Origin of the sequence: Slackia equolifaciens (genome assembly GCF_003725995.1) — a bacterium.
Lineage (GTDB): Bacteria > Actinomycetota > Coriobacteriia > Coriobacteriales > Eggerthellaceae > Slackia > Slackia equolifaciens.
This window is the reverse complement of sequence record NZ_QIBX01000013.1, coordinates 1-57,671: the sequence shown is the minus strand read 5'-3', so window position 1 is coordinate 57,671 and position 57,671 is coordinate 1. Positions and strand designations below refer to the sequence as shown.

General features: G+C 60.4%; 41 protein-coding genes (1 of these 41 running past the window's edge). 8 read left to right on the top strand and 33 right to left on the bottom strand.

The genetic code is table 11. The annotated features are described in order from the left end of the window. Nucleotides 1-331: the 3' portion of a universal stress protein gene (locus tag DMP06_RS07730; protein ID WP_123209165.1), read on the top strand. Its footprint begins 110 nt before the window's first position; 331 of the gene's 441 nt are visible here — the last part of the coding sequence; its start codon lies beyond the left edge, outside the window; it ends in the stop codon at nt 329-331. Nucleotides 332-1,129: 798 nt separating this feature from the next. On the opposite strand, the gene DMP06_RS07725 is transcribed toward DMP06_RS07730, so the two are convergent. Continuing rightward, nucleotides 1,130-3,055 carry an MDR family MFS transporter gene (locus DMP06_RS07725; protein WP_123209164.1) on the bottom strand — a complete coding sequence of 642 codons (1,926 nt, stop codon included), beginning with the start codon at nt 3,053-3,055 and terminating at the stop codon, nt 1,130-1,132. 422 nt (nt 3,056-3,477) lie between these two features. Here DMP06_RS07725 and DMP06_RS07720 point away from each other — a divergent pair, with 422 nt between their 5' ends. Further along, entirely contained in the window at nt 3,478-3,951 is a 474-nt protein-coding gene (locus DMP06_RS07720) for a MarR family winged helix-turn-helix transcriptional regulator (protein ID WP_161957863.1), read from the top strand. Between the two features lie 897 nt (nt 3,952-4,848). Here the strand turns inward: DMP06_RS07720 and DMP06_RS07715 are convergent. After that, nucleotides 4,849-5,478, bottom strand: a complete 630-nt coding sequence (locus tag DMP06_RS07715; protein ID WP_123209162.1) for an NAD(P)-dependent oxidoreductase — start codon at nt 5,476-5,478, stop codon at nt 4,849-4,851. 383 nt (nt 5,479-5,861) lie between these two features. Between DMP06_RS07715 and DMP06_RS07710 the strand changes: the two genes are divergently transcribed. Then, the gene (locus DMP06_RS07710; protein ID WP_123209161.1) at nt 5,862-6,299 is read left to right on the top strand and encodes an Rrf2 family transcriptional regulator; all 438 of its coding nucleotides are present in this window, start codon (nt 5,862-5,864) and stop codon (nt 6,297-6,299) included. A gap of 334 nt (nt 6,300-6,633) precedes the next feature. On the opposite strand, the gene DMP06_RS07705 is transcribed toward DMP06_RS07710, so the two are convergent. The 5 genes from DMP06_RS07705 to DMP06_RS07685 form a co-directional block, all read right to left on the bottom strand. After that, a complete protein-coding gene (locus DMP06_RS07705; protein WP_123209188.1) occupies nt 6,634-8,214 on the bottom strand; it encodes a helicase HerA-like domain-containing protein in 1,581 nt (526 codons plus the stop codon). Between the two features lie 210 nt (nt 8,215-8,424). Beyond that, nucleotides 8,425-8,892: a tRNA (adenosine(37)-N6)-threonylcarbamoyltransferase complex ATPase subunit type 1 TsaE gene (gene tsaE, locus DMP06_RS07700; RefSeq protein WP_123209160.1), complete on the bottom strand. Its 468-nt coding sequence runs from the start codon at nt 8,890-8,892 to the stop codon at nt 8,425-8,427. A gap of 102 nt (nt 8,893-8,994) precedes the next feature. Then, nucleotides 8,995-9,897 carry an acetamidase/formamidase family protein gene (locus DMP06_RS07695; RefSeq protein WP_123209159.1) on the bottom strand — a complete coding sequence of 301 codons (903 nt, stop codon included), beginning with the start codon at nt 9,895-9,897 and terminating at the stop codon, nt 8,995-8,997. A gap of 378 nt (nt 9,898-10,275) precedes the next feature. Continuing rightward, the gene (locus DMP06_RS07690; RefSeq protein WP_123209158.1) at nt 10,276-11,214 is read right to left on the bottom strand and encodes a beta/alpha barrel domain-containing protein; all 939 of its coding nucleotides are present in this window, start codon (nt 11,212-11,214) and stop codon (nt 10,276-10,278) included. Between the two features lie 288 nt (nt 11,215-11,502). Continuing rightward, nucleotides 11,503-13,008 (bottom strand): FAD-dependent oxidoreductase, encoded by a 1,506-nt coding sequence (locus DMP06_RS07685; protein ID WP_123209157.1) that lies wholly within the window; start codon nt 13,006-13,008, stop codon nt 11,503-11,505. Nucleotides 13,009-13,320: 312 nt separating this feature from the next. Here DMP06_RS07685 and DMP06_RS07680 point away from each other — a divergent pair, with 312 nt between their 5' ends. Next, nucleotides 13,321-14,868 (top strand): helix-turn-helix transcriptional regulator, encoded by a 1,548-nt coding sequence (locus DMP06_RS07680; protein ID WP_123209156.1) that lies wholly within the window; start codon nt 13,321-13,323, stop codon nt 14,866-14,868. 102 nt (nt 14,869-14,970) lie between these two features. Here the strand turns inward: DMP06_RS07680 and nadE are convergent, their stop codons facing one another. From nadE to DMP06_RS07595, 17 genes are all read right to left on the bottom strand, one after another. Continuing rightward, the gene (gene nadE / locus DMP06_RS07675; protein ID WP_123209155.1) at nt 14,971-15,792 is read right to left on the bottom strand and encodes an NAD(+) synthase; all 822 of its coding nucleotides are present in this window, start codon (nt 15,790-15,792) and stop codon (nt 14,971-14,973) included. A gap of 138 nt (nt 15,793-15,930) precedes the next feature. Further along, complete coding sequence (gene hypB, locus DMP06_RS07670) at nt 15,931-16,590, bottom strand: hydrogenase nickel incorporation protein HypB (RefSeq protein ID WP_123209154.1); 660 nt, start codon at nt 16,588-16,590, stop codon at nt 15,931-15,933. Beyond that, nucleotides 16,587-16,967 (bottom strand): hydrogenase maturation nickel metallochaperone HypA/HybF, encoded by a 381-nt coding sequence (locus tag DMP06_RS07665; protein ID WP_123209153.1) that lies wholly within the window; start codon nt 16,965-16,967, stop codon nt 16,587-16,589. The genes hypB and DMP06_RS07665 overlap by 4 nt, the downstream gene beginning before the upstream one ends. 201 nt (nt 16,968-17,168) lie before the next feature. Further along, nucleotides 17,169-17,879, bottom strand: coding sequence for an ABC transporter ATP-binding protein (locus DMP06_RS07660; RefSeq protein ID WP_123209152.1), 711 nt, complete (start codon nt 17,877-17,879; stop codon nt 17,169-17,171). Nucleotides 17,880-17,881: 2 nt separating this feature from the next. After that, nucleotides 17,882-18,805: an ABC transporter permease gene (locus DMP06_RS07655; RefSeq protein WP_245962430.1), complete on the bottom strand. Its 924-nt coding sequence runs from the start codon at nt 18,803-18,805 to the stop codon at nt 17,882-17,884. A gap of 3 nt (nt 18,806-18,808) precedes the next feature. After that, entirely contained in the window at nt 18,809-19,675 is an 867-nt protein-coding gene (gene modA / locus DMP06_RS07650) for a molybdate ABC transporter substrate-binding protein (RefSeq protein WP_245962429.1), read from the bottom strand. A 282-nt stretch (nt 19,676-19,957) separates the two neighbouring features. After that, entirely contained in the window at nt 19,958-20,812 is an 855-nt protein-coding gene (gene tatC, locus DMP06_RS07645) for a twin-arginine translocase subunit TatC (RefSeq protein WP_123209151.1), read from the bottom strand. Next, nucleotides 20,812-21,474 carry a twin-arginine translocase TatA/TatE family subunit gene (locus DMP06_RS07640; protein ID WP_123209150.1) on the bottom strand — a complete coding sequence of 221 codons (663 nt, stop codon included), beginning with the start codon at nt 21,472-21,474 and terminating at the stop codon, nt 20,812-20,814. The genes tatC and DMP06_RS07640 overlap by 1 nt, the downstream gene beginning before the upstream one ends. Before the next feature lie 538 nt (nt 21,475-22,012). Next, nucleotides 22,013-22,351, bottom strand: coding sequence for a P-II family nitrogen regulator (locus DMP06_RS07635; RefSeq protein WP_123209149.1), 339 nt, complete (start codon nt 22,349-22,351; stop codon nt 22,013-22,015). A 199-nt stretch (nt 22,352-22,550) separates the two neighbouring features. Beyond that, complete coding sequence (locus DMP06_RS07630) at nt 22,551-23,822, bottom strand: ammonium transporter (protein ID WP_123209148.1); 1,272 nt, start codon at nt 23,820-23,822, stop codon at nt 22,551-22,553. An 863-nt stretch (nt 23,823-24,685) separates the two neighbouring features. After that, nucleotides 24,686-25,357, bottom strand: coding sequence for a winged helix-turn-helix transcriptional regulator (locus tag DMP06_RS07625; protein WP_123209147.1), 672 nt, complete (start codon nt 25,355-25,357; stop codon nt 24,686-24,688). Between the two features lie 18 nt (nt 25,358-25,375). Then, on the bottom strand, nt 25,376-26,707 hold the full coding sequence (glnA, locus tag DMP06_RS07620) for a type I glutamate--ammonia ligase (protein ID WP_123209146.1): 1,332 nt from the start codon (nt 26,705-26,707) through the stop codon (nt 25,376-25,378). 90 nt (nt 26,708-26,797) lie between these two features. Continuing rightward, nucleotides 26,798-27,532 (bottom strand): type 1 glutamine amidotransferase, encoded by a 735-nt coding sequence (locus DMP06_RS07615; RefSeq protein ID WP_123209145.1) that lies wholly within the window; start codon nt 27,530-27,532, stop codon nt 26,798-26,800. A 1-nt stretch (nt 27,533) separates the two neighbouring features. Next, nucleotides 27,534-29,108 carry a Mur ligase family protein gene (locus DMP06_RS07610; RefSeq protein ID WP_123209185.1) on the bottom strand — a complete coding sequence of 525 codons (1,575 nt, stop codon included), beginning with the start codon at nt 29,106-29,108 and terminating at the stop codon, nt 27,534-27,536. A 205-nt stretch (nt 29,109-29,313) separates the two neighbouring features. Next, nucleotides 29,314-29,748, bottom strand: a complete 435-nt coding sequence (locus DMP06_RS07605; RefSeq protein WP_148042511.1) for a hypothetical protein — start codon at nt 29,746-29,748, stop codon at nt 29,314-29,316. Between the two features lie 32 nt (nt 29,749-29,780). Next, nucleotides 29,781-31,112, bottom strand: a complete 1,332-nt coding sequence (locus DMP06_RS07600) for an AAA family ATPase (RefSeq protein WP_161957862.1) — start codon at nt 31,110-31,112, stop codon at nt 29,781-29,783. Then, a complete protein-coding gene (locus DMP06_RS07595) occupies nt 31,099-32,154 on the bottom strand; it encodes a hypothetical protein (RefSeq protein ID WP_123209142.1) in 1,056 nt (351 codons plus the stop codon). Before DMP06_RS07595 ends, DMP06_RS07600 begins: the two co-directional genes overlap by 14 nt. 353 nt (nt 32,155-32,507) lie before the next feature. Here DMP06_RS07595 and DMP06_RS07590 point away from each other — a divergent pair, with 353 nt between their 5' ends. Beyond that, nucleotides 32,508-33,233 carry a restriction endonuclease subunit S domain-containing protein gene (locus DMP06_RS07590; protein WP_123209141.1) on the top strand — a complete coding sequence of 242 codons (726 nt, stop codon included), beginning with the start codon at nt 32,508-32,510 and terminating at the stop codon, nt 33,231-33,233. Further along, the gene (locus tag DMP06_RS07585) at nt 33,226-34,539 is read left to right on the top strand and encodes a hypothetical protein (RefSeq protein WP_123209140.1); all 1,314 of its coding nucleotides are present in this window, start codon (nt 33,226-33,228) and stop codon (nt 34,537-34,539) included. The genes DMP06_RS07590 and DMP06_RS07585 overlap by 8 nt, the downstream gene beginning before the upstream one ends. 76 nt (nt 34,540-34,615) lie before the next feature. Here the strand turns inward: DMP06_RS07585 and DMP06_RS07580 are convergent, their stop codons facing one another. The 7 genes from DMP06_RS07580 to rpoB form a co-directional block, all read right to left on the bottom strand. Continuing rightward, nucleotides 34,616-36,709 carry a glutamine synthetase III family protein gene (locus DMP06_RS07580; protein WP_123209139.1) on the bottom strand — a complete coding sequence of 698 codons (2,094 nt, stop codon included), beginning with the start codon at nt 36,707-36,709 and terminating at the stop codon, nt 34,616-34,618. 817 nt (nt 36,710-37,526) lie between these two features. After that, nucleotides 37,527-38,597, bottom strand: coding sequence for a tyrosine-protein phosphatase (locus DMP06_RS07575; protein ID WP_123209138.1), 1,071 nt, complete (start codon nt 38,595-38,597; stop codon nt 37,527-37,529). A gap of 306 nt (nt 38,598-38,903) precedes the next feature. Next, the gene (locus tag DMP06_RS07570; protein WP_245962428.1) at nt 38,904-40,307 is read right to left on the bottom strand and encodes an amidohydrolase; all 1,404 of its coding nucleotides are present in this window, start codon (nt 40,305-40,307) and stop codon (nt 38,904-38,906) included. 56 nt (nt 40,308-40,363) lie between these two features. Beyond that, the gene (locus tag DMP06_RS07565) at nt 40,364-40,954 is read right to left on the bottom strand and encodes an NAD(P)H-dependent oxidoreductase (protein WP_123209137.1); all 591 of its coding nucleotides are present in this window, start codon (nt 40,952-40,954) and stop codon (nt 40,364-40,366) included. Nucleotides 40,955-41,145: 191 nt separating this feature from the next. Then, on the bottom strand, nt 41,146-42,588 hold the full coding sequence (locus tag DMP06_RS07560; RefSeq protein ID WP_123209136.1) for an MFS transporter: 1,443 nt from the start codon (nt 42,586-42,588) through the stop codon (nt 41,146-41,148). Between the two features lie 192 nt (nt 42,589-42,780). Then, a complete protein-coding gene (locus DMP06_RS07555) occupies nt 42,781-47,151 on the bottom strand; it encodes a DNA-directed RNA polymerase subunit beta' (protein WP_123209135.1) in 4,371 nt (1,456 codons plus the stop codon). Beyond that, nucleotides 47,152-50,649, bottom strand: coding sequence for a DNA-directed RNA polymerase subunit beta (gene rpoB, locus DMP06_RS07550; RefSeq protein ID WP_245962431.1), 3,498 nt, complete (start codon nt 50,647-50,649; stop codon nt 47,152-47,154). Nucleotides 50,650-52,014: 1,365 nt separating this feature from the next. Here rpoB and DMP06_RS07545 point away from each other — a divergent pair. Then, the gene (locus tag DMP06_RS07545) at nt 52,015-53,052 is read left to right on the top strand and encodes a hypothetical protein (RefSeq protein WP_123209133.1); all 1,038 of its coding nucleotides are present in this window, start codon (nt 52,015-52,017) and stop codon (nt 53,050-53,052) included. A gap of 519 nt (nt 53,053-53,571) precedes the next feature. Here DMP06_RS07545 and DMP06_RS07540 read toward each other — a convergent pair. Next, the gene (locus tag DMP06_RS07540) at nt 53,572-54,696 is read right to left on the bottom strand and encodes a DMT family transporter (RefSeq protein ID WP_245962427.1); all 1,125 of its coding nucleotides are present in this window, start codon (nt 54,694-54,696) and stop codon (nt 53,572-53,574) included. A 632-nt stretch (nt 54,697-55,328) separates the two neighbouring features. Between DMP06_RS07540 and DMP06_RS07535 the strand changes: the two genes are divergently transcribed. Further along, on the top strand, nt 55,329-56,240 hold the full coding sequence (locus DMP06_RS07535; RefSeq protein ID WP_123209132.1) for a LysR family transcriptional regulator: 912 nt from the start codon (nt 55,329-55,331) through the stop codon (nt 56,238-56,240). A 247-nt stretch (nt 56,241-56,487) separates the two neighbouring features. Here the strand turns inward: DMP06_RS07535 and dmsD are convergent, their stop codons facing one another. Next, nucleotides 56,488-57,144 (bottom strand): Tat proofreading chaperone DmsD, encoded by a 657-nt coding sequence (gene dmsD, locus DMP06_RS07530; RefSeq protein ID WP_123209131.1) that lies wholly within the window; start codon nt 57,142-57,144, stop codon nt 56,488-56,490. Nucleotides 57,145-57,671: the final 527 nt, after the last annotated feature.

Genomic DNA, 57,671 nt, shown 5'->3' with positions numbered 1-57,671 from the left:
CGGCCACGTGGTGGATTCTGTCCCCTACGAGGCAGCCGGCACCGATTTTGCTGCGCTGGCGGCCGACGTGAAAGAGAAGCTGGAGGAGAGCATCGCCGACCAGCTTGAAGCCGCCCGCAACAACCCGGACATCCCCCACGTCGAAGTGGTGGTCAAGGCCGGCCGCATCACCGAGACGTTGAGCGAGCAGATCATCGAGCCCTTCGAGCCCGATTTGGTCATCTGCGGCGAACGCGGTCTTTCCAACATCAAGTACGTATTCGTTGGCAGTGTTTCCACCTATCTGATCCGCAACCTCCGTTGCGACGTCTTGGTGGTGAAGCAGGACTAATTTGCCCTGTTGGGTTTCTAGCGGGCTTACGCTAAGCAACCCCCAGCGAGCTATCTGCTTTCGCAGGGTACGCTCATACATTTTCATTCTGCTGCATAAGGCACCGTTCTTTTGATCGGCGCCTTATTTGACTCGAGGGGCTCCTGTAGAGTCCCTTTTTGTTTCCCGAAATTGGCGCAGCACGCTGCATCGGCATAAAGCACGCTTCAGTTGCTCACTTTTTTGGCGCAGCGGTATAAAAAACCGGGCAAAGGGCCCATGACGCACAACGAAAGGCGATTTGCTGCAGTTTTCGCGCGCCTCCCGAAATAGCCCAATCGGAGCGAGGCAGTGACCTGGGGGAACGCGAAGCCCAACGGCGGTGTACTCAGGACACCCCTTGAAAACTGCAGCAAATCGCCCTTTGTTGCATCATGCTCCGGGCGAAACGCCTGTGAGCAGGATGCCTGAAGCGTACCCATCTCCCTGCCAAATGCGAAAGGTATAGAATTCAAATCTGAGTATGTTCTATAAGGTCAAGCAGCTCCTGCTTGCTAGCAACATTAAGCTTTCTATCGGAACGGAGCGCTTTTCGGCAATCTGGCATTTTTGAAATTCTGTCGCCTTTCGGCAACTTGGCGTTTTTCAAATCCTGTCGCCTTTCGGCAACCCGTGCCTCCAGAACCGAGCGCCCAGCCCAGGCAAAGGGCCCCGATATAAACAGGGCGGCAGTCTTTCGACCACCGCCCTGCGCAAGCACAAACACAAGCATAGGAGCGAGAGCAAGAGCAATTGCTTCTCGCGGGAAACGCTGCAGCGCTACTTTGAAATGTGCGCTTTTTCCTCCTCGGTCAGCATGGCGGCAATGAACTTCATCAAGCTGCGACGACGCACCACGCCCACCAACTTGCCGTTATCGAGCACCGGGAGCTCCTTCAAACGCTTCTCGGCGATCATGCGGCACGCGTCTTCGAACGAAGCATCGGGAGCGATACCCACGACCTGCTTAGTCGCGATTGCGCTCACATCAACATCGGCAATACGAAGCGCACGGTCTTTCACGTTCTCGTCGTCGGGCATGCGCAACGCCATGAATCCGGACGCGCCCGTAACCGTCTGCATCTCGTCGCCGAACGTGCGCAGGATGTCGCTGTTGGAGATGTACCCCTTTGCCATTCCCTGGCCGTCCACGATAACCGCCCCGCTCGCGTCGGCTTCGATAAGCGCACGCGCGGCAAACGACATCGAAGCGCCCTGGGGCACGGTTACAGGAGTGGCGTCCATGACATCCGCAACGCTGTGATGCTCACCCGGCTTAATGCCCACTCGAGTGGCAGATGGCGCAGCATCGCCCTTTTTGTTGCGGACGAATGCCGCAATCATAACCAGCGCGACAACCGAAATGACCAGCACCGCGATGTAGGACACGTGGTATCCCGCAAACACGCGCTCAACTTCGGACCCTTGAGTGGCGACAGCAGAGCCCACCGCGCTAAACGACATGATGAGCGCCGTGCCCAACGAAGCACCAACCTGGTTCATGGTATTGGTGACCGAGGTCGCATGCTGCACGAGGTCGTTGCTCAAGGAGTTAACGCCCCACGTGTTGATAGGGGTGAACAGCAGCTGAATGGCAAGGCACGTGACGGCGTTTGCCACAATGACGTAAGGAACCGTGCTGCCCAGGCCGTTCACGTCGTAGAACGCCATGCCAACGCAGCCCACAACCAGCATGACAACGCCGATGAGCGCGATGGCGCGTACGCCGGATCGGTCGAACATGCGGCCCGCGAACAAGCTGCCCAACGCACCGAGCACGGCACCCGGCAGCGTGATGAGGCCGCTCACGGTGGCTGAATGGCCCAGGACATTTTGGATGTAGAGAGGCATCAGCACGCTCAGGCCAATGAGAACCGCCTGCAGAACGGCGCACGTCAGGGCCGCCGTGCGATACCGGCGGCTCTTGAACACCTCGAGGCGCAGCATGGGCTCGCCAAGCCTGAACTGCCTCCAGGCAAACAGGCAGAGCAGCACTATGCCGATGACCATAAGCGCCACGCACACCGCGGGCGCAGGCGACGAGGCGAACGACGAGATGCCGTACAGAAGCGACACCAAACCCAGCGACGAGAGCACAATGGACAGCGCGTCGGCAGACGTGCGCGGGAAGCCCTCACGGTTCACAAGGACCTTTGCGGCGAACACCAGCACGAGCACCGTGCACACCACGACGACGCAGAACAGCGCACGCCACCCCACCAGGTCAACCAGCAAACCGCCAAGAGAGGGGCCAACGGCGGGAGCGAAGGCGATAACCAGGCTCACCAGGCCCATCGCCTGACCGCGACTTTCGCGCGGAAAAGAAAGCAGAATGAGCGACATCACCATGACCATGAGCACGCCGGTGGACGCGGCCTGCATGACGCGGCCCAAAAGCAGCACGGCGAACACCGGGGCAATTGCCGCAACAAGGCTGCCGGCGCCGAACAGCACCATGCCGCCAATGAAGAGCTGACGCGTGCTGAAGCGCCCCATGAACCATGCCGCCAAAGGAATGACCACAGCCTCAACCAGGGCATACGCCGAAGTGAGCCACTGCACGGTAGTTGCATCCACATTCATATGCGTCATGATGGAGGGCAGCGCCGGCGAGAGCAGCGTCTGATTGAGCACGACCAGCACCGCGCCCGCCAAAAGCACGATCACCATACGTTTTTGTTCTTTCGTTATCCCCAAAGAACCCATAAGCCTCTCTTTCTTCTACGAATCGGGGTGCGCCATCGAATACGGCCGAGCGGTCCTTGAATTAGAGCGAGGTGCCTGTGGGCTTTTCGGCGCGCTGCATGCCTCGGGCACGCCACATACCGCATGCCGCACGCAGGCGCGTACCGCCGACAAATGAAGTCGACGGCGAAACGGGTTGCTGCCTGCCACCCTCGTACGTTTCGTCATCTGCTATGTAACGCCGGCAGAGCGCTTGCGCCTCTGCCGTCCCTGCACGCTTCGACGCATCCGTGCTGCCCCCTCGCTCCACAAAAAGGAAAGCCGCCCCGCGGCGGCGATTCGATTGCGCATCACGATTGCTTGGATTACACTTGACAAGCGTCAATTGTATGTATCACTTGATTAATGTCAATGGATTTTTGTCAATTCTTCGGAGGATGTTCATGATTGACGAACGCGACATAGACAGCATGATCAAAGCTTCGCTGTACTTCCACGAGCTGTTCAAGAAAACAATCCTGGCCACCCCGCCAGCAGAGGTGGTCACGAAAACCCAGATGGACATCCTGCTCACGCTGTACGCCGACGGCCCCATGAGCATGTCGGCGCTCAGCTCGCACGTGAACATCGCGCCCGAGCAAACCACGCGAGCCATCAAGAACCTGCGTGAACGCGACCTGGTGGAAAGCGACCGCGACGAGGACAATCGCCGCATGGTAATCGCCCGGCTCTCCGAGAAGGGAACGCTGCTGCTCGACGACCACACGCGCGAGCTCCACGCCAACCTACGCGCCAGCCTTGAAGGGCTAACCGACGAAGAAGTGGCCCAGCTCGCCGAAACCGCCCGCACCGCCACCCGTCTGCTGGAAAAGACAGGTTTCCGCCACGTCGTGACCGATCCAAAGATGCGGAAGTGAATCCACAAATGGAGCTCGCGTAAGTTCAATTGCTTGCGCCACATGGCACCCGCCTGCTAAACAAGCGACACGCGCCGAAGCTGCGCGATGTCACCAGGATTCTGCGCAAGACGGGTGCCTTGTCGTGTCGAGGACTCCATTTCGACGAGAAACATGCCGAAAAAGCAGCGGTTTTGCGTCAAAGGGGAGCCCTCTATTGCATTTAGGGGCACGGAGCGCTTACGGGCAGAAGGCGTGTGTAGGGCACCGCGTACTTGCGGCGGCGAGCGGAACGCGGCGAGAGCGTGCGGAGCGCGTCAGACGCAGCCCTACGCTTACTCGCAGATCAGCGGCCATATTTGAGAGATGTCGCCCCGCAGACTCTGCTCTCGCTCACGCACCAGATAGTCAACCAACCATTCCAGCAGCTCGCGCTTTCTTGCCTCATTCATTTCGGCCTCGCAATCTTCGCATCCTTTGCGCCATTGTACGATTTCTCCCCCAAACGAACCCGCGAGCGCAACGCCGGGAGGAGGGATGCGTCGCGCTCACGGAACCGTTCGCGCCAAGCAAGGGGATGCAGGGCATGAGCCCGTGCCCATGCGAGCGCCGCCACCCCGCCGCCTTCGACAAATGCTCTATTCCCGCAATTATCGGCACAGTGCGCCCAAAATTGCGGGAATAGAGCAGCTTTTGCGATCCTCGACATGCACCCCTGTTTTACATTCGCCTTTGACCAGGCATTATCTAAGTGGTTTCCAAAATAATTTGAGAACTCCCCTTAGGGGCTGCTCTAATCTCAGTATTTTGCGCAGACGGAGCCGCAAATTCCGAGAATAGAGCAGGTGCATATCCAAGACACGCAACGCGTCGTGGCGAGCGGAAGGGAATTCACCGCGACGCGTTCTGGAATCCTAGCTACTTGCGCACCACGGAAATGCGCTGCTGGATATGGTCGCCGGATTCAATTTCGTCAACCATGGCAATGGCGTAGTCGGCATAGCTGATGACGGATTCACCGCGTTCGTTGAGGGTCAGCTCCTCACCGCCCAGGATGTATGCGCCGGTGCGCTCGCCTTCGGCTTGGAAATCGGCGGCAGGCGAAATGAACGTCCACTTGACGTCGGTGCGTTTGCGCAGTTCATCGAGCGCTTTTCCCTGTGCGGAGGCCAGCGGCTTAAACTCTTCGGGAAAATCGGCACCGTCCATCACCTGGGCGGTATGCTCGGGGTTCACATACAGGCTGCCCGCGCCGCCCACGACGAGCAGACGGATGTCGGCGCCGGACAGGATGTCGCACAAATGCGCGAGCGAGGTACTGTGCTGAGGCAGCGTTTCGGGCGTCCAAGCGCCAAAGGCATCCACCACCGCATCAAATTTAGCCAGGTCGGCGACGGTCAAATCGAATAGATCCTTCTGGATGGCGTGCGGAGCGATTGTTTTGTTCTCGCCGCGCACCACCGCAGTCACGTCCATGCCGCGCTCGACGGCCTCTTTGACGATAAGGCTGCCGGCCTTGCCGTTTGCACACACAACTGCAATCTTCATGATGGATTCCTTTCCTTTGGTTGCGAGAGACCACGCCTCCCCTGCTTGCCCTCTTTATAATGATGTAAGTTTAATTGTTACATCATTGGACAGCACGCAGTAAACCACCCTTATGATGTAATGTCAATAGTTACATCAAGAAATTTCAAGAAAAGTTGTAATAATTGTTTTTACAGCACGAAATTGCTACTATGAACAGGGTAAAGGGTGCAGCAGGCATTAATTTGCGCCCGCGTGACCGCGGTAACGGTGCCCGCACACGCGTACGCACTGCGCATGCGGGCATACTTGACCAGACCATACGATGGTAGAAAGTTCGGTTGGGGCATACTGCGCATGCGGACATACTGCACCCTACAAGACTGTCGAAGGAAAGGACCCTCATGCAGATATCAACCAGGTTCACCATTGGCATGCACACGCTTTTGTGCATCGCGTACTTCGACGGGAAACATCGCACCACATCCAAGTTCATCGCGGGCAGCGTGAATGCCAATCCTGTGGTAATTCGCCGCGCGTTGGTGCAGCTCAAAGACGCAGGGCTTATCGACGTTGCCGCAGGTACCGGCGGCGCAAGCCTGGCCAAACCTGCAAGCGAGATCACCATGCTAGACGTGTTCGACGCGGTGGAGTCGGTGGAAGGCGAGCTGTTCAATTTCCACGAGAGCCCCAACCCGGAATGCCCCGTGGGAAAGAATATGCATGCGCTGCTCGACGAGCGCCTGCATGAAGCACAGGAAGCCCTGCGCAGCAACCTGGCGCAAACCACTTTGGCAGATTTACTAGCAGAATTAAGCGGGCTCGCCACTCGAGCGTCATAACGCGCTTCTCGACTTCCCGCCAGGGCATTGCTCCACTCCCCTGGCGCAGCTCGCAAGGCAAGCCCCGTAAACGCGAACTCAAATTGCGCACCGCCTCGTCGGAATAATCCGCCGAAGAAAACCCACCGCAACATGCAAGGGGGATTTGACCAGTCCTCCTTTTGGGTTGGGACGCGACAGGCGCAAACGTGACGGGCACAAACGCGGCAGGCACAAATACAGCGGGCACAAACGCGATGAGCCCCGCCAAACACGCTTGCTTTGCAGGGCTCATCACGCACCGATCACATCCAGGCCCCATCACAATCCGCGACATGACGGCCAGCGATACGAGCTATTTGCGGGTGCCGAACAGACCCCGCATGATTTGCTTCGAGGCCTCACGGCCGATTTGCCCCAGGATGGAGCCCGCCGCCTTGGTGACTTCCTTGATTGCGTCCTGCTTCTGCTTCTCGGCCGCCTTGGCTGCACGCTCGGCCTCTTTCTCAGCTTCCTTGGCAGCCCGCGCCGCTTCCTTTTCGGCCTCTTTTGCGGCCTTGGCCTCCTCTTTCGCCTTTTGCCTCTCAAGCTCGGCGCGCTCGGCCTCAAGCGCAGCACGCTCCTCTTCGAGCTTCGCCGCATCAGCCGCCTGTTGCGCCTCTTCAGCGATAACTTCAAAAGCCGATTCTCGGTCAATTGCCGTGCCGTACTTCTCCATAAGCTGCGCCTGGTTGGCCAGCGCTGCCTTCATGCACTCCTCCGAGGCGGCTGCCATCAAACATTGCGGAGGCAAGATCTTAGCGCGCTCCACCACGCAGGGCTGCCCTTCTTCGTTCAAGAACGACACCAGCGCCTCGCCCGTGCCCAGCTCAAGAATGGCTTCCTCCGCCGAAAACGCAGGGTTGGCGCGGAACGATTGCGCAGCCGCCTTAACGGCTTTCTGCTCCGCCGGCGTGTATGCACGCAGGCCGTGCTGTATGCGGTTGGAGAGCTGCGCCAGCACCTCGTCGGGAATATCGGAGGGGCTTTGCGTGATGAAATACACGCCTATGCCTTTGGAGCGAATGAGCTTCACCACCTGCACGATCTTATCCAGCAGCTCGCCGGGCATGTTGTTGAACAGAAGGTGCGCCTCATCGAAGAAGAACACGAACTTGGGTTTGTCCAGATCGCCCGCCTCGGGCATGGTTTCAAAAAACTCGCTCATCATCCACAGGAGGAACATCGCGTATATCTGAGGGCTCTGGATGAGCTTTGCGGCGTTGAGCACGTTCACGTACCCATGGCCGTTGGGCGCACATTGCATCCAGTCGGCAAGATTGAGCGCAGGCTCGCCGAAGAACACGTTTCCGCCTTGGTCCTCAACCGCGATGAGCTCGCGCAAAATGGCGCCCACCGATTGCGACGAAACCTTGCCGTAGGACGTCTCGTATTCCTTTGCATGCTCAGCAACATAGTTGAGCATTGCACGAAGGTCTTTGAGGTCAATGAGCAGCATCTGCTTGTCGTCGGCCACGCGGAATACGATGTTGAGTACGCCCTCCTGCGCCTCGGTCAAACCCAGCAGGCGCGACAGCAGCGTGGGGCCCATGTCGGAGACGGTGATGCGCACCGGAATTCCCTCGCCGCCCAGCATATCCCAGAAGCGGCACGGGCATCCCTCGAGCGAAAACCCCTCTAGGCCAAATTTTTCAACGCGCTTCTTGATATTTTCGGAGTCCTCGCCCGCCTGGGCCATGCCGGTCACATCGCCCTTAACGTCGGCCATGAACACGGGCACACCGGCCTTGGAAAAGCCCTCGGCCATCACTTTGAGCGTGACGGTTTTGCCCGTGCCCGATGCTCCGGCGATCAGCCCGTGGCGGTTCGCCTGGTTAAGCAGCAGGTTGACGGGAACATCGCCTACGCCCATCCAAATCTTGCCCTCTTGCAGCATATCGTCTCCTCGCATTGCACATTCTTTACAGCAGAGCCACGATACGCAAACGAACGTCGCCCGCGCAGACGGCGGGCGACGTTCAAGGAGAAGTTCAAGCGGAGAGGGCGCAGAGCGAGGCCTTTATCGAGCAATGAGCTCGCTCAACCGCAAGGCGGCCCTTTTGGCGAGTTCAAAACCCGGGGCCTGGCTTGTCGGCCGCCACACGCTTCACGCGTCTGATTCGCTCGACATGTCACCGACAAGCGCCTCGCCGCGCCTGGTATGAGGCACGGGCTCAATCGCACGCGCACCATCAGGCAGCACCGAAAAGCGAAGGGTCAGGCAGGCATCGTCAGACGCCTCGGGAAATTTGTCGCCCCATTCCACCAGGCTCACCCCATCGCCCTCCGTGATGCCCCAATAGTCTATATCGTCCAGCTGGCTTGCATCTTCCAGCCTATACAGGTCGAAATGATACAAAGGCAGACGCCCGCCATGGTACTCGCACACCAGGTTGAATGTGGGGCTGGTTGGCACATCGGGCGCACCGAGACCCGCCGCAACCCCCTGCGTGAAGTGGGTCTTCCCGGCGCCCAGATCCCCCACCAGCAAAATGACATCACCGGGTTGCACCTGCTGCGCCATACGGCGCGCAAGCTCCTGGGTTTCTTCTACGGAATGGCTGACGAACTGCATAGCCCCTCCTGTATGCTCCTTGCGCAATACTGTCATAAAAAGAAAGCTAGTATAATTTAGATACTAGCTTTCTTATCAACTCTTTTTCTAAAGCAGTGTTTATTACAGTTGGAACCCGTAAGCTTCAAGCACCTTCTTGGGCACCATGAAGCGCACGGTCTTTTCGGGGTCGACCATCTGGCACACTTCGACGTTTCCGCACAAGCTGAACAGCATCACCAGGTCAGCAGGGTCTTTTCCGGTGCGGTCCGCCACCAGGTCAACCATGCGGTGCACGGCGCCGTCTGCCGCCGCATCCAACGACTCCGCGGAATAGATCACGCCAAACTCGTCCGCGTTCTCGATAAGCGGGGTATCGATGGAAAGCTCCGGCAGCGCCGTGAGCGTAACCGTGGCATGGCCAGCCGCCTCGGCGCCGGACACGCTCACTTCGCCGTCGCCCATCACAGCATGCATATCGCCGCAGCCGAACAAGGCACCGTCGACCGCCACCGGGAAATACAGCGTGGCACCGGGAGCGACCTTGGTGTTGTCCATGTTGCCGCCGTGTGCGCCGGGCGTGCCGCAGTTCGCAGGATCGCCCGCCGGGGCAACGCCGATGACGCCGATCATGGGGCGCAGGGGCAGCTGCACCTTGTCATCCCACGTCAGCATGCAGTTCTCGATGGAGCACACACGCTTGCTCCATCCGTCCAGGCGGTCGCCGTACACGCCCTCGTCCTTACCGGTGCAGCATATGACCGTGCCGTCGAACGCAAGAGATTCGATCTCGACCTTGAGCGCGCCGCCTGCCTTGGCGCCTTCCACATAAATCGGGCCGGTAGCAGGATTGATGGCGTCCCAATCGATGTTGTCGATCTCGTCATCCGGCATCTGAATCTGGTTGCCGAAGCAGTCCTTTGTACGGATGGTCACCGTTTCGCCGGACGGCACGGTAAGCGCCGGCTCAAGATCTTTGCTGAACGCGTAGAACACTTTCGAATCCGACAGGTACGGGAAATCCATAGGCGCCTCCAATCGATTGGGGATGATTGGCACCATGATACCGCGCCCACCGCCTGTACGCGACCGAACCGCGGCAATTCCACTCCCCAAAATGCAACGATGCCGCCCCGAAGGACGGCATCGTTGCGACAACCGATTCGGCTTTTCGTACGTGTGTCTCCATCGAGAAACAATACGAAACGATAGAGAAACTCGAAACCACACGGAATCGGAACGAAACAGCGAGGCCCGTTCTCGCACCGGAGATTCGTGGGTTCGCAGGGGCGCCGCGTATGGCATACGCAAGCCCCTGGGAACGCGCGAAGATTCGGTGCGAGAACGGGCCGCAGCGTCAGGACGTCTCATGCGCCCGTTTCGCCGTTCGGCAGAACGGCGAAACTACAAAGTGAAATCCTCTTCGCCGTTGAACACCTTGAGGGCGTCTTCCACGGAGTAATCGGCCAACGTGATAGCGCTGATGGCCTTGGTCAGGCGCACTGCCTCGTCCAGGCTGCGCTGATGGATGTTACGGCCGGTAGCATTGCCGCACGCGCCGCCCACGTGAATCTGGTCATGCAGCTGCGTGAGGAACGTCTGGGCATCCACTGTGGAGCCGCCTGCACACACCAGACCGGTGCGACCGGCGGCCTTGGAGGCAATCGACAGGTTCTCGGCGGAGGTGGAGTCCTCGCACGCCTTGGGCGGATTCACCTTCACGAAGTCCGCGCCCAGGCACAGCGCCACACCGGCAGCGCCCGCAATCAGCTCGGGAGCCTTTTCGTCGGTAACTGCCTTGCCGCGCGGATAAATCCACAGCACCACCAGCAGACCGTTCTCATGCGCCTCAGCGATGAGCTGGCCGGCCTCGGACATCATGGCAGCCTCGTACTCGCTACCCAGATAGATGGTGTAGCCCAGGCCCACCACGTTTACGCCGTTCTCGCGCATGGCAAGCACGGTCTCCAGGTCATGCAGCTGCGGGCTGTAGGGGTCGCTCTGGGCGGTCTTTACCAGATTGGTCTTGGAGTTCATCTTGACCAGGTAGTTGATCTCGGGGTAATCGGCGGCATAGCGCGCGATAAGACCGCGCTGGCCGGCGAGCACGCCGCACACGCCCTGGGAACCGATCTGGAACAGATGCTCGGGATCGAGGTCGGCGATATCGATGCCCTCGCCATAGAAGTCGCCGTTCATATGCTCGATCTTCTGATCGCAAGCGAACAGCATCAAACGACCGGTGCCGTGCGTGGCGGCCATGTAGTTGTCGATGTACGTTTCGCGAGCGTCGGCCGCGACGTCGACGGGCACCTTCACCTGATCACGGGTGATCTTGGGCATGGCTTTCCTCCTAAGAGACGGTTTTACTTGGGCGCGCCCCCCAATCGGGCTGTTGTCCGACATCGAAAGCCTTTGCATCGATGAACGATTCAGGCATGCGAACAAAGCATACGGGCACGCGACGAAATCAGTTTAGCCGAAAAGAATCGACCATCTTTCCAGTTTTACGGAAACGGCGCGTTGGGGCCGCAAACGAAGGGAAGCCCCCGAAATCGGGGGCCTCCGTGGAGGGGAAAAGGCTCTTGCCCGCGACGGATGCCGCGAATCGGCTTCTCGGAAGGAGTTTGCCTACTCGGCGGATCCTTCGGCCTGCAGCGCCGCGACGACCGCCTTGCCGGAAACGAGGCCGGAACCGGCGTTGGGCGAAAGGTCGCTGCCGGAGTCGGGGGTGGTGGAGCCGCAGCAGTAGACGTTGGCGATTGGGTTGCCGCTGCCGTCGACCAGCTGGCTGTCGGTCGCGATCTTCAGGCCGCCATGCGTCTTGTAGCGGAAAGGAGCATGCTTGAAAGCATAGTAGGGAGCTTCGAGCTTCTCGAGGAAGAGCTTCTTGCCAAACGCCTTGTCCTCGCCGGCATCGACGTATCCGTCATACTCCTCGAAGGTGGCCTTGAGGTTCTCAGCGGGAACCTCCATGGCCTTGGCCAGCTCGTCGAGGGTCTCGCAGGGGCCGACCAGCTTGTCGGCATTGCCCTTCATGTTCAGCTCGACGTTCCACTTCTGGGAGCCGTTGATCAGCTGGCTGTCGAAGATCTGCCACCAGAATCCGAGGCCCATCTGGCCGGCGGCGTCGGGAGAATCATGGGACTGGTCCTCGTTGATGAAGCGCTTGCCCTGGGGAGTTACCTGCACGTTGCGGCCGAAGTAGCCCCAAACGGTGACCTGCGCGAGGTCGCTCATCAGGTTGGCATGCATGTCCATGTGGGCATAGGTGCCGCCGATGGAGCGGCAAAGCTCGTGACCCTCGCCCATCGAGTACACGGTCAGCGGGCACATGCGAGCCTGCTCGGGGAAGTACTCCGAAACCATGACCTGGTTGCAGGAGAAGCCGCCCGTAGCGATGATAATCTTCTTCGCCTTCACGTCGACGATCTTGTCGTTGGTGGGATCGACGAAGCGCATGCCGATGACGGTCCCCTCGGAATCGACGATGAAGTTGGTCGCCTTGCGATTCAGCTCGATCACGGCGCCCTTCTCCTCGAGGCCGTTGACGACAGGAGTGAGGACGGCGGTCATGTCGCCCAGGCCGCGGCCGGGAAGCAGCATGGAGGTGGGGGCGCCGGTGTCCTTGTAGTCATCGAGGGGCTGGAACTGGGCGCCGTAATCGGCCTCAACGCGATCGGCCCACTCGGTCTGATAGAGGTAGACGTTCTTCTTGTATTCCATGTCGTCGGTCTCGCCCTTTTGCTCGAGAACGGGAGCATACTTCTCCCACTTCTCGGCGGGGTCGCCCTCGATGCCAGCGCGTTTCTGCGCCTGGGAGCCGGCGATGTTCATGACGCCGCAAGCCATGAAGCTCTCTCCGCCGTAGGTGTCGCGCTTGTCGGCGAGCATGACCTTGTAACCCGCCTCGACCGGATCCATGGCGGCGGACAGGCCGGCGATGCCGGTGCCGACGATCAGAACGTCGGTCTCCTCGCTGAACTCGATGGGCTGGTAGCCCACGAGCGAATCGCCCTCGGCGGCGGCGCTGCCGCCGTTGGAAGCGCAGCCCACAAGAGCGCTGCCCGCGACCAGCACCGCGCCAGACGCGATCGCACCCTTGAGGAAGTTGCGGCGATTGAGCGTTGTTTCCATAACAGTCCCTCCTTTTTCTCGACGCCTTCCCTAATCGGCGTCCGAAGATGCCGCAATAGTGCTCCCTTTCCCCGAAAAGCGAACCGTACAAAATGGACTGTTTTGCATAATGCCTGTTCAATTGCTATTTCAATTGAGAAGGTTACGCTTCCCCGACGCGCACGAAGCAAGGCCGGCCAACGACCCGCTTCAAATTGGAGGGGCTTTTGCGGAAAGGAAGAGGCGTCTCAAAGCAACGTAGACGCTCCTTTCCAATACGTTTCGTGCCCGCCTCGCGTACAATGTCCCTATTGAATCGAGGGAGGGGACCACATGGCGAAGTGCACCGACGCTTTGAAGAACACCTATGCGCTTGGAATCGCGATTGCCATGATCGCGGGCTACGGCCTGCTGCGCTCGGCGAACTCGGGAATCTACCTCTCCCGCTTCTCGCTCGTGGACAGCTCGTTCATCTTTATGACCGATCTCGCGTTCAACGTGACTTCCGCATCAGTGACGGTTCTTTGCGCCGCGGCGATTGCCGTCCTCTCCGCCCGAGGGCATCTGCCGAGTTTCTCCATACCCATCTGGCCGCCCGCCCTTCTGCTGGTCCTCTGCGGTCTTGCCGCCTCGACAGGAGCCTTCGATGCGCTTCCCCCGGTCGAGGGGCACATCGCATCGGCGGCAATCTTCGCCGTCGGATCCACGCTGCTTTCGCTCGCCTGGATAGAGCTCTTCGCCTTGGAAAGGCCGATAGATGCGGTCGTGCATATCGCATGCGGGACCCTTGTCGGCGTCGTCGCGCGCTACGCCTTCTCCAACATGCCCGCCCCCTTCGGAACCATCGAGACCCTTTTTGCCGTTCTGGCGGGTGCCGCGCTTCTCGCCTATGCGAGAAAGGCGCTCCCTCCGACCCTCGGAGACGAGGCCGTTACCCCCGAGATACCCGCCAGCAGGACATCTCGCTTCCGCGCTTTCGACGAGATAAGCGACACCCTGATCGCGTTTTGCGTGCTCGAGGCGGTCGTCGGGCTCGTCAACAGCTTCATGCTTGCCGCTGGGATGCATTTCGAGGGATCGGGAGGCGTGCCCCACGTCGCCATGACGGTCGCCGCCATCATCTTCGGCGTCTTCGCATTCGTAACGCACCGCGCCCCCAAGGCGTCGACCGCGTTTCGCATCGCGTTCCCCATCATCGCCGCGATGGTGGCATTCGTCCCGTTCATGAGCGAGGGATACTCCCGCATGTTCAGCACCCTCCTGCTGTTGAGCTACGATTTCATGGCGATTCTCATCACCTACCAGGTGGCACGCGCGGCGAACAAGCACCGCGTCTCCTCCTACGAGCTCCTCGGAATCAGCTCCGCCGCGGCGAGCGCATGCCTGCTCGGCGCCCTTCTTCTGGGCTATACCTTCGGCCAGGGCGATGCGCAGAAGGTTTCGGCATCGATGCGCTTCCTGGTACTGGGCTGTGCCGTGATCTACCTTCTCGCCATGGCGCTCGTCTTCTTCTCGCGCGACAGGCGGCGCAAGCATGGAACCCCGAGAAGGGTCGGGGCACCCGAGTCCGCATCAAACGCATCAGAAGAAGTAAAAACGAAAGCCCGATCGACGAAGGGAGTCGACGACGCCCCGGAAGCACAAACTCCGAACGAGGAGACCCATCCGTCGGTCGAGCGTATATGCGACATGCTGGCCACCGATCACAAGCTCACCGAACGCGAAACCGAAGTGCTCGCCTACCTTGCCCGCGGTAGATCAAATACCTACATCGCCGAGGAGCTCTGCCTTTCCCCCACCACCGTGCGCGGGCATATACGCAACATCTATACGAAGCTCGACGTCCATAAACGTCAAGAGCTCATCGATCTGTTCGAGTAGCTCGGGTGGCATCCCAAACGCATGGAGGACGGCCGGCATGCCGAAAAGCACACCGGTTTTCACAAAGTCAGCCGCGAAACAAGAACCATCCGTCCTGCATGCCTATACGTAGGGAATAGAGGGGAAATCCGGTTCGAGCGCCCGCTTGAACTCATATGAAGAAACGCGGCCGGTTATCCGTCGGACCTCCTCGGCATCGTATCCCGCGGCGATGAGCGCCGAGGCATCCATCCCCCGCTCGACATGGTCAATCAGAATCCTATCGAGCTCGGCATACGACCCCAGCGTATCTTCGTCTTTCTGTCCCGGCGCGAGTTCCGCGCTCGGCGGCTTGACGAGGACGTTCTCCGGGATGGGAGGCGTCATCCCCTTCCTCGCAGCACTCTCGTTGAGCCAGCGGCAGACCGCGAACACGTCGGTCTTGTACAGGCCGCCGATGGGGGCGTATGCGCCGGCCGTATCGCCATAGAGCGTGGAGTAGCCCATCATGGCCTCGCTTTTGTTGCCCGTGTTTACCATCATCCAGCCGTGCGCGTTGGAAAGCGCCATGAGGACCACCATGCGGCAGCGCGCCTGCGTATTCTCGGCGGCCAGCCCGGTGAACGACGCGCAATCGGCGGCACAATGGGGACCGAGCACATGGGCGAACGCCTCATAGGGCTCCACGATAGAGACGCGTTCCACATGCAGGCCCAGATTGCGGCCGAGTTCCTGCGCATCCACGAGCGAATGCTCGCTGGAATACGGGCCGGGCAGCATGTAGCCATGCACATGATCAGCGCCGAACGTGTCAACGCACATGCAGGCAACAAGGCTCGAGTCGATTCCGCCAGAAAGCCCCAGCACCACATCGGTCGCGCCAATGCCCGCGGCAAAATCACTCAAGCCGTCTACGCATATGCGGTATTGATCCTCGGGAGTCATGATCGGTCCTTCCTCGTCGTCGTTATTTCGGTCATTGTAGCGTGCGCGGATTGCAAGGCGATTACGCGGCTTACGGCTACAAAAAAGAATCCGCCGACCAAAGGCCGGCGGAAACGATAGTGCGCAGCGATTCGTGCGCTAGGCCTCCTGCATGGCACGGATTTTGGCGCGCAACCAGTCAGCCCAAGCATCGACGCCTTGCCCCTTGGTTGCGGCGATGGGAAAGATAGGAGCCTTGGGGTTGAGCTGCTCCACGGCGTCGCGGAACGCCTGCTCGTTGAAGTTGAACACGCTCATGGTATCCACCTTGTTCAGAATGATGGCCTCGGCCACCTGGAACACGCCGGGGTATTTCAGCGGCTTGTCATCGCCCTCGGGCACCGAAAGAATCATCACCTTAGCGCCCTCGCCCAGGTCGAAATCGGTGGGGCACACCAGGTTGCCCACGTTTTCCACGATAATCAGGTCGAGGCTGTCCAAATCGAGGGCATTCACCGCGCGGCGAATCATATCGCTCTCGAGATGGCACGCGCCGCCGGTATTAATCTGCACCGCAGCGATGCCCTGGGCGCTGATGCGCTCGGCATCCACGTTGCTGGCGATGTCGCCCTCGATGACGGCAATGTTGAACTCATCGCGCAGCGCCTCGATGGTGGCCAAAATGGTAGAAGTCTTGCCGCTGCCGGGGCTCGCCAAAAGATCGAGCACGAACACGCGCTTCTCCTTGAACAGGTCGCGGTTCTCGCTCGCAATGCGATCGTTCTTGTCGAGAATGGGCTGATGCAGATCTATTTTCATGACGATTTCCTTTCGGTTTCTTCCTCATCATCAGGAATGTCGACCTCGATGCTGTCGATGCGCAGCTCCTTGCCTTCGAGCAGCTCGGCAAAGCCGCCGCATTCGGGACACACCACATGATAGCGGTCATGATTGAACACAAGGCCGCACTCGGTGCAGCGGCTCTTGGGGTGCACCATGGTGATGTCGAGCTGCGCCCCTTCGAACAGAGGATCCTGCTCGCAAAGCGCTTCGAAGGCAAACTGGAGCGCATCCTCGATCGCCTCGGTCATCACCCCCACGGAAAGCGACACCTTGAGCACTTTGTCGGCGCCGGCGTTGCGCGCGGCCGCGCCCACGCTCTCAACCACGCCGGTCATGATTCCAAGTTCGTGCATGCAGATGTCCTTTCGCCCTGACGACGCATAGCGCCGCCCGCTTCACGCACCCAACGAGCCAGTGGCATGGGCCGTTTTCGTTCCTGCATGGTATAGCAGAAATGGGAGCAACACGCTCACCTATCCCTCATTCGGTTCGAAAACTCCGCAGAGCGTACGGCAAACACGCACAGAGAGCAATGACGCAGCTTCTCGCATGACCTATCGCCCAAGGAAACGTCTCACATCCTCGTCGTGCCCCATGTCGAAAAGGCGATTCGCCTCGGCAACCATGCGCAATCTGCCGTTCAGCACTACTCCCACGCGATCGGCAAGCTGAACAGCTTCGTTAAAATCATGCGTCACCAGCACGATAGTGCAATCAAACCGCTGATGTATGTCGCGCAGAACGGCATACATGCGCTGCTTCGTCGTAGGATCGAGTGCCGAGAACGGCTCATCCAGCAAAAGGATCTCGGGTTCCAGCACAAGCGCGCGGGCGAGCGCGGTGCGCTGCGACTCTCCCCCGCTTATGATACCGGGATAGCGATCGGCAATGTGCGCTATGGAAAACAGCTCTAGCTGGCAGTCGACCCGATGCTTAATCTCGTCGGAAGAAACACCGTGCATACGCAGGCCGTATGAAATATTTTCGCGAACGGTCATGTGGGGGAACAGCGCGTAATCTTGATACACGACGCCAAGGCTACGATGCTGCACGGCAACTTCGTCAACATCCATGCCATTGAGAACAATATGGCCTTCATCAAACGGAAACGCGCCCGCAATAGCCTCCATGAGCACGGTTTTGCCCGAGCCCGTTTCCCCCAGGATGGCAAATATCTCCCGGGGATTGATGGACAAACCGCCGACCGTAAGCGTGAAATCGCCACGAGTCACGCGAAGATTCTCGATTCTTACGCTTCCCGCCATAGTCAGCCCTCCATCGAGCTGCGCCCCGTCCGAGCGAAGCGCCCCTTGCGCCTTTTGCCGCCGTCCACACGCGAAACGCCAGCCGGCCGGTTGAGCACGTTGGCAACCACCAGCGTCGCGGCAGAAAGAATAAGCATGATCATGGCGGTGGCCATAGCGGTTTCGTTATTGCCGGTCGATATGCTCAGATAGATACTTCCGGGAAGCGTCTCGGTCTTCATGCGCGTGACGCCTACAAGCATGAGGGTCGCGCCGAATTCACCCATGCCGCGAGCCCATGTGAGCACGAGCGTGCTGATGAGCGCGTTGCGACATTGGGGCAGGATTATAGTGCGAAACACGTCGCCCGACGAAGCACCCAGCGTTTTAGCCACGAACTCCATCCTGGGATCGATGTCGGCGAAAGCAGTGCGCACCATGCGGATGGCAAACGGCAGATTGACGATAAGCTGCGCGAAAACGATGCCCGTCGGCTCGAACACCACCGCAAATCCCACCTCACGCAGCGCTTTTCCGATAGGAGATGAAAAGATAAGAAGCAACGCAAAGCCCAAGAGGATATATGGCAACGATAGCGTGAGCTCCATCAGAACCTCCGCAACGCGTTTGAACGGCATCGCGGTTCGCGACAGAGCATATGCAGTAGGCAAAGCAAGCGCAACGCATATCACCGTAGATATACTCGATGTGACAACGCTCATTCGCAGCGAGAACAACACCTCGTCAGACGAAATGGCCTCGCCGAAATGGGCAACGCCGCCCGCCACAATGGCAAGAATGGCGCTTCCGATGAAAAGAAGCACCACACCCGCAACAAGAATTGCACAGACGGAGAACGCGTCATATTCCGCTCTGCGCCGAAGCGCGCAGCGCCGGCGGGACGCTTCGCGCATGCCGCCGGCACTATCATGCGAGATGAGGCTCATTGACTACTGAACCCGCTCGTAGCCGTATTTCGCCCAGATGTCCCAAGCGGTGTCGGTCTGCAGAAAATCGCTGAATGTCTGCACAGCCGCGGAGTCGGAAGCGCAAGTCAGCGTTGCAGAAGGAATCGTCTTCACGAAAGCATCAAGATCGGTGGTCTCCACAATGGAAACGCCATCGCCCGTAACGTTCTCTTTCCACACGATACCTGCATCGCCTTCGCCGTTGGCAAGTGCGGTGGAAATCTGCGGAGCCGTGGTGGTCGTGGTGATAACGCCGGCATCCATAAGCTGATCCCAGAGGTTCAGCTTGGTCAAAGCGCTCTGGGCAATTTTGCCGATGGGTGTCGCCTCGGGGTCTCCCGTCAGAACGCGATCAGCGTTCGCAAGGTCGGCAAGCCCGGTGATGTTTTTGGGATTGTCGGCAGGAACTGCAAGAACCGGAATGTGCTTAACCAGATCAGTCTGCTGAGCAACGTAATCCTGAACCGGTTTCAGCTCTTCTGCCGATCCGGCAATGAAGAAATCGCCCTGCTCGGTGGTAGAAATCTGCGTTTGAATTTGCGCGGCATTCGCGTACGTCACGTTCATCGTGCAGCCCGTCTCCTGCTGAAAGGCGTCGGCGATTTCCTGGAAGGGTTCGGTCATGCCAGCCCCGCAGTAAATATTGAGCGTCTCGCCCTCAAGTGAAGATGTCGATTCCGTTTCCTGGGCGCTTTCCTGGCCACCCTGGGCTTGTTCCTCCTGCACCGACTGGGATGAGCATCCGGCAAGTACAAGGCCCAGCGCACAAGCTAAAGCGCCGGCCGCAACCATCGTGAAAAGACGCCCCCAGCGCGATTTCAGACTGGTTTTTTCAGACTGATTCCTCATGTTCCCTCCTTACGACATTTCCATGAGTGCACTTATTATATCTGCATAAGAATATTTCTGCGATAGATAATATTTACATTTGAGTCTATTTTTGTTTAAGAATAATTAGAGATGCGCCTGCCGGAAACCCGGAAGATGGTGCGAGGAATCGAAAACCGCGAGCAGCACAGGAGCTGAATCGCCAAATCCAACGCAGGAATCTAAATACAAAAAAGCGCCCGACGCAAGTCGGACGCTTTGCTTTTCAGCCAAGAAGCCTCTATGGTGCGATTGCCAACCAGGCTATTCGTCATCGCTATCGAGACGCTTGCGAATTTTGTCTTTCGTGGCGGACCACTCCTCCTGCCACTCGGCCTCTTCGCGAGCCTCGCGCTCCGCCTCTTCCTTCTGCTGCTTCACGCGCTTGCCCAGTACCAGGCGAGCAATCAAGAGGCTGGCCTCATACAGCACCACCATAGCAGCGAACATCAGCAGCATGGTGATCGGCGAAGCGTCCAGCGTGACCATAGCGGAAATGACCATGAGCACGATGTACACGGTGCGCCAAGATTCGCGCAGCTTGGCATACGGAATGATCTCGAAGATGACCAGATAGAACACAATCAGCGGCAGCTCGAACGCAAAGCCGAAGGCGATCTCGAAGTTGATGAACACGTCGATCCACGCCTTGGCGTCGGGGAACACCTGGGCAAAGCCAGCGCCCTGCTCGGTGAGCCACTGAACCGCAGGGTTCAGGATGAACAGGTAGCAGAACACGGTGCCCGCAATGAACAGCGTCACGCCCGCGGCAAACGTGGGGATGAACCACTTGCGCTCGTTGGGCTTGAGGGCAGGCAGGAAAAACGCCAGGACCTGCCACAGAATGATGGGAGCAGTGGCGACGACGGCCGACCACAGCGCCACCTTGAAGCGCACCGTGAAGAAGCCGAACACGTCGAAGATGTTCAGCGCGATGAGGCCCGCGTCATCGTGGGGCAGGTACTCCGCCGCAGGCTGCAGCAAGAACTGGATGATGGTAGGCGTAGCGGGATAGAAAACGCACATGGCGATGAACAGCGCCGCCACGATGCGCACCAAGCGCATACGGAGTTCGCCCAGATGGTCGAACAAAGGCATACGTGCCGGACCGATAGGCATTAGTTCTCCTCCTTCTGGGCAGTGGCGGACGCATCCGCGGAGGTCTCGGATTCAGCAGAAGCCGCGGGGGGCTCGGCAGACGAGGCGGCATCGGCCTTCTTCGCAGCCTTCTTCACGGGCTTTTTGGCGCCCAGAAGCTCATCGGCAAGATCGCGCTCGGCGGCCTGCTTGGCTTCTTCCTCGGCGGCGACCTTGGCGGTGGCTTCCTTGCGGGCCTCCATCACCTTTTCGTGCACCTTGGTAGGCGAAGGCTTGGCGGCAGCAGTCCCAGCGGCACCAGCAGCAGCGGCGGCAGCTTCCTTCTCCTTTTCTGCCGTAGCGGCAGCACGCGCCTCTTTGGCAGCCTCGTTAGCAGCCTCGCGCTTCTTTTTGTCCTGACGCTCTTTATCGTACTTGGCCTTGCGAGCGGCGAAGGATTCCTTCTTCTCCACCTTCTGCTTGTTTTCCTTGTCGATGGCGTCGAGCGGGTTTTTCACCGGATCTTTGCTCAGCGGGTCGTAAATCTCGGTTTTGACGACCTTGTTCATCTCGTCCTGCGCGCTGCGGAACTTCTGCACGGCCGCTCCAATGGTCTTGGCAAGCTGTGGCAGCTTATCAGGGCCAAAGATGAGAAAGCCAAAGAGCAGGATGAGGAAAAGTTCGAATCCACCTATACCGAACACGTTCTACCTCTCACGTCATACTGCGGTTTGCGGTTTGCGCAACGCTAGCGGGCGCACTACGCCCCTAGCGAATAACTGCGCTATCTTACCACAGCGTTTCGCGGTGGGGCTCCCCAATTACGCACCGTTACGCATCGCCCGCAATTCCGCGCATACGTGCCCCGCATATATAAAGTCAGCGAGAGCCCGTATCGACTGCCCGGCCAGGATTCCCCACGCGACAGAGCATCCCCCGCCCGAAGCGGGCGCTCCTGCGTGATAAATCATCCCGCCCAAAGCAGGCGCTCCTACGCGACAGGGCATCCCCGCCCGAAGCAGGCGCTCCTACGCAACACAGCCCTTCCATGAGCTGGTCGAATCGACGATCGAGCACGTGATAAGACACGTAACCCCCTGAAAATCGGGGTTTCAGGGGGTCGCGAAGTATATAGGATTATGTACAGCGCTGACCAGGCCTTATTCAACCCAAAAGGCGTGGCTGCTTTACATCTTGGACTAAACTCTCGAAAGCCTTGCCGCAAAGCATCGGCTCAAAGCCCTACAGCGCCTTCACGCCACGCTCGCCGGTGCGAATGCGGATGCATTCCTCGATGGGCGAAACGAAAATCTTGCCATCGCCCACTTCGCCGGTACGCGCGGTGCGGCAGATGAGGTCTACCACCTCGTCCACTTTGGCATCCTCCACCACCATCTCAATCTTCACCTTTGGCAGCATGTTCACGATGACCTCGCTGCCTCGGTAGTATTCCTTCCAGCCATGGCTGTTTCCGCAGCCTTGCACCTGTGAGAGCGTCATGCCCTTCATGCCCTGCCCGAGAAGCGCCTCCTTGAGCGCTTCGAGCTTGGCGGGGCGAATGATTGCTTCGATCTTTTTCATGGTGCATCTCCTAGTCTCTTCAAAAGGCGATTTGCTTCGCATGCGCCAAGTCCTTAGGCGCCGGGGAGCAGCAACCGCTTTTCCTACGATTGAGCCGCGCACCCAGCACCCAAGAACGCCGGGCTGCGGACGACCTGCGCAAAGCATCGCGCCTCGCGCCCTGCCCCATATGTCCGCAGCCTCTTACAGCGCATGAACGTTAATCCAAGCCGTTGAACGCCGGGTAAGCGCTTTCGCCATGCTGACGGGCGTCCAGACCCTCGGCCTCTTCATCGACGGACACGCGCAGACCGCCGAACAGGGCCTTAATGACAAGTCCGATAATCGCGGATGCCACGGCAACGAACACGACCGTCACCAGGATGCCTTCGACCTGGGCCAGAAGCAGCGTGGGGTCGCCCGTGTACAGCAGGCCGCCGAAATCGGTCCACGACAGCTCGGGCACGCAGAACACGCCCGTGAGAACGCCGCCTACGATACCGCCCACGCAGTGGCATCCGAATGCGTCGAGAGCATCGTCATAGCCGAGGCGCGGCTTGAGAAACGCGATGGCCGCATAGCAAATAGGCGACACGATAAGGCCCATGACCACAGCAGCCCACACGTCCACGAAGCCAGCGGCAGGCGTGATGACCACAAGGCCGGCAACGATACCCGTGCAAGCACCCACGAGCGTCGCCTTGCCGGTGCGCACGCGCTCCACCAGCATCCAGGAAAGCATGGCGGCAGCGGGAGCGGCCATGGTGTTGAGGAACGCAAGTGCGGCGATGCCATCGGCAGCGAACGCCGATCCGCCGTTGAAGCCGAACCATCCGAACCACAGAAGACCCGCACCCAGAACCACGAAAGGAACGTTATGCGGACGGTAGGACATAAGACCGAACCCGCGACGCTTGCCCAGAAGCAGGCAGAGCACCAAACCGGTGAGGCCGGAGGAGATATGAACCACGTCGCCGCCAGCAAAGTCGAGTGCGCCGATCATATCGCCAATCAGGCTGCCGTCGCCGCCCCAAACCATATGGGCAAGCGGCGCATATACCACCAAGCACCAAACGGCAATAAACGCCATCAGCGCACCGAACTTCATACGGCCCGCCACAGCGCCCGTAACGATGGCCGCCGTGATCATGGCGAACGCCATTTGGAACGCCACATCGACGATAGCCGGATAGGTGTCGTGCGAAATTGCCGTTTCCGCCTCGCTCAGGAGGTTGCTCAAAATGCCCTGACAAAACAGCTGGTCAAAACCACCTAGAACCGGAATCGACCCATCGCCGCCGTATGCAAGCGACCACCCTGCAACCACCCAAAGCACGCCGACGACACCCAGGATGCCTATCGACATGATCATCGTGTTGACCACGTTCTTGCGCCGCGTAAGGCCGCCGTAGAAAAATGCCAATGCTGGCGTCATGAGGAACACCAGCATTGCGCATACCATCATGAAGCCCGTCGTACCCGAATCGAACATTGTCGCCCCTTTCTTCTGCGCCGCAGGTGGCAAGCCGGCGGCGTATCTTTTCATTGCGTAGGAGCGTAGGACTAGTGTTGCAACGCATTGAATTATGAGGGGAACGGGGTCGGCGAACCGCAGGAATCGCTCCAGTTAACTAAAGTGATTCAGACATGAAATATGGAGGAAACGCAAGGTTACCCAGATGAAACGTGGAACCTTGAGCCTGCGACATGGGACACGGCAACAGCGTCGTAAGAAAACACACCTTGGGGCTCAGCGACGCTACCGCAAAAGGGTCTTGGGGGCGCGACGACACTATCGCAGGAAGGGGTTTGGGGGGCACAACGACGCTACCGCAGGAAGGATTTTGGGAACAACGGCAACGACGCTGGAAACGTCTCGGGGGGGGGCGCGGCTTGGGCCATCCGGTCACGAACGAACACCCGAACAGGACAGAAGCGAAAGCCTATGGCCCCGAATAGGGCGAGAATCTGGCGTGCGAATGAAAAAGAACCCGATTTGCTGCAGTTTTCACCTGGTTCGCGAAATAGGGTGAAAGCGAGTACCACTCTGAACAGGCATTATACAGAAGGACCCGACGGGTATACTCGCCGAGTCCTTCTAAAACTGCAGCAAATCGCCATTCGTTGCATTCGCCAAGGCGGTACGGGCGCGCGATAGCGTGAAACGAGCGTACGCCAACGCGATCCGGCTGCGCGCCAGAGTGAAACGAGCACGCGCCGACACGGTGCAGGCGTGCGCCAACGTGATGCAGGGCGCTTGCCAGCCTAGTGCGGGGTACTCGCCAGCACGGTGCGGCATTTCTCAACGTGCGCAACGGATTCGCAGCGCGGTACGGACGCGGGCCAACGCAGGATTTAGTTCACCCAGAGGTATCCTGCGCCGCGCACGGTTTCCAGATGCTGCGCCATCTCGGGGCCCAGCTTGGCACGCAGGCGTCGCACGTGAACATCAACCGTGCGGCTGCCGCCATAATAGTCGAAGCCCCACACCTGCGACAGCAGCACCTCGCGCGAGTAAATGCGCCCGGGGTGCGTGGCCAAAAACGACAGCAGCGCGTATTCCATAAACGTAAGGTCAATGGGCTCACCCGCAACTTTTACCTGGTAGGTAGCAAGGTTGATGGTCATCGAACCCACGTGCACGAAATCGGCGTCGGCCGTGGCCTCGCCCGGCCACAGAAGCCTGCGGCAACGCAGCTTCATCTCTTCATCCGATGCCCCTGACGACGCAAAATCCAGCGCTACCTGCATAGGAAGGCGCAGGGTTTCGATGTCGCCCTCGTCCACCACCAAAAACAGCGCCGCCTGCCCGCCCGTAAGCGCCTGCGCAAGGCGTGCGATATCGCACGACCCGTCGGTGTCGTCCACAACCAAAAGATCGGCATCCAGATTGCGGCCCATGGAAATCACCTGGCTAATAGGCGCCTTGAGCACGCGCACCTCGGCATCCATCGAGGCGAACAGCGTGGCAGCATGCTCGGGCGTCACCGTTCGTCCGCAAGAAACTAAGATGGTCTTCGAATGCATGGTTTCGCCTCCTTCCTGCTACAGCGTCGCCAGATAGCGATCGATTTCCCATTGCGTCACATGTGCGCGGTACTGCTCCCACTCGGCACGCTTGTTTTCCACGAGCCACGCATGAGCAGCCTCGCCCAGTACCTCGCGCATGAAATCCGACTTCTCGAACGCGTCCACGGCGCGCGAGAGGTCGGTGGGCAGCGCGGCGATTCCCAGCTCCTCGCGCTGCGCGGTGGAAAGCTCGAACGCGTTTTCCGTGAGCGGCGCCGGCAGCTGGAGGTTCTCCTCGATACCGCGCAGACCGGCGGCGATGAGAGCCGAAAGCGCCAGGTAGGGGTTCGCAGCCGAATCGACGCTGCGCACAGCCACGCGCGTGGAGTTGCCCTTGGCGGGCTTGTAACGCGGCACGCGCACCATGGCCGAGCGGTTGGAATTGCCCCAGCAGATATGCGTAGGACAGCAGAAGCCCGACACGATGCGCTTGTAGGAATTCACGTACTGGTTGGTGACCAGGGAATACTCCGGAGCATACTTCAAAAGGCCGGCGATATAGCGCTTTGCCACCGACGAAAGGCCAAAGCCCTCGGGGTCGTCGGCGTCGAAGAAGGCGTTGCCGGTGCCGTCGAACAGCGACATATGCATATGCATGCCGCTACCCTGCTCATGTTCGAGCGGCTTGGGCATGAACGTGGCATACAGGCCGCGCTCGCATGCCGTTTCCTTGATTACCAGACGCGAGGTCATCACGGCGTCCGCCGCGGCAAGGGCATCGCTATAGCGCAGGTCGATTTCCTGCTGCGCAGGCGCCGATTCGTGGTGCGAATACTCGACGGGGATGCCCATCTGTTCAAGGGTGAGCACGGTGTCGCGGCGCAGATCGGCAGCGTTGTCGAGCGGGGCAAGGTCGAAGTAGCCGCCTCGGTCGATGGGCTCGGGCGCCTCGTCGCTCTTGAAGCAGAAGTATTCGATGGCAGTGCCCACATTGACCGAATAGCCCATGTCGGAAGCCTTATCCAGCACGCGCATGAGGATCTGACGAGAATCGCCCGCCGCAGGGGCGCCGTCGGGCGTGCGGATATCGCAGAACATACGCGCCACGCCATTGTTGGCGGGACGCCACGGAAGCATCTGGAAGGTGGAGGGGTCGGGATGCGCCAGCATGTCGCTTTCCTGCAGCGGAGCCAGGCCGTTTACGCTCGCACCATCAAAACCCACACCCTCTTCGAAGGCGGATTCCACATCGGAGGGCGTAATGGCGACGTTTTTCAGGCCGCCCAGAAGATCGGTGAACCACAGGCGAAGAAAACGGATGTCACGCTCTTCGATCTGCTTGATGACGTATGCCTTCGTATCGATCATTGTTCCTCCAACATGCCGGCAGCACTTTATCCGGCTATAGTATCACCTGACGTGAGGTCGTCCGTTTCAGACGCGTTAAGTATCGCCGTCTTATGCCACTCCCAAGCGACGAGCCATGACCTGGTTGGCGGCAAGCTCCTCGGCGTCGTCGAGCGGCTCGAGCCCGATCGCATCGCCGCGGCGCTCGTAGGCGCGCGCAATAAGCCAGTCGGCCACCTGGGGGTTCTTAGGCAGAAGCGGTCCGTGCAGATAGGTGCCGATCAGGTTGCCCTGGTGCACGCCCTCGAAGCCGTCTTGACCGTTGTTGCCGAACGTCTTGCCCAGCACGCGGCCGAGCGGATTCACGCCCGAGCCCAATGTGGTGCGTCCGCCGTGATTCTCGAACCCCACGATCGGCATGTCGCAGATATCGCTTTGGATGACAGCGTTGCCGATCAGGCGCCCTTCGCCGCGCACCGTTTCCATGTCGATGATGCCCAGGCCCTCTACCACCACGTCGTCCATCGCATAGCTGTGCCCCAGGAACTGATAGCCGCCGCACACGGCCAGAAGCGCGCCGCCGTCGGCCACGTAGGCCGAAAGCTCGGACTTGCGTTCCATCATGGCGTCTTTCACGATCATCTGCTCGCGGTCGGCCCCGCCGCCGATGAACACGATGTCGGCACGGGAGAAATCCATCGCGTCGCCCATGCCCACTTCCTGCACTTCCACAGGCAGGCCGCGCCATTCTAGGCGGCGACGTAGGCAGATCACGTTGCCGCCATCGCCATACAGGTTCAAAAGTTCGGGAAACAGATGCACGATTGTCAGAGGCTTTACCGTCATATTAGTTCCCCTCTTTGGATACTTGGTTTCCTTTAGAAACTTCATTTATATTTGAGTCTTGCACTATATTTTGCGCTTTATCGCTTTGAGAATCTTGAATGGAATTCGAAACTTGCTCACTCCAGGGAACATTTCCTGTAGATTCCCATTCAGCATGCAGCTTTTCAAGCTCGCGACGCACTTCGGGCAACGCCGTGTAGTTGGCAATGATGTAAGCGCGTCCATCCTCGGCGCAGGTCGCTTCCATAACCTGAGCGACGTTATCCACAATCTGGGCCTTGATGCCGGCATACTTCAAGCGCACCTGCATGTCGTTCGCGCGGCTGCCGCCCACGAACGCCTTGAGGCCTTCGATATGCGCCCAGTTCTCGAAGTCGATGTCCCAGAACCACGAGACATCGTGCCCGTCGGGGTCGTTGTCGTTGACGAACAAGGCCAGTACGCGTCCCTGCTCCTGCAGCACGATGCGGATGTTCTGGTTGAAGCCGGTGGGGTTTTTGGCCAGATTGGTCATCACGCTGCGCTCGCCGAAGTCGAACACCTGCAAGCGTCCGTTCGTGGGTCGGTACGCCAATACACCCTTTTGGAAACCATCGTATTCCACCAGGAAGGACATCTTGGATGCCGCATAAGCCGCCAGCACGTTGTACACCATGTACACGCCCGTTTGCCCCGTGCGCACCTCGTGCCCATCAATGTCGAACACGAAGCCTTCGGCGGTCGCGCGCACGTTCTCGGCGGCGAACTTCAGCTCGGGCCTGCCCCATCCGCACTCCTTGCAGCGGTATGCGCCCAGCTTGTCATAGTGCACGTATTCGTATTCCAGCACGCCGCCGCACTTCTGGCAGAAGCGGCTGTCGCTCACGCGGTCGGCGGAAAGCCCCAGGTCGCCCTTGATGCCGAACGCAAACGACCTGTTGGACACGCGGTCGGCGATGGCCGCGCACAAGGGGTCGTCGCCGTTGTAGATAAAGATGGTTTCGGGTGTCTTGAGCAGAGCCTCAGCGATCACATCCTGGATGCGGTCGATCTCGCCGAAGCGATCCAGCTGATCGCGGAACAGATTGAGCAGCATGAAATAGCGCGGCTTCACGCGCGGCAGCACGAACTTGGTGTAGAGCTCATCGCACTCGAAGCACGCGATGGGGATGGCAGACCCCGACACCGCCGCAGAGCCCCGCGTTGCGTCTGTTTCTTGATGCGCGCTCGACGAACCCCCTACCGCATGAGATACGCCCGACGATACGCTTGCCGTCTGCGCCTTCCCGGCCTCAGGGCCCGCCAAAAGCGCCGTGACCACGCCGGACTGCAGATTGTTGCCTTCGCGGTTGCACACCAGCCGCCTGCCCGATGTGGCCAGGCAATCGGCGATGAGGTTGGTAGTGGTGGTTTTGCCGTTCGTGCCGCTGACCACGATTATCGGATCAACGCTTTTCGCCAAATCGACCAGCACCAAAGGGTCGATTTTGAGCGCGATCGCGCCGGGGATGTTACCCGCCGTGCGATGCATGAACGTCTCGCCGCCCCAACGAGCGGCACGGCCCGTGAACGCCGCAATCTTCGCACGAATTCCCATGCTCCACCTCGTAGATTCCTGCATTGCATATCGCAGCACGGACGATCCCGGCTGCGCATTGTTTCCAAATATTGCATCATACACGACAAAGCCCCGCGCCATTCTAGAAGACGTGGGGCTTCAACAAACAGGCAGCCAATTACCACCGGCAAGCAAGCGGACCGCTCAACCAGGCAATCGAGCAGGAAGGGCCTTCGCAAAAGCGCTACGAGTCGCGCCGGCCCTCTGGCGCCGCGATGCCGCCTGCGGGCCCTCGATAGCTACACGTGCCGTTCGTGCACATAAGCCAACGCGTTGCGCAAGCGCTCTGGAGGGCGCCGCGAGCAAACGACCGATTCGCCTCGACGGCTTCTTCCTCGCTCTCAACCGGCAGCCAGTCATCCATGCAGTCATCCTCGCGGCCAAAGCCGTGGCGCTCGTCATGCTGATGGATGAGCAACGCGCCACACCTACGGCATCGCACGAGCTCGCGATAGCCCTCGTCCCACTCGTAGTTCCAATGCAGAATCGAGCCGTCCTCCGACCTTGTGCACTCGCCGAAGCGGGCAACCACCTCAAAGTCAAGCGCTCGATACGCCATATTGGGGTCGCGCATGTCGAATGCGCAGCACAGGCGCGCATGCTCGCCGAATCGCTCCATCTGCTCCTCCTCACATATCACGCACCCCAGATTCACGCTGCCGGCGCGCAAAAGCCCACGCGCACCTTCGATGTCCCGCGCACGCAAGCGGCAATGTCGTCGTCGGCAAACACCGCCTCCACCACCTCCGCGGTAATCGCGGACGGCAGGCCATCAACCGCGATGCGCATCTCGCACCGTTCGAATACCGTGCGTGCGAATCGGGCGTTGCCGAACTCCTCGCCCGCATGCGCCGCGGCCTTGTCCAGGGCGGCCTCAAGCGCTTCGCACGCGCCATCGCGCACATCCAGCCCCTCGGCGTGCGCCAGCCGGCACACCACCTGAGCAAGCTCCGCGCCCGAATAATTGGGGAAGTCCAGGTAAAAACCGATGCGGCTGCGCAAGCCTGGATTTACCGAAATCATATCATCCATGGGCTTGGTGTACCCGCTCAAAATCACCACCACATCGGCGCGCTCATCTTCCATGCCTTTCACCAGGGCCGAAAGCGCCTCTTTGCCAAAATCGCGCGGCGATCCGTCCGATGAAGCCAGCTGATACGCCTCGTCGATGTACAGCACGCCGCCTCGAGCGCGCTTCAGGACCGAGCGGACCTTAGGCGCCGTATGGCCCACGTATTCGCCCACAAGGTCAGCACGGTCCACCTCCACGAAGCAGTCGGGCTTGCGCAGCGCCCCCGCTTCGGACAGCATGCGCGCGTAGATGCGGGCCGCCGTGGTTTTGCCCGTTCCCGGAGCGCCACGGAAGCACGCGTGCAGCATGGGAGGAGTCGCCTCGGGGCGCGACGCCTTGACGGCCGCAAACTTCGCCATGTCACGCAAGCGGCGCTTCACATCTTCCATGCCCACCAAATCATCCAGCAGGCTTGCAGCGCTGCGGGGCGCGGGCGCCCCGTCTTGAAGCGGGCGACGTTCGATGGGCTTCGCGGCTCGCGACAAGGGACCGGCGAGCAGATTCGCCAGCGCCAAATCGTCGCGATTGGCAAGGCTCGGCTCGATGCCGCGCAGACCGCGCACGCACCCGAACGCCTGCTCAAGATGTTCCTGCAGCGCAGCAACCCGCACCCCTCCCCGCGTTGTGAATTCTGGAAATCCCACCTTCACCTCGCCGGCAACGGAAACGGCGATGCCGTCCTCGCATTCCTCGAACCACCGGCACGCCAAGCGCAGCTGCCGAAGATCGTTGAGCACACGCACCATGCTGGCCACGGCTTCAAGGTCGTCCTCCTCGGGCACCACAGCCTCGAAGGCGAAGAGCCCCCGGATGCGGGGCTCATCGGTCGCCTCCTCAGAACGCTCTTCGGCTGCCGCATTTCGAGCCAAACGCGACCTGCGCGTTTCAAGCGTATTCTCATCGGCTGCCATCGAAGTGCGCCTCCCCTTGTGCCTCATGGCCTTCAAGCAGCGCCTCCTCTTCGGCGGCAACCTGCGCGTCCCATTGCTCGTTCTGGACTTTCATATCTGCCTTCCACTGCGCATAGCGAGCCTTGCCTGCCTCGTGGAGCGTGACGCCGCCTATGCCAAACCGCACGTCATGGGCGTAATCGTCGAAGCAATAGCTTGCATGCGCTAGAGGGGCGTACAAGCACGCGCCCCGTGCGTCCGACGGCGCCTCGGCGCCGAGGGAGGCGGCGCCCGACACCTCGTCGGCATCCAGGGCGGCGACGTTCAACGGCTCCGCAGCACCCGAGTCTACAGCGCCCGCCGGACGACCGCCGCGGCGCACGATGGCGGGGTTGACCAGGCATGACACCCCTGCGATTACGCGCGGGTTCGCAACCAGGTCAACAAGGAAGGCGGCCGCCTCGTCCATCATCTGCGCGGCACGCTCCTCATCGGCCAACTGAAAGCGAGGGAAGTTGCCCGCGACGCGCACGACGTTGCGAGCCGCTCTCGCGTTTTCCGACAGCAAGCACTCGCGGTTAAACCTCATGATTGCCACGGGCGTTTCCGGCTTACGAGTGGCATCGAGCACGAACGCGACGTACGGCAACGTGCGTGCCCTCCATCCATCCACCGGCATGGCAGGCATCTCCATAACGGCGGCCACGATATTGTGCTGGGCGAGGTCATCCCACGCCGCTTGCGCCTCGGCAGAAGCCGTCAGCGCCCCCGGCACCGTCACCAGTGCCATGCCATCGGGAGCAAGCCCGTGTGCCGTTGAAAGCAACGCGCGAGCCGCCTCTTCCGCCGAAGTGTCATGGGCGTCGCGCACAACCACCGAACGGCCCTTGGATGCGCACGCTTCACTGAGCCGCTGGGCAAACGCCTCAATCAGCCTGCATGACGACCCGTCGCTCACGGGAAGGTCGTCCCAAAGATTGAACCAGGCATTGCGCTTAGAGCCGCATGCGGCCTTGGACTCGTTTTCCGCCCCATATCCCTGCGTCAGTTTGCTCTCGTCCATTTGATACGCTCCTTTACTGAACAATTTCAATTGTACTCTTTATGACTCAATCATATACGGTCCTTTCATTTTGTCAAGTACAATCTTTCTTGTGCATTAATTTGAAGTGGATTATGATGAGGACACGCAAGCGGAGCGTCATGTTCGACGGCCCCTTTGATCCGTGCGCGAAGAAATGAGGACGCAAGAACGAAGCGAATCAGCGATACGAGTAAGCAACGGGTGGCATGGGACAAAGCAGCAGCGCGGGAGAAGCAATGGCGAATGGCACGGGAGCTTCAGCGGGCGAATCAGCAAAGCTTTAAGCGGTCAGACCTGCCGAGCCGCGTGAAAGATGCAGAAGGAAAAACGATATGCAGGAAATCAGATTCGGCGAAATAGCGGAGAAGCAAGCGGAGCGCGGCGGCCATGCGCTGATAACGTACGGTAAACCCTTGCGGCGTTACGTGAAGCCCGCAGGCCAGGCAGAAAAGAGCGTTTTCCCACCTGAAAGCCCCGCAGGATCCCAGCCCGAAAATCCCGCCGCTCCGCGACGGGGGCGAAAGCGGCGCGAACGCACATGGCGCGCCATGCCCGTGCTCAATCTCAAGGCGCTCGGCGAGGCGTACGCAGACGCACGGCTTTTCGACATGCCTCTTTTGGATGAAAACGCGCCGCAAGACGGCTTCACGCGCGAGGGCGACGTCATTCTCGCACTCGCTCCCCCGTTCTCATGCGCATGCATAGGCCCTGATGAAACGGGTGCATTCATCCCCAACTCCTGCGCGGTCATACGCATGGATGAGAATACGCGCTCAATGCTCGACCCGTGGTACCTTGCGGGTTTTTTGGCCTTGCCCTCCACGTTGAAGGCCCTGCAGTCGAAACGCGCCGGCGGCTCTTCGGCGCTTCTGACCCTTGACCAGATTCGCGATCTTCCCCTCATCGTGCCTGACATCGCGCACCAGAAGGCGCTCGGAGAGGCGGTGAGGCGGCACGCTCAGGTCAAAATCGCCCTCAGGCGATTCGAGGAATCCGAAATGCAGGCCCTGGCCAGCGCCTACGCCCATACGATTCAAAAGGACGGCGTCCATGAATAGCGCATCCTCCCCGAAAGAATTCGCAGCTGCCGGCCCCTGGTCGAGCACGCCGCGCGCCATCGCTGACATTATGGCATGCGCTGCCGTGGGCGTTCTTGCGGCCCACTGCCCCGCGACCTGCACCGCGACAGCGGTCGCCACCGCTCAAACGAATAGCGCAGCCCCAGACTCCCCGACAGACGGCACGCCCGCCAGCTGCGTCGAGCCCGAAACGATCAGCTCACCGCGCATCGCCATTCCCCTCGCCGACGAATCGCTCGAGGCCGCCGTGCGCGCCATCCCGCAATCCGGCTGCACGCGCCAATCCTCGCCTACGGCTGCCTCCGGTTGCGTGAACCAATCCTCGCCTACGGCTGCCCTCGATCACGCGCCCCAACCCTCATCCGCAATCGCCGCCGACCGCGCATGCAGATTCCCCGTTGTGCTTCTGCAGCGCGACGGCGTGGAAAACGCGATGATGCATATGAGGAAAGCCATGCGCGAAGACGCAGAGAGCGCCCCCTTGGAAGCGCGCGACGCCTCCAATATCGCCCAAGCCCTCAACGCACGCCGAGCCTCCGACGCCACCGCGGCTCGCACATCCCCCCGCGCCTCCGAAATCGCCGACCCCTTCGAAGCGCTTGGCGGCACCAACGCCCCCGAAACTTCCGCATCGCTTCAATTCCCCTACCTCTGGGGCATGCTGAAAGACTCATTGCAAAAGAGAGAAAGCCCCGATAAGGCAGCTTTACGCGTAGCCGAGGCCCTCATGGACCCCGCTTGCGGCGTGGCGGCGCTGCTGCTCTCGGTGCGCATGAGCTACGGCGTAATCGGGAAACAGCTTCGAACGCACCTGCTTGAGCGCAACCTGGTGGACGCAGTGGTCGAAATGGACGCAGAGGCGCTCAAGGCGCACACGTACGGCAACGTACTCTGGCTGCTGCGCACCAACCGCACAGAGGATGAAGGGGTGCTGCTGGCGCAGCTTTCCGGCGACGGCTTTGCCGCGATCGACGGCGAGCCGAAGTTCTACGAATCGCTTGCCGCGCCCGCAACCGCCTCTCCCGCAGACGCGGCCATCCTCGACCTTTGCATCAATCGCAACGAAATTCCCCTCGTGAGCACCCGCATCAATCGCGGGCGCATCCTTGCCGATCGTGAATGCAGCCTGCGTTTCTCTTCCTACGCCGACAGCGTCGACTTGCAAAAAAGCCTCTCGCAAGAAAGCGATGCCTGGCAAGCCGCCCGCTCCGAAATGCAATCCCGCGCCCATGAGCTCGAAGAGCGCATACGGGCGTTTCACGCCGCGCTCGACGCGCTCGCATAGGCGCTGCCGCCACGCACAAAAAAGCGCCGCCCGAAAGGACGGCGCAACCAGCAGTCGATGAAACAATCGGCGGCTATTAAGCGTAGAACAAAATGTCGTCGTAGGTGGGCACGGGCCAATACTCGCGGGCCACGATGGGCTCCATCGCATCCACGGCAGCACGCAGGCGCTCCATTGCAGGATTGACCTCGTGAGCATACACATTCGCCTTCTCCTGCGAATCGGTGCAGGCCTCGGCCTTCTCGTGCAGGGTCGCCAACTCGTCGAGGCCCTCGTAGATCGCGTTCACGCCATCGGTCAGCGTAGCCAGCTCGGCGCGCTCATGCTGCATGCCCGCCGTAGGCATGGCCTCGGTGATGGTGGTGATGCCCTTGGCGATCTTGGTGGCATACGCGCTGATCACCGGCAGATACGTACGACGTGCCATACGGCGCATCGTAGTGGCCTCGATGTTCATGAGCTTGTTGTACTTCTCGAGCTTGACCTCGTAACGGCTTTTCGCCTCGGTCTCGGAAAGCACGCCCATCTCCTCGAAGAGCGCCAGGTTCTTAGGCGCCACGAAGCACGGCAGCGCATCGGCGGTGGTGGGGAAATCGCACAGGCCACGGCGGCGCGCCTCCTCGTGCCATTCCTCGGAATAACCGTCGCCGCTGAAAAGGATGCGCTTATGCTGCGCCAGCACACGCTTGATGTAGGCCACGGCGGCGGTGCGGAACCCTTCCTCGCCGCGCGCTTCCATGGCATCGGCGAAGCTCTTGAGCGATTTCGCCACCGCGGTGTCGAGCACCATATTCGCATCGGACACATTGCCCGAAGAGCCCGGCATGCGGAACTCGAACTTGTTGCCCGTGAAGGCGAAGGGGCTGGTGCGGTTGCGATCGGTGGTGTCGCGCTCCAGGTTGGGCAGCACATCTACGCCGAAGTCGAGCGAAGCGCGCAAAGCATGGCTTGCCTCGTGCCCCTCGGCCAACGCGTCGATAATGCCCGAAAGCTCATCGCCCAGGAAGATGGAGACGATGGCCGGCGGCGCCTCATCGGCACCCAGGCGATGATCGTTGCTGCAGCTTGCCACGCTCATGCGCAGCAGGTCCTGATAGTTGTCGACCGCTTCGATGATGCAGGTGAGGAACACCAGGAACTGCAGGTTGTCCTCCGGCGTGTCACCGGGGTCGAGCAGGTTTTCGTCCTCGGTGCCAATAGACCAGTTGTTGTGCTTACCCGATCCGTTGATGCCCTCGAACGGCTTCTCGTGCTGCAGGCATACCAAACCGTGGTGGCTGGCGAGCAGCTTCATCTCTTCCATGGTGAGCAGGTTCTCGTCGATGGCGCGGTTCACGTTGGAAAACACCGGCGCCAGTTCGTGCTGGGCGGGCGCCACCTCGTTGTGCTTGGTCTTGGCGGCCACGGCGAAGCCCCACAGCACGTCATCGAGCTCCTTCATGAAGGCGTTCACCGTGGGTCGGATGGCGCCGAAGTAGTGCTCGTCAAGCTCCTGGCCCTTGCACGGCGGCGCGCCGAACAGCGTGCGACCGGTCATCACCAGATCCTGGCGCTTCTCGTAGTCCTTCTCGGAGATCAGGAAGTACTCCTGCTCGGTGCCCACGTTTACCACCACGCGCGAAGGATGCTTGCCGAACAGCGCCAGCACGCGCTTGGTTTGCGTGTCGATGGCGGAAATGGAGCGCAGGAGCGGAGTCTTTTTGTCGAGGGCCTCGCCGGTATAGGAGCAGAAGGCGGTGGGAATGCACAGCACTTCGTCCTTGATGAACGCATAGCTCGTGGGATCCCAGGCCGAATAGCCGCGGGCCTCGAAGGTGGCGCGCAGTCCGCCGTTGGGGAAGCTCGACGCGTCGGGCTCGCCCTGCACCAGCTCCTTGCCGGAGAACTTGGTGATGGCGGTGCCGTCGCCCACGGGCTCGATGAACGAATCGTGCTTCTCGGAAGTGATGCCGGTCAGCGGCTGGAACCAGTGCGCGAAGTGAGTGGCGCCATGCTCGATGGCCCACGTCTTCATCGCGTGCGCAACGGTGTTGGCCACGTCCAAATCGAGCGGTTTGCCCTCCTTGATGGTGCGTGAGAGCATCTTGTACGTGTCTGACGGCAGGTACTGCTTCATCACGTGATCGGAAAACACCATGGTGCCATAGCGAGAAGTGAGGTTGTTGGACATGCGTAGGGCTCCTTTAACTGGATGCGCTGGATACGGTATCGCCTACCGGACGACAGCTTCGCGTCCTTCCCGCAAAGCCGCCAGCTCGAAAGCGATGTACGTGCAACCCTGCTATTGTACTACGATGCGCTGGAGTGAACCCCTCAAAGCCCCTCGTTTACGTACAGTTCATCGACCGGAGGCTCTATTGCGCATAGTTCATCGACCGGAGACATTTGTCGATACGCATGCGCGTTTTGTGTCGACCGTCGGCACGCACGTGCGCCCTTGGCGTAACCGCCAGCTCGCTCATGCGCCCTTGGCTTAGTCGCCATCGCTCGCGCGCCATTGGCTTAGTCGCCATCGCTCGTGTAGTTTTAGTTTAACCGCCAGCTTGCATGCACATCTTGGCCCAAACGCCACATCGCACGTGCGCTCCCCAGCAATCGATTCACATGCGCGCCGTCGCATGCGCCGCGTGCTTCTCCCAATGTCCGACCCGCATGCCCGCCGTTGCGTGCGTCGTGTGCTCTCCCGGCGACCGACTCGCATGCACGCCGTCGCATGCACCAGAGACATGAAATTCTGTTGGCAGATGAAACAAACGGCGATTTGCTGCAGTTTTTGCGTGCCTCAAAAAGTAGCTGTATTTTGCCGACGCGATGACCTGGGAAAATGCGGATGAAAAAGATCGGCTACTCAGCACATCCCCGAAAAACTGCAGCAAATCGCCATCCGTTGCACGTCAATGCCTTTTCAGCGGCACAGACCGGCCCGGTTTGGACCCAGCCTGCGGCGCGCAAGCCAAAAACCATCTCGCCGACGTCCTCCTTTGCCGTTAACGCGGCAGGAGCAGCGTGCGAAGGCTCGCAATGTGATCGTCAGTAAGACGCAAGCCGCGGCGCACATAACCTTCGAACGAGCCGTACACCTGGGCGGCTTCGTCAAAGAATGCGGCCAGATACGCAGGGCGCGCCTCCAAGAACGACATGAGGATGGCACGCTCGCGCGCAGTCATGCCAACACCCAGGCGCTCCGCCTCCTCCGCAATAAGGTCGGCGTGGTCCTGATTCACGCGCAAGTAGTCTTCCATCACGGCGCTGTCATCGAACTGCGCCGCTTTGAGCAGGACAGCGCACAGCACGCCCGTACGATCCTTGCCGTTCACGCAGTGCGCGAGCGCCGGCGTTCCTTCCGCCGCCATAGAGCGCAACGCTTGGCCGATAAGCGGGTATTCGCGTACGTAACGACGGTAGTTTTCGCACATGCGCTCCTCGGGCGCGCCGTACGCGCCAATCACGCCGACCACCAGGCGTTTGTCGGCGTCTTTTTTGCGGCGCTCCTCGGCCGGCTCCAGCGCGATGGTCTTGGTGCCCACCAGATAGGGCTCGGGGTGAGCGGCCACCTCGCGGCGCGTACGCATGTCGTAGATGGTGGAAATGCCCAGCGAACGGGCCAGAAATATCGCGTCGTCAGGCGTTATGTCAACCAGCTCGCGCGATCGGAAGAGGCAGCCGCCGCCCAGCGTGCCGCCACCGATCGCCCGTACGCGGGCGGAGCCGAACATGGTCATAGCGGGCAGCACCTCGAAGGCGAATCCCGTGACCAGCGACGACGACGGCAGGCCGTCCGCACCCACCGCGCGCGCCTTAAGCAGGTAGCGTCCTGGCTTTTGGGGTGTGTACACGAACCTCCAGCGCACACCGCGCTCCTTGTCCACCGCTTCGGTGGCGTAGGGCGTCCAGCTGGAGCCGCCGTCGAGCGAAAACTCGATTCCGGCGATGGCGCGCTCGAAATCGTCCACATATCCCGTGAATTCAATAGGCCGCCCCACGAAATACGGCGGCTTCTTACTGGGCGAGAGCAGGTTGTGGACAGCGAGCTCGGGTTGAGCTGGAGCGTCGGCCATGGCGAGCCTTCTTTCGTACAACGTGCGATGTGTAAACGTTCGTCTGCCAGCTTGGCAGATGAAAAGAGCGAACGCAAGGCACCATGCCGAACGATTGGAAACAAGAGAAAGCGCAACAAGGCACAAAGGACGTCGTTGTTACGGGATTATCGCCATTTTGGACGCGCGACGCCGTAAAAACGACGTCCCTTGCAGGGAAGGCGCCATGCGAGGGCGGGCAGAAGAAACGGGTCGCCCATCGCTTGCGGGCTGCGACGGAAAGCGCCGTGCGAGAGCGGGCAGATGGCCTCCGACGCAGCCCGGATGCTATTCCGCTAAGAAGTCCACGGCATATTGGGCTGCGAGCTCCGCACCGCGCACCAGCACGCTTTCGTCCACGCGATAGAAGCAGCTGTGCTGCGGATGCACGGCTCCCACCTTGGGATTGCGGCAGCCCACGAACGCGAACACGCCAGGCACGATCTTGAGGTACTCGGCAAAATCCTCACCCGCAAGCGTGCCCTCGTAGTCAGAAAGGGCCTCTTCTCCGAAGAGCTTCACCACCGCGCGCTCGGCACGGGCAGCGCTCGCCTTGTCGTTGGATAGGCCTGCATTGCCCTCTTCGTAAGTGAGCTTCGCCTTGGCGCCAAACGCCTTTGCCGTACGCTTGATCAGATGCTCCAAATGCTCCGGCACCATCCTGCGCGACTTCTCGCTCCACGTACGCACCGTACCGGTGAGATAGGCCGAACCCGCCATGATGTTGCGCGCTTCGCCGCCATGAATTTCGCCCACAGTGACCACCAGGGGCTCGAACGGCGAGATATCGCGACTCACCAGCGTTTGGATCACATTCACCAACTCGGCGGCCACCACGATGGCATCCACGCCCTTGTGAGGCATGGAGCCATGAGCGCTGATACCCTGGACGTCGATGCGGAACCAATCGGTATTAGCCATGCGCTGGCCGGGCGCGCAGGAGATTTCGCCCGCGTCGACATCGCTCCAAATATGCATGCCGAAAAGCCCGTCTACACCCTCGAGCGCGCCGGCGCGAATCATCATGCGCGAGCCGATGGAAATCTCCTCTGCCGGCTGGAAGATGATGCGCACCTCGCCGTGAAGCTGCTCGCGCATGTCGTTCAAGATGCGCACGGCGCCAAGCATCATTGCGATGTGGCAGTCGTGACCGCACGCATGCATGACGCCGGTGTTTTTGGATTCATACGGCAGACCCGTCTCCTCGGTCACCGGCAGCGCGTCGATATCGGCGCGCAGGGCAATGCGACGGCGCGGGTTGCCCTGGTCGTCGTAGGCGTCGGGCGCCGTACCTTTGATAGTGGCGATAACGCCCGTTTTCGCAACGCGCTCGTACGGAATGCCCATACGAGTCAGGCGCGCGCAGATGCTGTTGGACGTGGAGAGCTCCTTGGTGGAAAGCTCGGGATGAGCATGAAAGTAGCGGCGCGTGGCAACAATGGTGTCCTCGATGGCTGCACCCGCCTCGAGGATATGGGCCGTCAATTCCTCGGGCTTCATAGCAACCGGCGGCTCAAACGCATCTGCCACAGGTTCTCCCAAGCCGCTCGCTGCCGGCTCGATTGCCGTCTCATCGGCGTCGCGCTCTTCCATCGGCGCCGCAAAGTCTGCCGGCATTTGCGCGCCTTCCGCCTGAACATCGTGCGCGACCGCCGTGTTCTCCAGGCTTTCCATCTGCGCTTTTTCAGCCATCTTCTCTGCTTTTTTCTTCTTACCCATACCGTTCACCCGTTGCGTAATCGTGAATGCTAATCCAGCTGGGCCGATTCTATGCCTGCCAGCGCCTCGGCCATGATGGCCTCTTCGTCGTTGGTGATGATGTCCAACCCCTCAGCGCGGAAGCATTCGGCCCTCTCGAACCCAAAGAACAGCGTAAAGAGCGCTTTGACCTGCTGATATCCAAAATCAAGATCGCCCACGTAACCGCCCGACGTGGTGACGTAGTACAAACGCTTGCCGCGGCACAGGCTCGTAGGAACCCCCTGCTCGGAATACCTGAACGTCACTCCCTGCGCGCACAGATGCTCAAGATACACCTTGAGCTTAGAGGGAAACGACAAATCCCAATACGGCGCAGCGATGACCATCGTGTCGGCCTGGCTCATCTGCTTTGCCATGCTGAACAGGTCGTCGTCGAAAGCGCCCGCATGCGCAAGCTCGAAACGGCGGTTCACGTCATCGCCCGAAAGCGGGGCTATGGGAGCGTCCTCCAAGATAAGCGTCGTCACGTTTGCATCGCCCTGCGCCTTGAGGCGCGCGAGCAAAGCCTGGGCCAGTCGTTCGGTGCGCGAAGTGCTCCGATTGACACATGCGTCAACATACAAAATGTTATCTGCCATATCAATCCTCCTTAGCTCGTCACACCCTAGCACAAAAGAGGTCGATCATGGGGCTGCCCATCGCTGCGAATCTGTAGCCGGGCGCCTTCGTGCGCGCCGCGTATCGCACCGCGCGGGCGCGTGGAGAGTGTCGCTCTCTGCGCAGTCGCAGAGCCTTCCTCTTCCGAACGCGCCCAACCGCGTGGATGCGCTTAATGGCGCCCTTCTGGAGCCGCACCACCCTCACGGTCCACGAGTTTCGTCGCACCCGCATCTTCGCCTTCGCTATTCTTCGCCTCTTCCAAGAAGCGCTTGATATCGCGCTTTTGGAAATACGCAATTCCCACCGTGCACGCGATCGCCAGCGATATAACCGCCACACCGCCCAGGTATGCCACCTCGAAGCCGGCCAGATCGATGATCGCGCCCCAGACAAACCCCGAGAGCACGCCTGCCACATTCGCAGCCATGGAGATGCGTGCATATACGATGGGGTATTCGAGCCCGCCGAATGTTTTGCGCGCAAGCGAGGGAGACATCACGTTGGTTACGCCGTAGTACACGCCGTACAGCGCCGCCGCCACGCCGATCATCACGGCAGCGCCCGAAGCGCCTCCCATCAGCAGCAACGCCACGCCCACAATGCCCATGGAGGCACACACGATAGAACCTGCATAAGGGTGCTTCTCGCTCGCATAGCCCAGAACCAGCTTTGTGCCCGTTTGCGCCGCCATGGCAAGCGACGTGCACAGCGAGCCCAGCATGGGTATGGCGGCGCCCACCGCGAGCGTGGACACATACGACGGAATCATGCCGTTGAGATACATGCCGCAATTGAGGAAGAAGGCGAATCCCACGATCAGGTAGAACTGAGGCATCCTGAACGCCTCTTTTGCAGGGATGCCCTTGCGCGCTCGCGGGTGATCCCCGGGCGCAAGCGACGCCACGATCGCGGCCGCATCCATGGGCCTGCGCGCACCGCTTGAGGACGCCTCCGCCTCGGCCTCGCTCGCCCCATGGGGCAAAAGACCCTTATCAGACGGCCTGCTTGCCACGCAGAAGATCATGATGGGGATGCAAGCGAACGTGATGAAGGAGAAGATACGGTGCGTCCACTGCCAGCCCACCTCCTGAATGAGCATGCCGCCCACGGCGGCCCACACAACGCCGCCGATTCCCGTGAACGCCGCCACCAGGCCGATATAGAAGCCTGCGTTCTTCTCGAACCAGCGGTTTACCAACGTTGCGGGCGCCAGGTAGATGAGCGTGGCGGTGCCGAAGCCCATCAGCACGCCGCAGGCCAGATATTGCCACAGCTCCGTTGTGAACGACAACAGGAAAAACGCCAGGCCCGCAATGGCGCAGGACCCGGCAAGGCAAATTCGGGCATCCCAGCTATTGAGCAGCCTTCCCGCAAACGGCATGAAAATCAGGCCCGACAGGCAGGCAAGAGGCGTGAAGTAGCTGAGCACGCCGGTTCCGCATCCCAGATCGGCCGCGGCGTGCGGGTAGAAGATGCCTGCACAGCTATGCCCGAAGGATACAGGACAGAACATGCAGATAATCAGGGCGAATTCGACGAAATATGCAAAATGGGGCCCGCGGGCGGGCTTGGCGGCGAGCGAGCGCTGGCGCGATGGATTGGTGTGCGGCATGGTTCCCCTCTAGCGGTCAGGTTTTCTTCAACCGTATCCCAGAGCAAAAAACGTGCCGCAATTTTTGCCGCTCAGCACAAAAGAGGCGGCCCCGAAGGACCGCCCCATCGTAAAACAAACCATGCGAGAGCAAGACAAAACAGTCGTAGCGTCTCATGGGTAGTTGCGCTAGCCGAAAAGCCGGCGCAACCATTACTCCTCGTCAGACTCTTCCTCGTGCCTCTTGCTGGTCTCGCCGAAGCCGAGGTCGCCCAGACCGCCCAGCAAGGCGTCGAGCTCGCTCAGATCGCGATGATAGCTGCGCGGAGGCAGGGCCTCGCCCAGCATTTCCTCGCCCTCGGTGTTGAAGGTCGCGGGAGCGTCGCCACCGATGAGAATGGTGTCATCGGGGCTGAACACCATATCGAGCAGCTGGCTCATGTCGTCGTTGGACGCAGCCAGGTCATCCTCGAGCAGGTAGGACAGCTCGTGCTCCTCCAGGCCCGCCTTCAGCTCCTCCAGAGCCTTGGCGCCGATGCCTTCGATGCGCAGGAGCTCGTCCTCGGTGTAGCCGACCAGGTCGCCCACCGTCTCGATGCCGGCCTCGCTGAACTTGTTGGCCCAGCGCTGCGACACGCCCAGATCGTCGTACAGGTACAGGCGCGCATCCTCATCGGAGAGCTGCTGGCCACGGCCGCCGCGGAAGCTGCCGGCGCCAAAGTAGCTCGGGTAGGCACCCATGTAGTTGTCGTCGAGCGACCAATCGGGGCGCTGCGGCAGCAGGCTCTCGATTTCACGCAGCTCGGAGGGAGCGTAATCGGGCAGCGTATCCTCTTCCTCGAGCTTGACGGCCTGACCGTGATAGGTAAGGCCCACCTTGTGGTAGCGGGGCAGACCCGTACCGGCAGGAATCGGCTTGCCGATGATGACGTTCTCCTTCAGGCCGGCCAGGTGGTCGGTCTTGCCCTCGATGGCGGCGTCGGTGAGCACCTTGGTGGTCTCCTGGAACGACGCGGCCGAGAGGAACGAATCCGTAGCGAGCGATGCCTTGGTGATGCCCAGCAGCAGCGGCTGGCCCACGGGAGGCTGCTTGCCTTCGGCCTCGCACTCCTGCGCGACGCGCTCGAACTCGTAGCGGTTGACCTGACGGCCCGGCAGCAAGTCGGACTCGCCGGCATCCAGCACAACCACCTTGCGCAGCATCTGACGCGCGATGACCTCGATGTGCTTGTCGTTGATCTCTACGCCCTGGGACACGTACACGTCCTGGACCTGAGCAACGATGTAGCGCAGCGTGGTGTTGGGGTCGGTCAGACGCAGCAGGTCGTGCGGGTTCACAGAACCCTTGGTCAGCTGCTGACCAACCTTGACCTCGCAGCCATCCGTCACGCCGGGCAAGAGCTGAGCGCGGGCCGAAACCACGTACTCGCGATAGTTGCCCTCGGCATCGTGGATGGTGATCGTCTTGGTGGTCTTGTCGCCGGTCACCTGCAGCGTGCCCGCAATCTCGGCCAGAACCGCCTGGCCCTTAGGCTTGCGTGCCTCGAACAGCTCGGTAACGCGGGGCAGACCGTGCGTGATGTCCTCACCAGCAACGCCGCCGGCGTGGAACGTACGCATCGTCAGCTGCGTGCCGGGCTCGCCGATGGACTGTGCGGCGATGATGCCCACCGCGGTGCCGATGTTGACGGGACGGCCCGTGGCCAGATCCCAGCCATAGCACTTCTGGCACACGCCGTGCTCAGCATGGCAGGTCATGACCGTGCGGATGACAACCTCGGTGATGCCGGCCGCCTCGAGCGCCTTGAGCTCGTCCATGGACTCGATGTACTCGCCCGCAGAAAGCTCGCCCGCGTTCTCGAGCAGGCAGCGACCGATCAGGTTCTCGTCCAGCTCGCCCTTCTCGTTGTACAGCGGATAGGGCACGCCCTCGGGAGTACCGCAGTCGATCTCGCGCACGATGACGTCCTGGGCAACGTCCACCAGACGACGGGTCAGATAACCCGAGTCGGCGGTACGCAGCGCGGTGTCGGTCATACCCTTACGGGTGCCGTGCGTGGAGATGAAGTACTCCAGAACCGACAGGCCCTCGCGGAAGTTGGACTTAACGGGACGGTCGATGGTGCCGCCCTTCGTGTTGCCCATCAGACCGCGCATACCGGCCAGCTGGCGAATCTGCTTGATGTTACCGCGAGCACCGGAGGAAGCCATCATGTAGATGGGGTTGAACTTGTCGAAGTTCGCCGCCATCGCGTCGCCCACGGCGTCAGCGGTCTCGTTCCAGATGTCGATGACCTGGCGATGACGCTCTTCGGGGCTCATGAGACCCATCTCGTAATCCTCGTCGATCGCGGCGACCTTGGCATCGGCCTCGGCCATGATCTCGCCCTTGTTGGGCGGAATCGTGGCGTCCCAAATGGACACGGTGATGCCTGCGCGCGTGGCGTAGTGGAAGCCGGCGTTCTTCAGGCCGTCCAGGATGGCGGGCATGTCGGAGATGCTGTAGCGGTTCGCGCAATCCTCGATCAGGCGGCCGATCTCCTTCTTGTTCATCTCGTAGTTGATGAACGGATGGTCCTCGGGCAGCACGTTGTTGAACGTGATGCGGCCCACGCTGGTCTCCAGCAGATCGCCGGCCTTGTAGTCCTCGAACACGCCGTAGGACGTGGCCACCTTGGTGTCGGCGGTCAGGCGCACGCGAATCTTGGCCTGCAGGTCCAGCTCGGCGCGGGCGTCATAGGCGTTGAGCGCGTCATCGAAGTCGATGAAGGCGCGGCCCTCGCCCGGGAACCCGTCGCGCATGGAGGTCAGGTAGAACAGACCGATGATCATGTCCTGGGTAGGAATGGTCAGCGGACGACCGTGAGCAGGCGATTTGATGTTGTTGGACGACAGCATGAGCACGCGGGCCTCAGCCTGGGCCTCGTTGCCCAGCGGCACATGGACTGCCATCTGGTCGCCGTCGAAGTCAGCGTTGAACGCGGTGCACACCAGGGGGTGCAGCTTGATGGCCTTGCCCTCGACCAGCACCGGCTCGAACGCCTGGATGCCCAGGCGGTGCAGGGTGGGTGCGCGGTTGAGCAGCACGGGATGGTCGACGATGACCTCTTCCAGCACGTCCCACACGTAGCTCGCGCCACGGTCCACCGCGCGCTTAGCAGCCTTGATGTTGGCGGCGTACTCGAGCTCCACCAGGCGCTTCATAACGAAGGGCTTGAACAGCTCCAGCGCCATCTGCTGGGGCAGGCCGCACTGGTGCAGCTTGAGCGACGGGCCGACAACGATAACGGAACGGCCGGAGTAGTCCACGCGCTTGCCCAGCAGGTTCTGGCGGAAGCGGCCCTGCTTGCCCTTGAGCATGTCGGAGAGGCTCTTCAGCGGACGGTTGCCGGGACCCGTGACGGGACGGCCGCGACGACCGTTGTCGAACAGGGAGTCCACAGCCTCCTGCAGCATGCGCTTCTCGTTATTCACGATGATCTCAGGCGCGCCCAGATCGAGCAGACGCTTGAGGCGGTTGTTGCGGTTGATCACGCGACGGTACAGGTCGTTCAGGTCGGAGGTCGCAAAACGACCGCCGTCCAGCTGCACCATGGGGCGCAGATCGGGCGGGATGACCGGAATGACATCCAGGATCATGTCGTGCGGCTGGCGGTCGGAGTTGAGGAACGCATCCACAACCTTCAGGCGCTTGATGGCCTTGGCGCGACGCTGGCCCTTGCCCGTCTCGATGATCTCTTTGAGCTGCTCAGCGGTCTTGGGCAGATCGATCGCATCAAGCAGATCGCGCACAGCCTCGGCGCCCATGCCGCCGCGGAAGTAGTCGCTGTAGTTGATGCGCATCTCGCGGTACAGCGCCTCATCCGGAATCAGCTGCTTGGGAACGATCTTCATGAAGGTTTCCAGGGCCTCGGTGCGCAGCGCCTTACGCTCCTGGTACTCCTCGTAGATGTCGGCGATCTCCTCGTCGACCTCTTCGGGGCTCATGCGCTCGTCGTCATCGATGTCGTCCACGAACTCGTCGTCCTCGGGAACGTACTCGGTGGACAGGCGACGGGTGGCCTCGATCAGGCGGTCGCGCTCGGAATCCAGCTCTTCGAGGTTTGCTGCCAGCTCGTCGCGCAGCATTTGCTCGTCTTCCTCGCGGCCCTTCTCGTCAACCCAGGTAACGATGGAGGAGGCGAAATACAGGACCTTCTCCAGCTCCTTGGGCGGAATGTCGAGCAGGTAGCCCAGGCGAGAGGGCGAACCCTTGAAGTACCAGATATGGCTCACGGGCGCGGCCAGCTCGATGTGGCCCATGCGCTCGCGACGCACCTTGCTGCGGGTGACTTCCACGCCGCAGCGCTCGCACACGATGCCCTTGAAGCGGACGCGCTTGTACTTGCCGCAGGCGCACTCCCAGTCTTTGGTGGGGCCGAAGATCTTCTCGCAGAACAGGCCGTCCTTCTCGGGCTTGAGCGTGCGGTAGTTAATGGTCTCGGCCTTCTTGACCTCGCCATGCGACCAGCTGCGAATGTCCTCGGCGCTGGCGAGGGAAATACGCAGGGCGTCAAAGTTGTTCACATCGTATTCGCTGCTCATTTATCGCTCTTCTCCTTCGCCGTTATCGGTCGCGGAAGCGTCGGAGCCGATCAGGCTCTCTACGTCGGAATCGGTGCCGTCATGGTTCTCAGACATCAGCGACTGCAGGTCGGCGGCGATGTCTTTGAGGGCGTCGTGCTCCTCGGCCTCGGTCTTGGCCGCATCCGCCTCGATCAGCGACTGGATGGGGTTCTTGGAGCCCCTGGTTTCCAGGTCGACCGAATCGAAGTTGATGGCGTGGTGGTCGGCGCCGCCGATCATCTCCACGTTGAGGGCCAGAGACTTCATTTCCTTCATAAGAACCTTGAAACTCTCGGGCACCTCGGCGGCGGGGATGTTCTCGCCCTTCACGATGGCCTCGTAGGCCTTCACGCGGCCCGCGGTATCGTCGGACTTGACGGTGAGGATCTCCTGCAGCACGTTGGAGGCGCCGTACGCATAGAGCGCCCACACCTCCATCTCGCCGAAGCGCTGGCCGCCGAACTGGGCCTTGCCGCCCAGGGGCTGCTGCGTGATCAGGCTGTAAGGGCCGGTCGAACGCGCGTGGATCTTGTCGTCCACCATGTGGCCCAGCTTCAGGATGTAGGGGAAGCCCACCGTGATAGGCTCGCGGAACGGCTCGCCGGTGCGGCCGTCGTAGAGCGTGACCTTGCCGGTATTGGACAGCTGGGGCACGAACTCGTCACGCGCCAGATCGCCGTACTTGGCATGGTTGAGGTTGATCAGGTTCTGGTTGGCCTTCTGGATGGCGTCAACGATCTCTTCCTCGGTAGCACCGTCGAAGACGGGGGTTGCCACGTAGGTCGGGCCCTCGACGGGCTCGGTGGAATTGGGATCGTCGGACCAGCCCCACTTGGCGGCCCAGCCCAGGTGGCACTCGAGCAGCTGGCCCACGTTCATACGCGAAGGCACGCCCAGGGGGTTCAGCATGACGTCGATCGGAGTGCCGTCGGCCAGGTAAGGCATGTCCTCAACGGGAAGAACGCGCGAGATAACGCCCTTGTTGCCGTGGCGACCGGACAGCTTGTCGCCCTGCTGCACCTTACGCTTCTGAGCGATGAACACGCGCACCAGCTCGTTCACGCCAGGGGCCAGATCGTCGCCGGCCTCGCGGCTGAAGCGATGGATGCCAACCACGCGACCGCCGGCGCCATGAGGCACCTTGAGGGAGGTGTCGCGCACCTCGCGGGCCTTCTCGCCGAAGATGGCGCGCAGCAGACGCTCCTCAGCCGTGAGCTCGGTCTCGCCCTTGGGGGTGACCTTGCCCACCAGCACGTCGCCGGGGAACACCTCGGCGCCGATGCGGATGATGCCGTCGGCGTCCAGGTCGGAAATCATGTCGTCGGAGATGTTGGGGATCTCGCGGGTGATTTCCTCGGGGCCGAGCTTCGTGTCGCGGGCGTCGATCTCGTACTCGGAGATGTGGATAGAGGTCAGAAGATCCTCGGCCACCACGCGCTCGCTGATGATGATAGCGTCCTCGTAGTTGTAGCCTTCCCAGGTCATGTAGGCAACCATGAGGTTCTGGCCCAGAGCCAGCTCGGCATGGTCGCAGCTGGGGCCGTCGGCCAAAACGTCGCCGGCATGGACCTCATCGCCCTTGCGCACCAGAGGCTTGTGGTTGATGCAGCCCGACTGGTTGGAGCGCTGGAACTTGGGAACCAGATACTCGTCGAATTCGCCCTCGTCGTTGCGGATGATGATGGTGGAGCCGTCAACGTAGTCGACCACGCCGGGGTTCTGCGCCACCAGCACCTCGCCCGAGTCAACCGCAATGCGGTGCTCGATGCCGGTGCCAACGTAGGGCGCATGGGGCTGCAGCAGCGGCACAGCCTGGCGCTGCATGTTGGAACCCATCAGGGCGCGGTTTGCGTCGTCGTGCTCGAGGAACGGAATGAGGGAGGTAGCCACCGACGTCATCTGACGCGGCGACACGTCCATGTAATCGACCTTGGAAGGGATGACCTCATCGGGCTCGCCGAACACGCCGTCGGCGTCGCGGGTGCGGCACAGAATGCGCTCGGAGGGCACGAACTCGCCGTCCACCGTGTGGCCGAACACGCGGGTCTCGGAGTCGAACGGCTCGTTGGCCTGCGCGATTGCGTAGTTCTCTTCCTCGTCGGCGGTCAGGTAGTCCACGTCATCGGTCACCTTGCCGTCCACCACGCGGCGGTACGGGGTCTCGATGAAGCCGTAGCTGTTCACGCGGGCATAGGTTGCCAGCGAACCGATCAGGCCGATGTTGGGACCTTCGGGCGTCTCGATGGGGCACATGCGGCCGTAGTGCGAATTGTGGACGTCGCGCACCTCGAAGCCGGCGCGCTCGCGGGACAGACCGCCCGGGCCCAGGGCCGACAGACGGCGCTTGTGCGTGATGCCTGCGGCGGGGTTGGCCTGGTCCATGAACTGCGACAGCTGCGAAGAGCCGAAGAATTCCTTGATGGCCGCCGTGATCGGGCGGATGTTGATGAGGCTGGAGGGGCTGATCTCGTCAGGCTCCTGCATGCTCATGCGCTCACGCACCACGCGCTCCATACGGGAGAGGCCGATGCGGAACTGGTTCTGAATCAGCTCGCCCACGGTGCGGATGCGGCGGTTGCCAAAGTGGTCGATGTCATCCACCACGAAGCCATCGATGCCCTCGTGCAGATTCACGATGTAACGCATGGTGGCGATGATGTCTTCCTGCGTGAGCGTGGAAGAATCGCTTTCCTCGCCAAAGCCCAGCTTCTTGTTGGCCTTGTAGCGGCCCACCTTGGCCAGGTCGTAGCGCTGCGGGTTGAAGAACAGGCCGTCGAGCAGCGTGCGGGCGGAGTCAATTGTAGGCGGCTCGCCGGGACGGAAGCGCTTGTACAGCTCGATCAGGGCCTCGTCTTTGGTGGTGGCGGGGTCGCGGTCGAGCGTGCGCAGCACCATCTCGGAGTTGCCCAGAATCTCGATGATGTCTTCGCGGGACTCAGCGATGCCCAGCGCGCGCAGAAGCAGCGTGGCCGGCTGCTTGCGCTTGCGATCGATGCGCACGGAAAGGATGTCGCGCTTGTCGGTCTCGAACTCGAGCCAAGCGCCACGGGAAGGAATGACCTTTGCGCCGTAGATGATCTTGTCGGAAGTCTTGTCGCGCTCGGCGCTGAAATACACGCCGGGCGAGCGAACCAGCTGGGACACCACGACGCGCTCGGTGCCGTTGATGATGAACGTGCCGCGCGGGGTCATGAGCGGGAAGTCGCCCATGAACACCTCCTGCTCGCCCATCTCGCCGGTTTCGCGGTTGATGAAGCGCACCTGGGCGTAGAGCGACGCCTGGTACGAGACGTCCTTCTCCTTGCATTCGTCCACGGTGTACTTGGGGTCGCCGAAGTAATGGTCGCCGAACTCGACGCACATATCCTTGGTGGCGTTTTCAATCGGGCACACGTCGTTGAAGGCATCGGTGATGCCCTCGTTCATGAACCACTTGAAGCTGTCGGTCTGGATGGCGATCAGGTTAGGCACATCCATGACGTCGGGGATCTTCGCGAAGCTGCGACGCTCCCTATAAAGGCTAGTTGCTTGGGCCACGGGTCTTCCTTCCTTAATGGATTCAGACTATTGATGCGTACTTTTTGCTGCATGCGCCAAGGATGAAAGCGACGTTCGCGACAAACCGCCCTTGCAGGCGTGGCCGCCGCACAGCACGCCGTCCGCTTCGTCCACGCCCGCGATAAACGCCCCTGCGGGTGCGGTCGTCGCTGGCGGGCGATTCACTAAGACGCGCTGCGACGCAAACGCCCTTGCCCTTGCGACTGCCGCCCTTTCGGGCGCGAGCGCGCTTGTGCAGGCATGGTTTTGCTCGAAACACGCGAAGCGGATGTGCTATCCTAGCAACCTGCTTTGAGCACGTCGTTTTCCTGCCTTATGCGTAAATTCACGTAAATACGCAAACGAAAAATTTAATCACGTTGAAAAAATAAGTCAAGACTTTTTTTCATGAGATGTGTTGGTTTTCTGTATTCTTCTGATATTAGTAGGCTTCTGAACAGGTGAAATAGTTTGTAGGTTTCCATTAGATAGCAAATTTCCTTTAAGAAATGCTCCGAAATGGCGTCATGCGGCGCGGATAAAACCCGCAAGTGAAGCCTGCGGACCGGGCGAAAGGCGGCGTACACGAGCGAAACCCACGGCGAGGCATGTGCACAGAACCCAGATCAGAGCATACAAGTGAGAGTAAAGAAGAAGATCAGGAGCGGAACACACACGCGGCGCCCGTGAACAGAACCCATGGTGAAGCGCGCGAGTGCCGCCCGAAGCAAGGCCCGCGTGCAGGATTAGCAAGCAGAGCTCGCAAAGGGCCCATGACGCCACGAGCGGAGCCTGCGAATAGAGTCCGCAGATAAATCTACAGGCTGAACTCGCGAACCAAACTCGTGAATGAGCACATAGCGGCTTTTTGCACATCGATACAATTTGAACCGACGTAATTCAATCCGACGCAATTCGAATAGGCACAATCCAAATAGACACAATCCGGCAGATAATAGCTTTTATGGATTCTTTTCACTAAATGACCTCGTGTTGGTTGTGGGAGAACAGGCGGTTCCGGCGCCGCCTGAAAATAGCGTCGCTTGACGACTGCATAGCGCATGTCGGGAGGCCGGATGGCAAGAACAGATAGACGCATGAACGGAGTCCGCTGAATCGGACGGCGCGTCAGGGCAGCGCTGCGCACAACCGGACGATGCGCAAGCTCGCTTCGCACGGACGAACCCAGCTCCGCCCAAGGCAGCCGTCATCTCGTCAAAGCTCGCCATGCCACCAGGCCGAACGCCTCGCGCGCAACAAACGCCCTCAAGCGCGAACTTCGCCCGACTCGAACGAGAGGATGCCATGCCTGTTTGCCTCAGCCACACCTCGGCGCTCAATTTCTTTCGAGCCGCCGGCGCATCAAACAACGACATCTCCTCCCTGCCCCGCACCGGAAAGCTCGATGAATGCGGCGCCACCAACATCGCCGAAGCGCTTGCCACAAACGAGTTTCCCCTCTATTTGACGCCGCCTATTCATGTTCTTGTAAAAGGGCGGTCTCATTCCCATGCGAAAGAGCACGTTACGAGGCATGCATGCCACACCAGTCTCACGAACCGCTCCCTTGTTCGCGTGACAGACGATCTGCTTGTCGTCTCGCCGGAGCTATGCGCAATACAGCTGTGCGCCTCGCTTCCCGAGCTCGATGCGGCTCTCGGCATTTTCGAACTGTGCGGCACCTATTCGCTGCCTCTGAACGCATCCTGCCGCCCGTCCGCAGCTCGCAACAGCACGTCAAGGCAAACGTATGGATTCGGAGACGATGCGATGCAACCCGCTTCGCCCCGCACCGCAGAATGGGGCTTCAGCCAACGCGCCACTCCGCTGACCTCGTGCAAGAAGATATCGTCATTTGCCGATACCATCCCCGGCACCCACGGGCTGACGAAGCTACGCACCCTGCTCACCTATATATTGGACGATTCCGCATCGCCCATGGAAACCGCCATGGCTCTCATGATTGCAGGGCCTCCTCGAATTGGAGGCATGGGCTTCAAAGGCGCAGTCCTCAACCGCCAAGTGCACACGGCCGACGGCGAGCGCAGGGTTGACTTGCTTTGGCCACAATACAAATTCGGGCTTGAATATCAAGGATTCGACTCGCACGAAGGTTGGGCAAATCGCGTGAAAGACGACCGAAGACGAAACGCCATCGCCGCAAAGGGAATTGAAATAGCGTCTGTGTATTATCAGGACCTCGCTAACCCCTACTATTTCGACAAGCTCATCGCGAGCATTGCCAAGATCATGAAAAAGAGGATTCGAATAACTACGACCGAACACCAATTTAGACAGATGACCCTGCGAAAAGCCGTGCTCCCACCCGTTGCGGGCATATAGAGTTAATCGACAAGGAGCGTGAAGCGGACGCGTGCTTCCACCCGATGCAGGCGCTGCTCCGATAAGACGACCCCCTATCGGGGCCGACCCTATTGTCGGCCCCGATACACAATTAGCGACAGCCCTGCCGGAGCACAGAATCGATTTCTGCCAGTTTTTCTGAGTATGTTATCCAGATTCCTGTAACCCAACTGGAAATGTGCCAGTTTTCCTAACTATGTAATCCATGGAAGCCTCAAAATCGGAAAATGAATCCGTAGTCTGCCGCAGCATCATCACGCCATTAATGAAAACGCCTGTTCAGCGAGGGGTAGAATTTACTCCTACATCAATCTATCGCCCCGATACAATCATTCGAGCACAAAATTACTTCGCATCGGATTACATACTTAGGAAAACTGGCACAAACCGCTTTCGCGGGCAAAATATGGATAACATACTCAGAAAAACTGGCAGGAGAGGCATTCCCGTAAGCCTATCCATTCCGTCCGCCACGCGAAGTCGCCCAAACACGACGGATCAGTCGTTGTCGACGAGGGGCGCGGAACGACGGCGTGGCAGGCGGCTGCGATGCGCATGCATAAACTTTTGCATGAAACCCCGAGAGGTTTTCTGGGGGCTTTCGTCGAGCAACGTTGCCGCGACGGTGCAGGCGACCACAATCGCTGCACCCGCAATGCCCATTGCGCCCAGATACTCCCCCAGCACAATCGCCGAAAGCGCCGCCGTAAACACGGGTTCTGCGCACAAGACCACCGATACGGTCGCAGACGGCAGATGGGCCAACACGGTATTCTGAAGGAAGAACGCAAGACAGGTTCCAAACAACGCAAGAAACGCGATAGCCGCCCAGCTCACAGTCGACACCTGAACGAAAGCCGGCATCGGCTCGAAAGCCAGCGCACCCACAAGGGCGAACGCAAACGTCACGCCCGTCTGCGTAGCAGAAAGCCCCTTTGCATCCACATGGGCGTTGGCCCCCGACAAGTCACGCTCGCTCAAAACTAATGCCGCGGCAAAGCATGCCGAACTCGCAAGCCCCACAAGCTCGCCCGGCCCGATTGCAAGCGCGCCGCCGTTACAGCACAGCAGATACAGCCCCATCAAAACTGCAATCTGCAGCACTGCGACACTCAGCCGATACGGTCTGCGTATGAGAACCAGCGCGAACGCAGGAGCGAATAACATAGGCAGGGCGATGAAGAAACCGGCGTTCGTGGCGCTCGTCAGATTGACCGAGAGGCCGCTGGTGATAAATGCCGCGCCCATGAAGATGCTCGACGGAAGCCAGGCTCGGAGCCCTGCACAGCGCAGCTGCGATCCAATATCGCGGCCGAACAGCAGCATGAACACGAAAAACGCAATGCCAAACCGCAGGGCGGTGCACCACAACGGAGGAATGTCGGAGTACGCCACCTTCATGACCACGTTTGCCGCACCGTAGATCGCAGTCTGCAAGACCACTAGCAGCACAAACATCCAGCTCTTTTTCATCGTGCACACCTCTTTTCGCAGCGTTTCGCGTGCTTTCGCAGAAGACCCGGCAGGCTCGTAGGCGTCGCGCATCGTCCTTGAGCGCACGTCCGTCTCGAACGCCTGGAACGACTCAACGCACGCATTCACTGGGGCTCGCGATTCTGGCACATCCGGCCTTCTTCTTTAGCACGGTTTCCCGTCCCTGGTGCGGTTGGCCTGTCCCTTGCACGGTTGGCGCCCCCCTGGAGCAGTTGGCGTTCCTCCCTCGGGTGGTTGGCGTTCTTCCCTAGCGTCATCTGCCTTCTTCGTCTGATTTCGAAAGTGCATCTTAGGGGTGCTTTTGATAAAAGTAAAACTGGAATATCTTTCTTTTGATATAAGATATTCTAATATTAAGAAAGTGGCGGAAGAGCGCGGTGCACAATGCGGTTCAGGGGGCAGACCAAGCGCGGTGCGCAACGCGGTTCCGAAGGCAAGCCAAGCGCGATGCAAGTACGGTTCCGAACGCAAGCAAAGCGCGGCGCATGGTACGGCTCCGGCGGCAAACCAAGCGCGGTGCATAATACGGTTCTGAAGGCAAACCAAGTACGGTGCGCGACGCAGTTCAGGGAGCAAAAACCAAGCACTGTGCGCAACGCGGCTCCGAAGGCAAGCCAAGCGCGTCCAGTACGTCGGGGCGAAGCCAGGTGAAAACGTACGCATACCGGCTGCAGACAGGGCGAACATAAACGGCAAACGAACGTCAGAGTTGATGGGCGGGTGCCGAGTTGGCAGGCGAGCGAAAGAGTCAGGAGCGACGGATGAACAACTCGAAATACGAAGCGTTCCTCAAAGTTGCTGAAGTCGGAAGCTTCAAAGGCGCCGCCGAAGAGCTCGGATACACCCAGGCCGGCATTAGTTACATGATTGCCGCGCTGGAAAAGGAGATGGGGGTCGTCCTGTTTGCGCGCGAGCGCACAGGCACCACCCTCACCCCCGACGGCCGCGCGATACTTCCGCTCGTGCAAAACGTGCACAACACCGAGCGTTCGCTCCAAACGCGTCTGAACGAAATGCACCATCTGGACTCGGGCACGGTTCGCATCGCGGCGTTCGCGAGCGTCGCCATCCACTGGCTGCCCGCAATAGTCCGCGAGTTTTCAGAGAAGCATCCAAAAATCGACCTGCAGATATCGTGCATCGAAGACCAGTCCGAGGCCGAGGAGCGCCTTATGAGCGGCGATTTCGATTGCGCATTTCTCGTGCTGCCCGCAGCTCACGATCAGCTGTCTTGCATTCCGCTTGCCCAAGACCCCATCTACGCAGTGGTCGCGCATGACCACCCCCTGGCGAAGGCGCCCTTCTTCCCCACCGAGGCGATGCAAAACGAGCCCTATATCAAAGTCCGAGGAAGCGCCCATTCGGAATTCGATGCGTTGTTCGAGAGACACGGGGTGCGGCCCTGCACGCGATTCGTGCTCGATAACGACTTCGCCGCCATGGGCATGGTGAGCGAGGGCCTTGGATTCAGCCTGTTCGCCAAGCTCATGCTACGCGACGCGCCGTTTGACCTGGCGCGCATCGAGCCCGAGATTCCCACGCACCGCGAGCTCGCCATAGGCGTACGCTCCCACGATACAGCCTCGATTGCTACCAAGGCATTCATCGAATGCGTGCGGCAGTGGGTGGACGCCCAAGAGAACCCGAGCGTCCGTCCTTCAAAAGAGAGGTAAGAAGCCGATCAATGCGGATCGATGCGGAAAGGCCCCAACGCAACAAGACGGCCCAATACGGATATGCCCCCAGTGCGACAAGGCAGCCCATCACAGAGAGGACTCCAATGCGGCAAGGCGGCGCAGCACAGAGAGGCCTCCGATGCAGCGAAGCCGTCCGGGACAATGGAAGCGGATGCCTGAAAACCGTATCAACAGAAGCACAGGCACGCGGCATCGCGCAACACCTCGGAGGACGCCCGTAACCCTACCGGTAGAAGCGCGGATAGGTGACCTCCAGGCCAAACGCCTCCTGCATGCCCTCCAGACTCATTTTGGTTATCTGCGCGAGCCCCTTGTAGAACGGCTGCCGGGCGGCCTCGTCCAGTTGGCTCAGATAATGAGACGACCAAGGCAGCAAGTGGTCGAGCAGGAAATCCTTCAAAAGCTCGGGCTTTTCCTGAGAAATCCAAGCCATAAGCGCCAACATGAGACCGATGTGATCCTCCGGCGTTTTTTCGTCGCCCAGTCGTTGGATGCCGGACGCGCGCATCCAGGCACGCAGTGCAAGCGTAGATGCGCCAAACACCACGCAATCGCGATCGGTGTATACCGACCCCCACGGCGGACACGGCATTTTGGCGGGGCCCACGAACAGACGACGATACTCCCAGATGAGGTCCTCGGAATGGGGGCCTTCGGCGAGCCCCTGCTTCATGAGGTCAAGCGCGCCGCGGGCTTGGTCGGCCGAAACGAAAGGCCATTCTTCCGCGGCAGCATCCACGTCGAGCGCCGCCATGGCAGCGAGCTCTTCGTCGAGCGCCCCGTGAGCGGGATCGTTCAGGAACAGCGGGGCGAGCGTCTGCCCCACGAACACGACGCCCTCGAGCTGAGCCCGTCCCTTAGAACTGCAAACTTCCGGCATGATTCCCCTTCCTTCGCACGGCGCGCCGCAACCGAGTGCCATCGGCCCGACGACGCCGCGAATAATGCGAGCGTTGCGAAAATGCGGCGCATCATCGCGTCAGCCATACTACCACGAACGCAAAAAGCGATGCGGAAAGAGGCACCCCCTCTGGGGAGACATCCCGCTGCCAGAGGAGTACGCCTCGGCGGGGCATGCCTCAACCGGGAGGGCATGCCTCGGCCGAGGAGAATCAGCTTACTGCCGCAGCAGAGCCGCTTTCGGCCAGCACCCACCCCCCATTCGCGGAGGCATCTATTATTCAAAACCATGTGTCCGAATAATGCAAAACCATATGACGTCGCGTCATCTGTCCTGCTCAATGGCACATTTTTACTTTTAATCATATAGAAGATGTGTACGGGACCGCGGACGTTTTCTTGTACATCCTACAGCACCGGATAGCCCAGCGCCGCGCGGCGCTCGTCCGGGGTGAGCCACCCGAGCTTCTGGGATATGCGCCCCTCGCGGAACCAGCGCATCCACTC

Bases quoted from the DNA above. Each gene is read 5' to 3' on its own strand.
- DMP06_RS07720 (WP_161957863.1), top strand. From the start codon at position 3,478: ATGATTGACGAACGCGACATAGACAGCATGATCAAAGCTTCGCTGTAC.
- rpoB (WP_245962431.1), bottom strand. From the start codon at position 50,649: ATGGATGTGCCTAACCTGATCGCCATCCAGACCGACAGCTTCAAGTGG.
- DMP06_RS07535 (WP_123209132.1), top strand. From the start codon at position 55,329: ATGAACAACTCGAAATACGAAGCGTTCCTCAAAGTTGCTGAAGTCGGA.
- DMP06_RS07605 (WP_148042511.1), bottom strand. From the start codon at position 29,748: ATGGAGCGATTCGGCGAGCATGCGCGCCTGTGCTGCGCATTCGACATG.
- DMP06_RS07690 (WP_123209158.1), bottom strand. From the start codon at position 11,214: ATGCCCAAGATCACCCGTGATCAGGTGAAGGTGCCCGTCGACGTCGCG.
- DMP06_RS07630 (WP_123209148.1), bottom strand. From the start codon at position 23,822: ATGTTCGATTCGGGTACGACGGGCTTCATGATGGTATGCGCAATGCTG.
- DMP06_RS07710 (WP_123209161.1), top strand. From the start codon at position 5,862: ATGCAGATATCAACCAGGTTCACCATTGGCATGCACACGCTTTTGTGC.
- tsaE (WP_123209160.1), bottom strand. From the start codon at position 8,892: ATGCAGTTCGTCAGCCATTCCGTAGAAGAAACCCAGGAGCTTGCGCGC.
- DMP06_RS07555 (WP_123209135.1), bottom strand. From the start codon at position 47,151: ATGAGCAGCGAATACGATGTGAACAACTTTGACGCCCTGCGTATTTCC.
- DMP06_RS07560 (WP_123209136.1), bottom strand. From the start codon at position 42,588: ATGCCGCACACCAATCCATCGCGCCAGCGCTCGCTCGCCGCCAAGCCC.
- DMP06_RS07725 (WP_123209164.1), bottom strand. From the start codon at position 3,055: ATGGGTTCTTTGGGGATAACGAAAGAACAAAAACGTATGGTGATCGTG.
- DMP06_RS07685 (WP_123209157.1), bottom strand. From the start codon at position 13,008: ATGGAAACAACGCTCAATCGCCGCAACTTCCTCAAGGGTGCGATCGCG.
- hypB (WP_123209154.1), bottom strand. From the start codon at position 16,590: ATGAAAATAGATCTGCATCAGCCCATTCTCGACAAGAACGATCGCATT.
- DMP06_RS07580 (WP_123209139.1), bottom strand. From the start codon at position 36,709: ATGTCCAACAACCTCACTTCTCGCTATGGCACCATGGTGTTTTCCGAT.
- DMP06_RS07705 (WP_123209188.1), bottom strand. From the start codon at position 8,214: ATGCTGCAAGAGGGCAAGATTTGGATGGGCGTAGGCGATGTTCCCGTC.
- DMP06_RS07570 (WP_245962428.1), bottom strand. From the start codon at position 40,307: ATGGCTGAAAAAGCGCAGATGGAAAGCCTGGAGAACACGGCGGTCGCG.
- modA (WP_245962429.1), bottom strand. From the start codon at position 19,675: ATGAGGAATCAGTCTGAAAAAACCAGTCTGAAATCGCGCTGGGGGCGT.
- tatC (WP_123209151.1), bottom strand. From the start codon at position 20,812: ATGCCTATCGGTCCGGCACGTATGCCTTTGTTCGACCATCTGGGCGAA.
- DMP06_RS07655 (WP_245962430.1), bottom strand. From the start codon at position 18,805: ATGAGCCTCATCTCGCATGATAGTGCCGGCGGCATGCGCGAAGCGTCC.
- glnA (WP_123209146.1), bottom strand. From the start codon at position 26,707: ATGATCGATACGAAGGCATACGTCATCAAGCAGATCGAAGAGCGTGAC.
- DMP06_RS07610 (WP_123209185.1), bottom strand. From the start codon at position 29,108: ATGGGAATTCGTGCGAAGATTGCGGCGTTCACGGGCCGTGCCGCTCGT.
- DMP06_RS07635 (WP_123209149.1), bottom strand. From the start codon at position 22,351: ATGAAAAAGATCGAAGCAATCATTCGCCCCGCCAAGCTCGAAGCGCTC.
- DMP06_RS07565 (WP_123209137.1), bottom strand. From the start codon at position 40,954: ATGGCAGATAACATTTTGTATGTTGACGCATGTGTCAATCGGAGCACT.
- DMP06_RS07695 (WP_123209159.1), bottom strand. From the start codon at position 9,897: ATGGATTTCCCGTACCTGTCGGATTCGAAAGTGTTCTACGCGTTCAGC.
- DMP06_RS07665 (WP_123209153.1), bottom strand. From the start codon at position 16,967: ATGCACGAACTTGGAATCATGACCGGCGTGGTTGAGAGCGTGGGCGCG.
- dmsD (WP_123209131.1), bottom strand. From the start codon at position 57,144: ATGCCGGAAGTTTGCAGTTCTAAGGGACGGGCTCAGCTCGAGGGCGTC.
- DMP06_RS07600 (WP_161957862.1), bottom strand. From the start codon at position 31,112: ATGGCAGCCGATGAGAATACGCTTGAAACGCGCAGGTCGCGTTTGGCT.
- DMP06_RS07615 (WP_123209145.1), bottom strand. From the start codon at position 27,532: ATGACGGTAAAGCCTCTGACAATCGTGCATCTGTTTCCCGAACTTTTG.
- DMP06_RS07715 (WP_123209162.1), bottom strand. From the start codon at position 5,478: ATGAAGATTGCAGTTGTGTGTGCAAACGGCAAGGCCGGCAGCCTTATC.
- DMP06_RS07590 (WP_123209141.1), top strand. From the start codon at position 32,508: ATGCAGGAAATCAGATTCGGCGAAATAGCGGAGAAGCAAGCGGAGCGC.
- DMP06_RS07680 (WP_123209156.1), top strand. From the start codon at position 13,321: ATGGCGAAGTGCACCGACGCTTTGAAGAACACCTATGCGCTTGGAATC.
- DMP06_RS07625 (WP_123209147.1), bottom strand. From the start codon at position 25,357: ATGCATTCGAAGACCATCTTAGTTTCTTGCGGACGAACGGTGACGCCC.
- DMP06_RS07585 (WP_123209140.1), top strand. From the start codon at position 33,226: ATGAATAGCGCATCCTCCCCGAAAGAATTCGCAGCTGCCGGCCCCTGG.
- DMP06_RS07660 (WP_123209152.1), bottom strand. From the start codon at position 17,879: ATGGCGGGAAGCGTAAGAATCGAGAATCTTCGCGTGACTCGTGGCGAT.
- nadE (WP_123209155.1), bottom strand. From the start codon at position 15,792: ATGACTCCCGAGGATCAATACCGCATATGCGTAGACGGCTTGAGTGAT.
- DMP06_RS07595 (WP_123209142.1), bottom strand. From the start codon at position 32,154: ATGGACGAGAGCAAACTGACGCAGGGATATGGGGCGGAAAACGAGTCC.
- DMP06_RS07575 (WP_123209138.1), bottom strand. From the start codon at position 38,597: ATGGCCGACGCTCCAGCTCAACCCGAGCTCGCTGTCCACAACCTGCTC.
- DMP06_RS07545 (WP_123209133.1), top strand. From the start codon at position 52,015: ATGCCTGTTTGCCTCAGCCACACCTCGGCGCTCAATTTCTTTCGAGCC.